This window comes from Arthrobacter sp. C2, assembly GCA_024207135.1.
Taxonomy (GTDB): domain Bacteria; phylum Actinomycetota; class Actinomycetes; order Actinomycetales; family Micrococcaceae; genus Paeniglutamicibacter.
This window is the reverse complement of the sequence record CP042428.1, coordinates 911,620-969,290: the sequence shown is the minus strand read 5'-3', so window position 1 is coordinate 969,290 and position 57,671 is coordinate 911,620. Positions and strand designations below refer to the sequence as shown.

Genomic DNA, 57,671 nt, shown 5'->3' with positions numbered 1-57,671 from the left:
ATCACCCCGGTCTTCACGTCGTCCTTGTTCGGCAGCCCCAGGTGTTCCTTGGGCGTGACGTAGCAGAGCATCGCGGTGCCGTAGCGGGCGATCTCGGTGGCGCCGATGGCGCTGGTGATGTGGTCGTAACCGGGGGCGATGTCGGTGACCAACGGGCCCAGGGTATAGAAGGGCGCGCCGTTGCACAGTTCCTGCTGGCGCTCCACGTTTTCGCGCACCAGGTGGAAGGGGATGTGCCCGGGGCCCTCGACCATGACCTGGACGTCGTATTCCCAGGCCCGTTTCGTCAGCTCGGCCAGGGTGTCGAGCTCGGCGAACTGGGCGGCATCGTTGGCGTCTGCGATGGAGCCGGGGCGCAGCCCGTCGCCCAGGGAGAACGCCACGTTGTATTGGGCGAAGATCTCGCACAGCTCGTCGAAGTGCGTGTAGAGGAAGTTCTCCTGGTGGTGGGCCAGGCACCAGCCGGCCATGATGGCCCCGCCGCGCGAGACGATGCCGGTCACGCGGTTGGCCGACAGCGGCACGTAGCGCAGCAGCACCCCTGCGTGGATGGTCATGTAGTCAACGCCCTGCTCGCACTGCTCAATCACGGTGTCGCGGAAGATTTCCCAGGTCAGGGCGTTGGCCTCGCCGTTGACCTTTTCCAGGGCCTGGTAGATCGGCACGGTGCCGATGGGGACGGGGGAGTTGCGGATCAGCCATTCGCGGGTGGTGTGGATGTCGTCTCCGGTGGAAAGGTCCATCACGGTGTCGGCGCCCCACTGGGTGGCCCACTGCAGCTTGTCCACCTCCTCGGCGATGGAGCTGGTGACGGCCGAGTTCCCGATGTTCGCATTGATCTTCACCAGGAACGCCTTGCCGATGATCATGGGCTCGGACTCGGGGTGGTTGATGTTCACCGGGATGATCGCCCGGCCCGCGGCGACCTCGCTGCGCACCAGTTCCACGTCGCAGTTCTCGCGCAGGGCGACGAACCGCATCTCGGGGGTGGTGATCCCTGCTCGGGCGTAATGCATCTGGGTGACGCGCTTCCCTGCCTCGGCGCGCCGGGGGACCGGCCGGCTGCCCTTCCATTCGGCCGAGGCCTTGCCCCGGCGCACCGCGGACTTTCCGTCGTCGAGCAGGTTCCGTTCACGCCCTGCGTAGGTCTGGGTGTCCGCCCGTTCCTCGATCCAGCTGCTGCGGAACGCCGGCAGTCCAAACACCGGGTCGCTTCCCGGTCCGGCGGTGCGGTAGACCTGCAGCGGGGCGTTTTCCTTTCCGCCTGGGGACGGCTCCAGCGCGATTTGCGTGACGGGAACCCGGATCCCGGATTCGTCGTCCTCGATGTAGGCCAGCGAGTGGGACTTCAGGGACTGGGTCTGTCCTGCTTCCACGGCGTTTTGGACAGGGCTGTGCATTGAAACGGTGTTGCTCAAGGAGTACTCACTTCCTTCGCCGGCATTACCCGGACAGGTTCAACGGTCTCTCGCTGCATCAGCTCGATCTCAGCCCTTGCAAGGGCCCCCGTGTGGTCGAAAACGAAACTATCACATGATCCGGAACGGCACCGTTTGTGACCTTGGGCACCGGTAGGTTGCGCCCGGCGGCGCGGTCCGGTGTTTGTTCAATGCGTTCCCGATGACTGGTTCCGATCGAATCGGGCCTTTTCGTGGCGGGTTTACGGTCCCCTTGGCGCGTTCGGAGCCGCGATCGCGGCGGGATCCCGTCCGGGCAGACACTGCCGGTGCTGCTCAGACCCGGAGCATCATCGGGCAGATCCTTTCGATGCGGGTCCGCCTGTGGGTGGGGAACTTCGCGCCATGCCCCGGAGTGTGGCAAAATAGATTCTTGGGTCTACTGGGTTCTGCTCCTGCCGCAGGGGGAACGAGTCAACAGTTGGACCAGCCGTCGATCCGCAAACGGATCGCGGTACCAAGCTTCGGACCGCCACATCTTTTTTCCGAACGCACTTGTGCGCCCCGGGGAACAATTACGGTCCGTGTCTAAAATAGGTGACCTGCGGCGTCTATTTAGGAGATGCATTCATGCATATTCTCGACTCTGTCGATGCAGCCTCGCTGCGCAACGATGTTCCCGACTTCCGCCCGGGCGATACCGTCAAGGTCCACGTCAACATCATCGAAGGCAAGAACACCCGTGTTCAGGTTTTCCAGGGCTTCGTCCTTGGTCGCCAGGGCCGCGGCGTGGGCGAAACCTTCACCGTTCGCAAGGTCTCCTTCGGTGTCGGCGTAGAGCGTACCTTCCCGGTGCACTCCCCGGTCCTGGAAAAGATCGAACTGGTCTCCCGCGGTGACGTTCGCCGTGCGAAGCTGTTCTACATGCGCGATCGCCACGGCAAGGCCGCGAAGATCCGCGAAAAGCGCGACTTCCGGACCGCCAAGTAGCCAGAAAAGCGAGAGCCTTCATCTTCGCGGCCCCCAGGGCTGCGGGGATGGGGATCCATCGTGGATCGATCTACTGAATCGGAAAGTTTTTCCGCTTCGACAAAGCGCCGGTCTCCTTCGAGGGGCTGGCGCTTTGTCGTTGGCGCGCTTGCAGCGGCGGCTCTGATCACCCTGGTCGTTCGTGCCACCGTCGTTGACTTCTTCTACATCGGTTCCACTTCCATGGAATCCACGTTGAACCCGGGTGATGGGCTGCTGGTGAATCGGCTTGCCTACAAGGACGCCGGGATCCAACGCGGGGATGTGGTCATCTTTGACGGCCGCGGTTCCTTCCTGCCCTACCAGCGCCCCGGGGCCCTTGATTCCCTGGCCTGGGCGTTGCGTCTTGCTGGCAAGGACGCGGTGTACGTCAAGCGGGTCATCGGTGTTGGCGGCGACACCGTCGCCTGCTGCGGCCCCGACGGGCGCCTGGTCGTCAACGGCATTCCGCTGGAGGAGCCCTACGTTCTTGACGGAAACAAGCCAAGCGACCTTGAATTCGACGTGAAGATCCCCGAGGGGCGCTTGTGGGTCATGGGGGACCACCGTTCGGTGTCCGAGGACTCGCGTGCGCTTCTTGGTGCACCGGGCGGCGGCATGATTCCCGTTGACCGGGTCATCGGCAAGGTCACCGCTGTGATCTGGCCGCTGGACCGGAGGCACTCCGTCGAGGGCTAGCTCGCGACCCCGTAACCTATGGCCCGCCACTGTTGCAGTGGCGGGCTTTTTGCTGGCCAAATTCCTCGGGGATTGAGAGCATGTCCATCCGAATTGTGCGCCGGGCATTGTGTTCCGGCGGGCCGGCGCACCGCGCAAGTCATGGGCGCCATCTGGGCTCGATCAGGGCTCCGCATGCCGACCGAGCGAGATGCAACAGTACACTGGTTCCCTGCCATCGGCGATACAAGCGCTTTGCTTCTGCCGATGTCCAGTAGTGAGACGGTCGTATTCCTTGAGGACTCCGTCCATCGTGAGATCAAGCCCGCTGAATGTCGGGGCGCTGGCGATCGAGCGTAATCATTCGCAAGCGAAGTGCTCCTCGCGGGACCCTTGGCAACACGGCCCATCTACTTGTGGTGGATGACCGGGGGGCGAAGCAGCTGCATAACACGACATTTCACGTAGTTGTCGACACGCCTTTGGCTCGTCCCGGGAGGCGGTACACAGACCCGGGAAACGTCCTCGCTAGGTATGAAAACTGGTCGAATGGCTGCGCGTGGTTTGGTTGGACATTCAAGTAACTAAATTTAATGTTTAAAACCGGCGGGGCGCTGCTCGCGGATCCGGATCCGAGCCTAGCGTGGCGGTTGACGCACATCAATCTGCGCAAAAGCTGGGAATCTTGAGAAAATTACGTGAGTGGACGTGGGAATTTTGGTTCGGGCGTGTCGTGGAGGGCGAGTAAGAACGCTTCCCGCTCTGCCCCCGGAATTACGCGGAATTCACCCCAACTGGTTGACGCGTCAATTTATCCAGCAAGTGGATATTGGGTCCACTGATGTTTGTATCCGGATATCTACACAGGTTAGGGTTTCATTTTGGTAACACTCATTGCTCGCGGTTTGCCCAATCGGATGTCCCCAACGACAGACGCGGCGCACACAAAAGCGAGGTACCACACCTTGAATTGGGAGAATTCCATATGCACGATTCATCACGTGCTCTACTAAAGCGGGGCAGCATCGCTGCCGCGACCACGGCGTTGGTGATCGGCAGCAGCTTCGCTGCGCCGGCAATCGCCACCACCACGGCAAGCCCCGAACCTGTATCCACGGAAACTTCGGCGGCACCCACCACCGAAGCGTCAACGGATGCGAATCAGGCCGCGCTGCCAGACGGTCTGGAGGAAGCCGTTGAACGCGATCTCGGCATCACCATCGAAGAGTTCTACAAGAACGGTGAGCTGAGCGCGGTTGTTGATTCGCTCACCAAGGAATTGAAGCAGTCAAAGCTTGTTGCTGACTTTGCAATTGCTGAGAACAAGATCAACGTCACCGTGGCGGCATCGTCGCTCAAGAACGTCACCGAGAAGCTCGACGAGCTGACCGAGGGCACCGACGTTGAACTCAACATCGTGGCCGAACCCGAGATCGAAGCATCCGTGGCTCCCGAAAAGGTCGACGCCACGGGCGCTCCCGAAACCAGCGATGTTCAGTCTCAGATGAAAAAAGAAGTTGCTGAGACGCCTAAGTACCAGGAGACCGTTGAGCCGGTCTTGCCTAAAACGGAGGCAAAGGTCAGGCCGAAGAGTGCGGAATCCCTCTTTCAGGCCTACGTAGACAGCGTCGATTCAAAGACAGTTTCGAAACTTCAGGCAATCATGAAGGACGGCGACGGCAATTACGTCATCCGGACCGGTGGTGCTGCGAAGCTGGATGACCGCAAGGCGAAGGAAAGCGCTGGCGCCGAGGATGTTCAGTTCAAGAATGCGAAGCTCACACCGGAGCAATTCGCATCGAAGTACACCAAGGTCACCATCGAGAGCGCAGAAGGTCCGGCAAAGGCTGCTGCAGACAACGACGTGTTGGGCGGCATGGGCTATGGAGCGCAAACGAGCCCGACTGAGGTTTCTTTGTGCTCAATCGGGTTCAATGGGTTCAACGCAGCCGGTGCGCCGGCAGTTATTTCCGCCGGTCACTGCAGCCACGACGGTGAAATCACCGATGTGAAGATCATTGAACACGACGGAAAGAACAATCCGATCGCGGTTGGTGCTGACCTTGGCACATTCGGTTTTTCGCAGTTCGGCGGTGTCGATGACTCACCGGTTAATGATCCACAGGCACAGGATCCGGGCAATGTCGGTACCGATATCTCGGTCATCGACAAGATCAATAAGGATCTGAACCTGAAGGCCATGGTTTCCGACTGGAAGGGTGCTGACGAACGGGATTCCGGCACCAGGGTAACCGGAGTGTCAACGGCTGTCGACGGGACAAATATTTGCAAGTCTGGCCGTACTACCGGGTGGACGTGCGGAACTGTGGACGAAGTCGGAATCTTCCTAGTGGGTGGATTCAACAATGATGTTCGCGGTGTTCGTGGTTTTGGCATGGTGAACCCAGGTGGAAGCGAAAAGGCTTTCCAGGGTGACTCGGGCGGATCCGTTATCGCGGGCAACAAGGCAGTCGGTATAACCAGCGCTGTCTCCCCATATGACGGGGGACGTGCATACTTCACCGATATCAAGGACGGACTTGCGCACACCGCCGGCTACTCCATCGCGTTGTCATTGAACGCCCCCGCCATCGCCACCCCGGCAAACGGCTCGAACGTCTCGGCGGGTGAAACCCTCAACGGCACCGTGGCAAGCGCACCATCCGGCTCGACCGTCAAGGTTGTTTCGGGCGGCAAGGAAATCGCCAAGGCCAAGGTTGCCAACGGCAAGTTCAGCTTCAAGGCACCTTCCACGTTCGGCAAGTTCGACTTCACCCTGCAGACGATCAACGGCTTCAACGAGTCCGAGACCACCGCAGGATCGTTCAACGTCGTCATCGGCGCCCCGGCGATCACCACCCCGAAGAACGACGCCACGCTCAACGCACCGGTGTCCACCATCTCGGGCACCGGTGTTGCCGGAGCCACCGTGACCCTCACCGGCGATGCCACCGGCACCGCCAAGGTCGCAGCCGACGGCAGCTGGAGCGTCAAGCTCACCGAGGCACTGTCATACGGCGACTACTCGATTTCCGCCACCCAGGCGCGCGACGGCCAGACCTCCAAGGCAGTTTCCAGCGCCTTCAAGATCCAGCTTGACGCCCCGGCCATCACCACCCCGGCCAACGGCAAGACCTACACCGAGGCACAGAAGGCGATTGCCGGTACCGGCGTCGCCGGTGCCGAGGTCAAGTTGACCCTGCCCGATGCCGAGCAGGCCTCCGCGGCTGCCACGCAGCTGGTCACCGTCGGCAACGACGGCAAGTGGAGATTCACGCTGGAAGACGATGCTGCCCTGTCCTACGGGTCGCACAGCGTCACCGCCGTGCAGAGCGTCGGGGAAACCACCTCGGCCGCCGCCAAGTCCAGCTTCAAGGTCGTCCCGGTCGCCCCGTCGATCGAATCCCCTGAAGACGGCCAGAAGTTCGCCTTCGACGAGGCCCCGAAGACCGTCAGCGGCTTCGGCATCAACGGTGCCATCATCAAGGTGACCATCGGCGACACCGAGCTCACCGCAACGGTTGCCGACGGCGCCTGGACCGTCCTGGTTCCGGCCGACCTCAAGTCCGGCGACCACAAGGTCACCGCCGTGCAGGTTATCGACGAGGTTGCCTCGGCATCCGCATCGATCTCCTTCACCCTGGCTGCCGAGCCGAAGCCGGAACCGACCGAGGAGCCAACGGCGTCGCCGGAGCCTTCCGAGGCCCCGACCGCGTCGCCGAAGCCAAGCCAGGATCCGGAGCCTTCCAAGGCACCGGTGGCCCCGCAGGGCAACACCAACGACGATGACAACGACAGCGACCCGTTGGCCAACACCGGCCCGAACGCCGCACTGCCGTTCATCGCCACCGGCGGCGTCCTGCTGGTCGCAGGCGGAGCGTTCCTGCTCTTCCGCCGCAAGAACACCAAGGGGCACCACGGTGCCTAACCATGCGGTTCTCGGCTAGCCGGAACCCATGAGCGCGGGGGCCTTTCGCGGAATTGCTTGCAATTCCCTGGGAGGCCCCCTCCGCTTTTCCCACGAGCCTGTCAGCAAACACCCCAGATGGGCCCCTAGACTCGGCCCGAAGAAGAAGGTGGTCATCACACATGAAGAACCCCACGACACGCGTTGCCCTGGGCGGGGCCGCATTGGCCGCGGCGCTGCTGCTTTCGGCCTGCGGATCCGAGGCCGGATCCCCGGCTTCGTCCGACCCGACAGCTTCGACATCCGTCAGCAGCGCGCCCGAGCAGAGCCAGGACCCCCAATTGCTCCAACTCAATGAAACCCTCAAGGACACCCTGGGGGACAAGTACTCCGAGGCATGGATCGCCGAGGACAAGCTGCACGTGGCGGTCACCGACAAGGCCGCCGAGGCCACCGTCACCGAGGCCGGCGCGGTGGCGCACCTGGCCAAGTACAACGCGGCCGAACTCGACGCCGCGATCGGCAAGATCATGGCCTGGCAGCGCGAGCAGGGCGGAGCCGTCGCCACCGCCATCCACCGCTACGTCCCCTCCGGGCGCAACGGATCGATCACCCTGGCCGTGGACCCGGCCCAGCTTGAAACCGTCAAGAAGGGCCTGGCCTCCGCCGACGTCACCGGCGGCATCTCGCTGGTCTTCGAGGAATCGGCCGGTCCGGCTTCCCCGGCTGCGAGCACCAGCTAGACCGCACCATGGTGTGTGGCGCGCCTTGCGGCATCCGCAGGCGCGCCATACGGCTCCCACTGGCCGTGCGACGTAGGGTGGTAGCTGAAGGATCGTGATTCGTTTCCGCCTGCCCGAAGGGGCGGGCGGGTGCGGGTGCGGCCCGCATTGCCAGAGACAAGAACTTGAAAGGGCCTGCACCCACGTGAGCCACGCCAGCGACCCAGCCGCAACACCGGAGCAACCGGGCAAGAAAAGAAATCCCGTATGGGCAGCGGTCCGCGAGGTCCTGATCATCGTCGTGGTCGCCCTGGTGATCTCACTGGTCGTCAAGACGTTCTTCTTCCGTGCTTTCTACATCCCCTCGGGATCGATGGAAGAAACGCTGCAGGTCAACGACCGCATCTTTGCCAACCTCATGGCGCCTGGCCCCTTCGAGCTCAACCGCGGCGATGTGGTGGTCTTCCGCGACGAGGAGGGCTGGCTGCCTCCGATCCCCGCCACGGCCACCAACCCGGTGACCGAATTCTTCACCTTCGTCGGCCTCGTGCCGGACCCGTCCAATCAGCACCTGATCAAGCGGATCATCGGCATGCCGGGGGACACCGTGGCCTGCTGCTCCGCCGACGGCAAGCTGACCGTCAACGGCACGGCCATCACCGAGCCCTACATCTTCCCGGGCGACAACCCCTCGGACTCCGAATTCACCAAGACCGTGCCCGAGGGCAAGCTCTGGGTCATGGGGGACCACCGCGCGGCCTCCGCGGACTCCCGCTACCACGAGGAGCTGCAGGGCGGCTTCGTGGATATCTCCTCCGTCGAGGGCCGGGCCGCGGTGATTTCCTGGCCTCTGGGCCGCCTCGGTTCGATCTCCGGGCACCACGAGGTCTTCGCCAACGTCCCGGCCCCGGCCAGCAAATGAGCTCGGTGGCACCGACCCTGCAACACGAACTGGCCCTGGCGGCCGCCGGCGGCCACCGCTTCATCGGCGCCGCCGACGAGGTGGGACGCGGTTCGCTGGCCGGACCGGTGTCCGTGGGCTACGTCGTGATCGACCCCGCGGCGGTTCCCGAACTGCCCCGGGTGCGGGATTCGAAGCTGCTCTCCGACGCCGTGCGCCACGAACTGGCCCCGGCGATCAAGTCCTGGGCCGCGGCCTGGGGCGTGGGGCACGCCAGCGCCGCGGAAATCGACGCCCTGGGCCTGGTGCCTGCGCTGCGGCTGGCCGGCCACCGCGCCGCCATCGCGGCGCACCGGGTGCAGCAGGCCGACGCGGTGCTGCTGGACGGCAACCTCGACTGGCTCTCGGCTACCGTCCAACCCACGCTGCTCGATTCCCTGGTGCCCGGGTTCGGGAAACCGGCGGACATCGACGGGCTGCTGATCCCCGTCCGCACCTTGGTCAAGGGCGACCTGCTGGCGCTGTCCATCGCCGCGGCCTCCATTTTGGCCAAAGTCGAACGTGACGACCTCATGGATGGTTACGATCGCGATTACCCGGCGTACGGTTGGATACAGAACAAGGGGTATGGCACCGCCGCCCACCGGGCGGGCATCCTCGCGCACGGCGCGAGCGAGTACCACCGCAAGACCTGGCAGCTGACACCCAAGCCGCCGGGACCTACCACCAAGGCGAAGGGCGAGGGGAGAACACCATGAGTGCCGAAGACCTGGAAAACTACGAAGCGGAACTCGAGCTGCAGCTTTACCGCGAATACAAGGACGTGGCGAACCTCTTCAATTACGTCGTGGAAACCGAGCGGCGTTTTTACCTGGCCAACAACGTGGACCTCAAGACCCGCTCGGCCGACGGCGAGGTCTTCTTCGACCTCACGCTCACCGACGCCTGGGTCTGGGATGTCTACCGCACCGGCCGCTTCGTGCAGTCGGTGCGCATCGTGACCTTCAAGGACGTGAACATCGAGGAACTGAACCGCGTCGATGACCTCTCCATTCCCAAGGACGGGCTGAACTAGGCCGCTTCGCCGCCTGCCCCCGATGCCGCGCACGCGATTCGTGCCCGGACCCGGGGGCAGTGCCATGTCTGGCCTGCGGCGGTGGCGCCCGGGATCCGGCGGCATCGCTGTTAGGATCGGGCAAAACAGTGTTCCGGACCCCGGAAGGACGCAAAAACGATGAGCGAACGCCCAGGCCACGGGGATCCCGACGGGGAAAACACGCCGGAGCAGGAGGCCGGGACGGTTTCCTTCGGCAGGATGTCGGGCGGCACCCGGAACGGCCTACCCTTCCTTAGCGCCTTGTCCTTTGAATTCGATGACAGGGCCCCGGACGCCCGGGCTGGCAAGCATGCCTTCGAATCCGCGATCTCAGGCCTGAACACAGCGCTGCACGGTTACCTGCAGGTGCTGGGGACCCGCGAGCCGGACTTCGACGCCGCCCTTGGCCCGGAGCATGAAGACACCGAGTTGCTGGCCGCCTCCGACGCGGTGCACGACGCACTCGAGGACCTGGGCCTGGGGCACCGGGCCTGGACGGGCCACTCGTTCCTGGAAGGCCCGCTGTATCGCGAGGTGCCGTTCGACCCGGGGGACCCGGAGGACTGGGCCCGGATGCTGGAAGCAGACGAGCTCACCCGGGACCAGGAGGAGGAACGCTTCGGGCCGCGGCTCGACGAAGTGGGCGCCACGGTGCCCCTGGGCAGGGTGCTGCACCACGACGCGCACGAAGTGCTGCATCTGGGAACCGCGACGGTGCACAGCACCGGGGTGCTGTTGTCCTTCGACTACCTGAACCTGCGCGGGGCCCACGAGGACGCCCTGAGCTGGCACCGACGGAGCCACGAGACTCTCGGTGCGGTCGAACTCGGGCTGGAGCTGGGGGACCCCGGCACCGGGACCCGCTACCCCGCCGAGGTGCACGGGGGCGAGGGGAACGTGGAGAGCGGGTGCTACCGGCTGGTCCACCGCTTCTGGGTTTCGCGCGCCCTGGATGCCGACCTGCTCGCCGGAACGTTCACGGTCAACGGCGCGCCCACCGCGGAGGGGCGCACCGAGCCGCTGGCCATCGGGTTCGAGTTGGACACCGCGGTGTTGCGCGAGTCGGTGACCGGCATCCGCAGGTTCGGGAACCACGCCACGGGAGCCTGAAGGCGGCGGCCCGGCAGCCCGCCGCTGCGCCGGGCGTGCCGGTATTCCGCACAGTTGATGGCAGAACTTCACAACTTGCCTTGGCGCTTCTGGCCACTACCAACGCGTCGCAAAAGTCAGTACATTGATCCGTAACGATCGCGTGCAAATGCAGATCGTCCATTCGTCGCACGTATGGTTGATCATGTGCCGTCGCCGGGGCCGCCACCGCGGCCGTGCACGGCATCGGGCAAAACAGGACCAATGGGGGATCCGAGTGCAAAAGAAAAGAATCGCCGCCGTGCTGGCACTGGCCATCGCCGTGACGGGAAGCAGCACCGGTTTCATGTCTCCGGCGACCAGCCAGATCCTCGCTCCGGCAGCAACAACGTCGTGGGCCATGCCGGGGCTGCTGGAACCGATGGGCAGTGTGCCACTGGGCATCGCCGCGAAAAAGGTGAACCTGAAGAAGGCCACCACCAACAACCTGAACCTGCGCAAGTCGCGCAGCGCCAAGGCCAAGGTCCTGCTGGTGATCCCGAAGAACGCCGCTCTGACCGTCACCGAGACCATCGGCACCTGGAGCAAGACCAAGTACAAGGGCAAGACCGGTTGGGTCGCCTCCCGGTACCTGAAGAACGCACCGGCCGCGAAGCAGCCGGCACCCCAGAAGTCCGGTCCCCAGGCAAAAGCCAAGCCCTCCGCCCAAAAGATCACCAAGAACAACCTCAACCTGCGCCAGGGAAAGAGCACCAAGACCAAGGCGTTGGCGACCATCCCGAAGAACACCACCATCACCGTCACCGCAACCAGCGGCACCTGGAGCAAGACCAAGTACAAGGGCAAGACCGGCTGGGTGGCCTCCAGCTACCTCAAGAACGCCCCCGCGGCCAAGAAGCCGGCACCCAAGCCACAGGCCGCCACGCACCGCTACACCACCGGGTTCACCACGCTGCGCCAGGGCGCATCGAAGACCAGCGCATCGCTGGGGGTCTACCAGCGCCGTGCCAAGGTCGAGTACCTCGCGGCCTCCGGGTCCTGGAGCAAGGTCAAGGTGTCGGGAAAGACCGGCTACATCGAGTCCGCCCACCTGTCCAAGACCAATCCCGCCATCGTGCACCGCTGGCTGAAATCGACGCAGGCCGTGTACGCGGGCACCAACAACAAGTCCGCCAAGGTCACCTCGATGAAAAAGGGCGCCAAGGTCGAGTGGCTGCGCACCAGCGGCGGCTGGACCGGGATCCGGACTGGCAACGGCAACGGCTGGGTGCCGACCTCCACGCTGTCCACCAGCACCATCGGCCCCACCACCGCCAAGCCCCCGGCACCGAAGGCGACCTACCGCTGGACCACGGCAACGGTCAACATCCGCAAGGGGTCGGGCACCTCGCACAAGTCCCTGGGCAAGGTCCCGGCCAACGAGCGCGTCACCTACCTCAAGACCGCCAACGGCTGGTCGAACGTGGTCTCATCCAAGGGCACCGGCTGGATCTCCAACCAATATCTGGACAAGGAAGGCCAGCACTCCTTCGCCGTCTACGGAACCCTGCGCAAGGGACAGTCGGCGTACTACATCCTCAAGGGCAAGACCTCGAAGGAAACCAAGACCACGATCGCCTCGCACCGCATGTACCTGCAGCCGAACAAGACCTGGCTCTCCTACGTCATCCCCAGCAAGAGCGCCGCTGACAAGGTGGTTGTCGAGCGGATGGAGATCAAGCCAGCCAGCTACCGGGCGACCGTGGTGAACATGGACAAGTGGGAGCGTTTCAACCCCAACAAGCCGCTGGCCGACCAGAACTACAACCGCGTGCTGGTCACCGACAGGGACGGCCACAGGTCCTGGGCCTACCTGGGCTCGAAGAAGATCGGGGCCTACCTGACCAAAAACGGAATCCGTGTGACTTCCGGCGACTACCTGAAGAGGTTCTGAGCATGAAGAAGCAGGGCAAGATCATCACCGGCGTCGTCTCATCCGCCGCGGTCGTGGGGTTGGTGGCCTGGGGCATCGGGTTCGCCGGTGCCGCCAGCAGCAACGAATGGAAGCTTCCCGGCGACCTGGTGGCGGGCCCCGCGATTGCCGAGGCCAATCCGTCCACCGGCACCGCGGTGAAAACCGACAGGTTCGACAACGTGCAGAAGAAGATCGGCGAAAAGGCCGGCCTGGTCGATGAGCAGACCAACAAGAGCTACTTCACCATCGAGGTTACCAAGACGCAGCTGCTGAACCGGTGCACCTCGCGCGTGGGCAACCAGCAGCTGGCACCGACCCGCTCCAGGTTCCTGGTCCTGGATGTCAAGGCCACCCTGGCCGCCTCGGTCTCCGAGCAGGTCGGCGGCAGCACCCGGGACCTGTTCATGCCGCTGGTGGCCGAGGCGTTCTCAGTGACCACCTCCAGCGGGACGCCGGACCGCAACGTCACCTCGGAGACGGCCTGGGGCTGCTTCGACGACTCGGTGCTGTTGCCGCCGGTGGTCAACCCCGGCCAAAGCGTCACCGGCAAGGTCGTCCTGGACGTGGACGCGACCACGGGCAAGGTGGCCTACGACCCCGAGGACAACGGCGGCTGGTCCTGGCCCTACGGAGGATAGCCCGGAACCCACGAAGGAGCCCCCACGAACATGGGCGAGCAGCCAGGCACGCCCGACCCCGAGGACCCAAACAGGGAAGAACCGGAAGTCGAGGACTTCGGATTCCTCACCGCTGGCCACGCCTATGACAGCTCGCTGTCGCTCGAACTCGGCGAGGTCGAACACGATCCCGAGGTCGGCAAGCGTGCCTTCGATGCCTCCATCCCCGCGCTGAACGCCGCACTGCTGGCCTACGCCCACGCACTGGATGATCGTCAGGGACGGATCTCCGATGCCCTGCGCCGGCCGGAGACCGCCCACAAGCTGTTCACGGCCTCCGGGGGCGTCCACGCGGCGCTGGCCGAACTCCTGGTCGCGCACGAGGTGTACACCGGCGAGGGCCTGCCCGAGGTGCCGCCGGATCGGTCCGGTTCGGACGAGCTAACCGCCCCGGATCACTGGGCGGAACTTGTTGCGGCCAACGAGTCCACCGGGGATGCCGACGACACGCATTGGCCGCGCCCCACCGAGCTCGGGGCCACCGTGGTCCTGGACCAAGTCATCCACCAAACACCGGCCCAGTTCCTGCGGCTGGACACCGCGCAGGTCTTCGGCAACGGGGTGCTGCTGATGGTCGACTGCGTCGTTGTGCGCGGGGTGCGCGAAGACGGATTGATCTGGTTCCGGCGCAGCAACGAACAGCACGGGAACGTCGAGCTCTCCCTGGAGCTTCGCGATGCGGAAACCGGCGCGCCACAGCCCTGTGCGCCACACCGGGCAGACGGGAACGTGGGGCCGCACTGCTACACGCTGAACCACCAATTCTGGATCCATCCCGCACCGGAAGCCGAGGAGCTCGCCGGGACCCTCACCGTCCACGACGCGATCGGGCCCGACGGCACTGCCGAGCCGCTGGAGGTCCGGTTCCGGTTGGACACCTCCGTGCTGCGCGAGGCGGCACAACGCATCCGCACCTTCGGCCACCGGGAGCCGGGTACTTGAGCTCCGGAACCCCGAACGATGCCGTCCCCGAAACCGAGGTGCCCTACGTGCTCGCCTTCAACCGGGTGCTGCACCAAGACCAGCGGCACCGGCTGTCCCTGCGCGAGGCCCGCGTCCACTGCACCGGCGCCGTGCTGGTCCTGGACCGGGTATTCCACCGGCTGCCCGCCGAGGAGCAACTTGCCTACCTCCGGGCGCTGTCGGACTCCTACGCGGCAGGGGAAGGGGAACTGGTGTCCATCGACCTCGACGGGACCGAAACGGTCCTCGGCCTGCTCGCCGGCGAATCCGCCGAGGACCGCAGCGGAAGCTACGCCCGCCTTGGGCACTGGGTGCCGGGCAGCTTCGGAACGGCGCCCCTGGCGCTGTGCCTGTGCGGGACCGGCCTCCCGCGCGAGGTCGACTTCGGGATCGACGGGCACCTTCTGCGGGCGGCCCAGGCACAGGTCCATTCCGCCGGTACCTCCGGGCTCGGTTTCCCCAGCGGCTGAGTCCGGCTTCGCAGCGTTGTCCCTGCACCCGGCGGCCCGAGACAACCGCCAGAAAACCCTGGATGTTCCCGCGTCACCTTTCCACCCCGGCTGGACACTACCTCGATACAGGCAACACCCGGTCGCCTTGACTCGGCGCACCGGAACCACAACCAACGAGGTGTTTCGATTGCACAGGTACACATTGGGCACGGCCATAGCCCTCGCCGTCGCGGTGACCGGGGGAACCACCGGCCTTGCCACGCCCCCGGCACACTCTGCCCCGGCCGCGGCAACCACCCTGGATTCGTCCACGCGCTCCCTGCCACCCGGAGCCGGCGTGGCTGCCATCGCGGCACAGGCCGCGAACCAGCAGAAGACCACGACCCACAACCTGAACCTGCGCCGGGGCAAGAGCGCCGGCACCAAGGTCCTGGTCACCATCCCGCGCAACACCACGCTGGTGGTCACCTCGACCAGCGGGTCGTGGAGCCGGACCAGCTACAAGGGCAGGACCGGCTGGGTGGCTTCGGCCTACCTGAAGAAGGCGGCGGACGCCAAGGCACCTGCCAAGTCCACGCGCAAGAGAACCACCTACAACCTGAACCTGCGCCGGGGCAAGAGCACCGGCACCAAGGTCCTGCTCACAATCCCGCGCAATACCACGCTGGTGGTCACCTCGACCAGCGGGTCCTGGAGCCGGACCAGCTACAAGGGCAGGACCGGCTGGGTGGCCTCGGCCTACCTGAAGAACGCGGCGGCCGCCAAGCCCACCTACCGCTGGACCACGGCAAACGTCAACGTCCGCAAGGGAAACAGCACCAGGCACGGTTCGCTGGGGGTCGTACCGACAAATACGCGCGTCACCTACGTGAGGACCTCGGGCGGCTGGTCGAAGGCCAAGACCTCCAAGGGCACCGGCTGGATCTCCAACAAGTACCTCGACAAGCATCCCCAGCACTCCGTTGTCGTCTACGGAACCCTGCGCAAGGGCCAATCCGCCCACCACATCCTCTCGGGCCGGACCACGAAGCAAACCAAGACCAAGCTGGCGTACTACAACATGTACCTCAAGCCCCACCAGACGTGGTGGTCCTTCATCACGCCCTCCTCCTCCAGGTCCCGCACGGTGGTGGTCGAACGCATGGACATCAAATCCGGGCACTACCGTTCCACCCTGGCAAACCTGGACAAGTGGGAACGCTTCGACGCGACCAAGCCGTTGGCCGACCAGAACTACAACCGCAAGCTCGTCACCGACCGGGACGGCAAGATCTCCTGGGCCTACGTGGGGGGCTCCAAGATCAGCAAGTACCTGTCCATGCACGGGATCCGCGTGGTCTCCGGCGACTACCTGTCGAGGTACTGACCATGAAACGCCACGCACCCACGTTCTTCTGCCTCGCCGCGGCCATCGGCATCACGGCCACCGGATGCACGGGCACCACGGCTCCCAATCCGTCCCAGGCTGCGCCCGCCCCCGCACCGGCAACCACGGGAATGCCTGCGCCAGATGCGGGACCGGCCCCGTCAATCGCGCAATCCAACCCGGGCACCGGCACCACGGTGAAGACCGATGGGCACGCCAACGTCCGCAAGCAGGCAGGGGAGAAAGCCGGGCTTCTCGACGAGAAAACCCAAAAGAGCTACTTCACCATCGAGGTCACCAACGCCTCCCTGGCCGCCGAATGCACTCCCCGCGTCGGCACGACTCCGCTGAAGCCCACCCGCAGCGCGTTCCTCATCCTGGAGGTCAAGGCCAGCCTGGCAGGCAACGTCGCGGCGAAGGTCGGCGGTGACCTGGACGAATCGTGCATGCCGCTGGTCGCCGAGGCCTTCGCCGTGGCAGCTCCGGACGGGAAACCCGACCGCAATGTCACCTCGGAGACCGCGTGGGGGTGCTTCGACGACGCGGAGCTGTTGCCGCCGGTGCTGAACCCGGGCCAGACGGTTTCCGGGAAACTGGTCCTCGACGTGTCGGCCACCGCGGGACGGGTCGCCTACGATCCACAGGACGACGGCGGCTGGTCCTGGCCCTACGGGGGATAGAAAACCCCGTTGGGGTGCCTCGGCGCTCGCCGGAGGCGACTGCCGGCGGTTATCCACACTGCTGCCGGCGCCCCGGCGCTCGCCGTCCGGCCCGGTGCATCCTTGGAACCAACCGACCAGCAACCCCCTCCACTGTCCCCGGGGGATCGCGGTCGGAGAACCCAGGAGTGTGCCCATGAACCACAACCAGGAACTCGGTGCCAAAGGCGAGGAACTTGCCGCCAGCTACCTGCTGAACTCCGGCTACAGGGTGCTGGAACGCAATTGGCGCTGCAACCTTGGCGAGTTGGACATCGTCGCAGAGACGGACGGCCAGGTTGTCGGGGTGGAGGTCAAGACCCGCAGCTCGCTGGGCTTCGGGCACCCGGCCGAGGCGGTGAACCCGGCCAAGCTGCGCAGGCTCTCGCGCCTGGTGCGGCGCTGGTGCGTGGCCCATCGCCGCAACCCGGGAGCCGTGCGGGTGGACGTGGTGGCGATCCTGATGCCCCCGGGTGCGCAGCCAAGCATCGAGCACCTGGTGGGGGTGGAGTCGTGAGCCTGGCCCGCACCCTGGGCATCGGGCTCACGGGCCTGTCCGGGGCGCTCATCGAGGTGGAAGCGGATGTCGGCAACGGCATCCCCGGCTTCATCCTGCTGGGGCTGCCCGATGCGGCATTGAACGAATCACGTGAGCGCATCCGTTCCGCGGCCCGCAACTCCGGCATCCCGCTGCCCAACCGCAGGCTGACGGTGAACCTGACCCCCGCCACGCTGCACAAGCGCGGCTCCGGATTCGATCTGGCCATCCTGTTGGCCGCACTGGCTGCGGACCGGGCCATCACCCCGTCCCCGGGCGTCGTCTACCTGGCCGAGCTCGGGCTCGACGGGTCCCTGCGCCCGATCCCCGGGGTGCTTCCCGCCGTCATGGCCGCCGTGCGCGCGGGCTGCCCGGCGGTGGTGGTCGCCGAGGAGAACAGCGCGGAGGCGCAACTGGTGGCAGGAGCCCGCGTGCGCTCCTACGCTCACCTGTCCCAGGTCCTGGCCGACTGCGGGGCCGACCCCCTCGCGCTGCGCTACATGGCCCGGCACAATTCGCCCGCGCGCAAGGCCGCGGCATGGTCGGCAACAGGCAGCCCCGAGCCGGACCTGTCCGAGGTCCTCGGCCAGGCCCAGGGCAAGTACGCCCTGGAGGTCGCGGCCGCCGGAGGACACCACCTGCTGTTCACCGGGCCTCCCGGGGCTGGGAAGACCATGCTCGCCCAACGCCTGCCCGGGCTGCTGCCCGACCTCGACGATGCCCAGGCGCTGGAAACCACCGCCGTGCATTCGTTGGCCGCCGGGGGAACGCCCATCACCTCGCTGCTGCGCCGCCCGCCCTTCGAGTCCCCTCACCACAGCGCCTCCATGGTCGCGCTCATCGGCGGCGGCAGCGGCATCCCGCGCCCCGGTGCCGCCTCCCGGGCGCATCGGGGCGTGCTCTTCCTGGACGAGGCGCCGGAGTTCTCGGCCACGGCCCTGGACGCGCTGCGCCAACCCCTGGAATCCGGGGTGCTGGTGCTGCACCGGGCGGCGGGCACCGCCAGCTACCCGGCGCGCTTCCAGCTGCTGCTGGCGGCCAACCCGTGTCCCTGCGGACGCAACCTGGGCAAGGGGACCGAGTGCACCTGCACCCCGATGCAACGCCGACGCTACCTGGCCCGGCTCTCGGGCCCGCTGCTGGACCGCATCGATATGCAGCTCTTCGTTCCGCAGCTCTCCGCCCGGGAGCTGGCCGGACGCGACACCGGAGAACGCTCCGCGGTGGTGGCCGCCCGGGTCGCCGAAGCCCGTGGCGCGGCCCGCGACCGGCTCAAGCGTTGGGGGATCGGCACCAATGCCGAGGTGCCCGGGGCGATCCTGCGCAACGACCTGCGCCTGCTGACAGCAACCCTGGCCGGGCTGAACCGGGCCACCGAGTCCCTGCGGCTGAGCGCCCGCGGATATGACCGGGTGCTGCGCATTGCCTGGTCCATCGCGGATTTGAACTCCCATGCCTGCCCGACCGCAGAGGACGTGGATGTGGCGATCCAGCTGCGCCAGCACGGCAAGGGGGACGTGGGCTGAACCTCGCCGCATAGGGCTTTGGCACCGCTGCGCGGGGACCTCGATGACCTCTCCGTTGCGCGGCAGCGCCGACCTGAATGCCAGGCGCACCGCTCGGGCGGCGTCGACGTCGCGGACGTCGATGGCTTGGACATGGACGTGGGGTTCGGTGCTGTTGCCGGAATCCCCGCAGCTACCGATCCCCTGGCCGGTGGTTACCGGCGGCTCCCTGCCGGTCGAACGCCCCCTGGCCGGGGCAGCAGCTGTTCAAGACCGTGCTGGGGAATGGTGATCGAGCCGGTACACGGCCAGGCCCTCGGGCGTCACCCCGTCGGCGCGGAAGCCGTGGCGCGCCAGGATGCGAACGGAAGCCAGGTTCCCCGGCTCGACCCGAGCGGACAGTGAAACCGGGCCGTATGCATCCCAAACGACAGGGATCGCCATGGCCACCATCCTCCCGGCCAGGCCCCTGCCCCAATGCTCGGGTGCCACCCAATAGCCGATTTCAACTGCCCCTTCGTGGCGGGAGGAGACCACCAGCCCGGCGGGCTCCCCGCCCAGGCTCGCGATGAACCAGCGTCTGGCTTCGGGGTGCTCCGGCGGAAACCCACCCAACGCGGAATCAACCCGCGCGGCGATGACCCCGCTGTCCCAGGGGCGGCCGTCGCCCACAAAACGCGTGACGCGACCATCCGTGGCGAGGCGCGAGAAGAATTCCGTGTCCGCGCGGGTGAAACTGCGCAGGACGACATCTGGTTACAAGGGTGGCATGGGACCAGTGTTTCAGATGGCTTCCCTGGAACCGGACAAGGACACATCGGCTCTCTTTTCGCGGCCGCGCTCGCCGACCGCGTCGGTTGACCGGGGGCCCGCTACCTGGCGATCGCGCGCCTGGCCGGGGACACGGCCTTGACCAGCAAGGCCAGCAACCCGTCGAGCACCAGCGCCAGCGCGGTGACCAGCACGGCGCCGACCAGCACCTGGCCGTAGTCGTAGAGCGCGAGCCCGTCGAAGATGTAGCGGCCCAGCCCGCCCAGGTTCACGTAGGCGGCGATCGTGGCGGTGGCCACGACCTGCAGGATCGCCCCGCGCATCCCGCCCAGGATCAGCGGCAGCGCCAGCGGCAGCTCGACCTGCAGGATGATCCGGGAGTCCTTCATGCCGATGGCCCGGGCGGCGTCCACCACCTCGGGATCGACGTTGGCGACCCCGGCGTAGACCCCGGCCAGGATCGGCGGGATCGCGATCAGCACCAACGCGGCCAGCGGCGGCAGCAGCCCGATGCCCATCAAGAGCACCAGCAGCGTCATGATGCCCAGCGAGGGCAGCGCACGCAGCACGTTGGAGGCCGAAACCAGGTAGACCTTGCCCACGCCGGTGTGCCCGATGAACACGCCGACGGGGAACGCGAGCACCGCGGCGGCCGCAACGGCCAGGAACGAGTACCAGAGGTGTTCGCCGAGCCGGGCCGGGATCCCGGTCTCCCCGGCCCAGTTGGCGCCCTGGGCGAAGTAGGCCAGCATTTCGTTGATCATTTGGCCTCCCGCCCGGATGCGGCCAGCTCTTGCGGTGCCGGGGCGACGGGTGCGGGGCTGGTGCGGCGGCGTTTGCCGTCCCCGGAATTCGCTGCGGCACCCTGGTGCAGCCAGGGGGTCAGCAGCCGGGCGGCGACCGCGATGACCCGGTCAAAGACCAGGGCCACAAGCAGGATCACGATGATTCCGGCCAGGATCTGGTCCGGGTAGTTGCGCTGGTAGCCCGAGACAAAGAGTTGGCCCAGTCCACCCACGCCGATCACCGCACCCACCGACACCAGCGACACGTTGGTCACCGCGGCGACCCGGGTGCCGGCGGCCAGCGGGGCCACGGCCAGGGGCAGGTCCACGAAGATCCGGCGCCTCGCGTGGGAGTAGCCCAGGGCCTCGGCGGCATTGAGCACCTCCGGGGCCACGGCATCCAGCGCGTCGAACACGGTGCGCACCAGCAGCGAGGCCGAGTACAGGGCCAGGGCGATGACCACGTTGAGCGGATCCAGGATCTGGGTGCCGATGATCGAGGGGATCACCACGAACAGTGCCAGCGAGGGGATGGTGAAGATCGCACTGGCCACCGCGGTGATGATCGCCCGGGCACGCGGCCGGTTCCCGAAGGCCAGCCCGAGCCCCAGGGCCACCACGACCCCGATGAGGGTGGGGACCAGGCTCAGGTACAGGTGCTCAACGGTCAGCCCCATTGCCTGGGGCAGGTTGTCCAGCAGCCAGTTCATGCGCGGGCCTGCTCGTTGGGGCGCAGCAGCGGACCCAGGTCCGCCAGGGTGAAGTAGGAACCGATGGTCCCGGTTCCATCCACCAGCAGCGCCGCGGAGGTCGGGGAGGCCAGCACCGCGTCCAGTCCGGTGCGCAGGGAGGCATCCGCCGGCACCAGCGGGTGCGGGCCGAACACGGCCCCGTCGGCGTCGATCCACGCGGCGGTGCCGGCATCGCGGTTGACCTGCACGCTCCATCCCGGGGACAGCGCGGACATGTCGATGATTCCCTCGGGGTCGGGAACCGGCAGGGCGGTGGTGCCCAGGCCGGTGAGCGTCTCGAAGGACAGGGTGCGGAACCCGCGGTCCTTGGCGACCAGCGAGGCGACGAAGTCGGTGGCGGGCCGGGCGAGGATGTCGATCGGGGCGGCGTATTGGTGCAGCACCCCGCCGGGGGCCAGCACCGCGATGCGGTCCCCGAGGGTCAGCGCTTCGTCGATGTCGTGGGTGACCATCACGATGGTCTTCTTGATTTCGGCCTGCAGGTGGGCGACCTCCTGCTGCAGTTCCAGGCGCACGATCGGGTCCACCGCGGAAAAGGGTTCGTCCATGAGCAGGATCGGCGGGTCGGCGGCCAGCGCGCGGGCGACCCCGACGCGTTGCTGCTGTCCGCCGGAGAGTTGTGCCGGGTACCGGGTGGCCAGGGAGGCGTCCAGCCCGACCCGTTCCATGGCCTCGTGGGCCTTGGTGCGGGCCTCGGCCTTGGACAGGCCCAGCAGGCGTTGGACGGTGGCGACGTTGTCCAGCACCGTACGGTGCGGGAAGAGCCCGGCGTTTTGCAGCACGTAGCCGATCCCCAGGCGCAGGGTGACGGCACGGATGTCCGCCACGTCCTGCCCGTCGATGAGGACCCGGCCGCCGGTCGGTGCGACCATGCGGTTGATCATCCGCATCGAGGTGGTCTTGCCGCAGCCGCTGGGGCCCACCAGCACCGTGAAGGAGCCGGTGGCGATCTGCAGGTCCAGGTCGGTGACCGCCTGGGTGCCGCCCGGGTAGAGCTTGGACACTGATTCGAAGGTGATCATTGCGGTCTCTTGGGGTCCTTGTCGTGGCGGTGCGGCGCGAAAATCCGGTCGGGGATGGGTGTGGCCCACCGGCGGGCAAGCCCACCCGTCCCCAAATCGAACATGCGTTCTAATGCGGTCGTTTTAGGGCGGAATTCCGCGCTACTTGCCCAGCAAACCCTGCTCGGTGAGCCACGTGATGGCAGCCTGCTTCGGCTCGACCTTCGCATCCCCGGAGACCTGCCCGTTGAGCTTGATCAGTTCCTCGGTGCTCAGCTTCGCGGAGATCGCATCGATCGCCGCAACGGCCTTGTCGTCGAGCTTGCCCTCCGCGGCGACCGGGACGACCTGCTGGGCCGGGAAGTTGTTCTTCGGGTCCTCGAGGACCACCAGGTCGTTGGCCGGGATCGCGGTGGACGTGGTGAAGATGTTCGCCGCGGTCACCTTCCCGTCAAGCAGCGCCTTCACGGTTGCCGGACCGCCGCCATCGGAAATCGGTTCGAACTTCACCGGTGCGAACCCGTAGTTCTTCTCCAGCCCCGGCAACCCCACGGCCCGTTCCTTGAACTCGGGCGGTCCGGCCATGATCACCTCGTCGTTGTGCGGCACCAGGTCCTCGATCGTCTTCAGGTTCCACTTATCGGCCGTGGCCCGGGTGACAACGACCGCGTCCTTGTCCTCGGCCGAGGCCGCGGTGAGCATGGACAGCTTCTTGGTGGCCAGCGCCGCGGGCAGGGCCGAAAGGATCGACTCCGGCGAAGATACGTCGGCGTTCTTGTCCAGGAAGAGCAAAAGGTTCCCGGTGTAGTCCGGGATCACATCGATCGAACCGTCGGACAGTGCCGGGATGTAGGCCTCGCGGGTCCCGATGTTGAACTTCGTTTCGACGGTGAATCCCGCATCCTTCAGCGCCTCGGCATAGAGGTTGCCGATGATCTCGGATTCGGTGAAGTTCGCCGAGGACACCGTAAGGGTGCCGCCGCTTGCCGAATCGCTGGGGGACGGAGCCGCGGTGGGATTGGAGCACCCGGACAGGATTAGGGAACCGGCCACGACGGACAGGGCTGCAATCAGGGGAAGCTTCTGTTTTCTCATGTGTGGTGCCTAGTTTCGTTTCAGTTGTTCCGACAGGCGATCGCCCCCGGAAGCACGTGGCCGTCGGTATGGACGTTGAACCCATCGTTACCTATTTGCACTCCCACAAGCAACATTTGTTCCGTTCCAAGAGCATCCCGGAGCCGGCGGGCGACTACCGCCGGCACGCTGGACGCACTTGCCCCCACAACCGGCAATGCCGTGTGCCCGCGCCCCGTCCACACGCCGCGATCCCTTCCCGAACCACCGGCAGCAGTCCACCGCACCATGGGGGGAACACCAAGACCCTCACGGCCCCTGCCCGAACACGAGCGGCACGGGCACGGCGCAACGCCCGGGAGGACGCCACCACACCAGCGGGAAGCAACGCCGACATGGACAACACCAACCCGGAGATCCTGGCGCGAGCCGGCCTCACCCACATCATCGAACCCAACGACCAAACCGGAGCCGCCCTCGTGCAGATAGCGGGAGCCATCGACGCCTACCGGCTCATCCACGACCATGCCGGACCTGCCCCCGCCAGCGAACAGCAACAAGTCGCAGAACTGCTCGACGCCCACGGAGCCTCCCGCTCCGCCCTGCGCCTGGACGCCGGGCTCGAACGCTGGCGCCCACGCGCGGCGCTCGCCGACCCCGAAGCGGACCTCAAGCTCATGACCCACCTCGGGGGAGGGCTCATCGCCCCGCACGACCCCCACTGGCCCGCCGGCTTCGAAGCCCTCGGCCTCGCCGCACCGCTGGCCCTGTGGTACCGGGGAGAAGGGGACCTGGCCATCCTGCGCGACACCTCCTGCCTGGTCGCCATCGTCGGATCACGAGACGCCACCGAGTACGGACGCACCATCACCGCAGAACTCGTCCACGGGCTTCGCGAACACGGCATCTGCATCGTCTCGGGAGGGGCCTACGGCATAGACGCCCAAGCCCACCAAGCCGCGCTCGCCGAAGACGCGCCCACCAACCAGGCCCCGGGCCAGCCCGCCACGCCCCCAACCATTGCCGTGATGGCGGGGGGACTGAACCGCTTCTACCCCGTGGGGAATGAAGACCTGCTCAAGGCCGTCCACCGCCGGGGCCTGCTCATCGCCGAGGTGGCACCCGGGGCGACGCCCAGCCGCTGGAGGTTTCTGCAGCGCAACAGGATGATCGCCGCCCTGTGCGCCGCAACCATCGTCTCCGAAGCCCGCTGGCGCTCCGGGGCGCTGAGCACCGCACACCACGCGGCCGAAATGGGCCGCGAGGTCGGAGCCGTCCCCGGCTCCGTCTTCTCCGCCAACTCCGCCGGGTGCCACCGTCTCATCCGAGAGGGCGCCGCAACCCTTGTTACCGACGCCGCAGAAGCCATCGAACTACTCAACCTCCCCGTGCACGCACCCGCACCCGCCGAATCGGTCCCCGCACCCCGGGACACCGGAACCACCGAAGCGGAGGACCGCAGGGACTACGACGGACTGCCCGTCCAAGACCTCCTCCTGCTCGACGCCCTGCCCGTCCGCATCCCGCGCACCGCGGACCAACTGGCCATCGTCGCCGGACTGGGCATGGGATCGATCCTCGGGGGGCTCTCCCGCCTGTCGGCCCGCTCACTGGCCCAACGCACCGGCAACGGATGGATACGCCGCTTCCCCAACGGACGCGAACCCCAACGCGGAGCCCCCCAGCCGGACTGAGCAACACCCTGCGCCGACCAACCGGCGTGGCACCATTGCCCCGGGCCCCCGCGCGGGAGACAGTAGAGACGTGCCAGAGCCAATCGAACAAAAAACCGAAGCCCCGCCCCTCCCGGCCGAGCTGCATGAAGCCCGCGACGGCTTCCTGAGACACATGGCCCTGGAACGCGAACGCAGCGAACACACCCTGCGCGCCTACGGAGGCGACATCACCAACCTCTACGCCTATGCCACCAAACGCGGTGCCACCAACATGGCAGGCCTCGACCTCACCCTGCTGCGCGGCTGGCTCATGGCGCTCCAGGAATCCGGCCTCTCCCGCGCCACCCTCGCCCGACGCTCCGCCACCATCCGCAGCTTCCTCGCCTGGGCAGTACGTGAAAACCTCATCACCACCAACCCGGCCATCCGCCTCCAGTCACCCAAACGCGAACAACGCCTCCCGCACATCCTGCAAAACAACCAAATCGAACGAATCTTCCAACCCACGCCCCAGCCACCCCGCGCCCCGGAGGACAAGACGCCGGACCCCAGCGCCGAACAGCTCGCGCTCGCCGACCGCGACAAGCTCATCCTGGAACTCCTCTATGCCACGGCCATCCGCGTGGGGGAGCTGGTGTCGCTGGATGTCGGCGACATCGACCTGGACCGGCGGACGCTGCGGGTCATCGGCAAGGGCAACAAGGAACGCACCGTCCCGTTCGGCCAGCCGGCGTTGAATGCCCTCGATGACTGGCTGCGCCGTGGCCGACCGGTCTTGCGCACCGATGGCTCCGCCCGTGCGCTGCTGCTGGGTCGTCGCGGGAAGCGCCTCGATGCCCGCCAGGCCCGCCAGGTGGTCTCGGACGCGCTCGCGGCGCTGGGGGACACCGCCGCGCGCGGGCCCCACGCACTGCGGCACAGCGCGGCAACCCACCTGTTGGACCGGGGAGCGGATCTGCGTGCCGTGCAGGAGATCCTAGGGCATTCCTCGCTTGCCACCACGCAGCTTTACACCCAGGTGTCCGTCGAGCGGCTCAAGGACAGTTACCAAAAGGCCCATCCGCGCGCATAAACCGAAGTCATGGTCGAAAGTCGCTGGCCGAACGACGTATAATCATGCACAATACTAAACAGGACTTACTGGACTTCGAATCAGGGTTGTTGACGTTGGGGAAGACGTTCCAACAGCACATCGGAGGAAAGCATGTCTGACGCACTGACAAGGGGCGTACTTTTCGTACACTCAGCCCCTTCAGCGCTGTGCCCGCATATCGAATGGGCGATCGGTTCCGTTGTCGACCAGCGGACCGACCTGCACTGGACGGAGCAGAGCGCGGCCCCCGGCATGTCCCGGGCGGAGGTCAACTGGACCGGCAAGCCCGGGACCGGTGCTCTTTTGGCGTCCGCTCTTCGCGGCTGGGCTCACCTTCGCTACGAGGTCACCGAGGAAGCAAGCCCCGGTGTCGACTCGAGCCGCTGGTCCCACACCCCGGAACTGGGCATCTTCCATGCCACCACCGATGCCGCCGGCAACATCATGGTTTCCGAGGAACGCATCCGCTGGGCCTACGAAAAGGGTGCCGGGGATCCGGCCATCGTGTACCAAGAGCTCTCCATCGCCCTGGGTGAGGCCTGGGACGAGGAACTCGAACCCTTCCGCTATGCGGCCGAGGGCGCACCCGTGCGCTGGCTGCACCAGGTCATCTAGCCGGATCATCCCACCGCGGCAATCCGCGCCGCACAGCCACGGCTTTCCTCCGGGCCTTGCCGAAAGCAGTAGAGCGGCACGGCCAGGACGCAATGGTCACCATTCCAACCAGGTGGAACATCGTTCGGGGACAAGGCATCCGGCGAATTGGCGATTGGTTGCATCGCGTGTCGCATGCGGGCGATCCAGCTTCGGGAATGATGCGGGACCGTTCCACCCAGTGTCGTAGACGTCAGGCGCAAAACGCATAGCAAGCACCAGTCCGCTCCGGCGACCGGGATGCGCCGCGGCAACTGGAATTCGCCAGCCCCCTTGCCGCACACCAGCTTGGCACCGCCTCTGGCCTCAAGGTCCGCGGCCCGGCAGTCCTTCATTACGTTGCCCGCATGGCCGCAGGCGCTGTGCTCCGGTGAAAACCGGCGACAGTTGGCTTCCCAAAAGGACGCGATCGGCGACGGACGGTCGCACCTTTGCGGCAGTTCGGGCCGGTTGTCCTTGCCGGCCCCGCACTTCCCCGACCCACCTCGGTAACGACAATGCCCGGGACTCGAATCGAGTCCCGGGCATTGTCAGTTCGGCGGGTGCTGCCCCGCCAGGGTGCTAGACGCTGCGGATGGCAACGACGGCGTTGTGCCCGCCGAATCCGAACGAGTTGTTCAGCGCAACGATGGAGCCCTCGGGCAGTTCGCGGGGGGTGCCGACAACGACATCCAACGGAATCTCCGGATCCTGGTTTTCCAGGTTGATGGTCACCGGGGCCTTGCGGTGGTAGACGGCCAGCACGGCAAGCACCGACTCGACGGCACCGGAGGCGCCGAGCAGGTGGCCCATCTGCGACTTGGTGGCCGAGACACAGACCTTGTCCAGGTGCGAGCCCAGGGCCGCACGCAGGGCCGTGTACTCGGGCTTGTCGCCAACCGGCGTCGAAGTCGCGTGCGCGTTGACGTGCACCACGTCCTCGGGCTGGATCCGACCGTCGAACATCGCGGCCTTCAGGGCGCGGGTGGCACCCAGACCCTCCGGGTCCGGCGCGGTGATGTGGTAGGCGTCGGCGGTGACCGAGGTTCCAGCCAACTCGGCGTAGATCGTGGCGCCGCGGGCAATGGCGTGCTCCTCGGCCTCGAGGACCAGGGCACCGGCGCCTTCGCCCATGACGAAGCCGTCACGGTCGATGTCGTATGGGCGCGAGGCGTGCTCCGGGTCGTCGTTGCGCTTGGACAGCGCCTGCATGGCGGCAAAAGAGGCCATCGGCATCGGGTGGATGGCGGCTTCCGCGCCGCCGCAAACAACGACGTCGGCCTTGCCCGAACGGATCAGCTCGAGGCCGATGTGCATGGCCTCGGTGCCCGAGGCGCAGGCCGAAACGGGGGTGTGGGCGCCGGCGCGTGCGCCGAGGTCCAGCGAGACGGCCGCGGCCGGGCCGTTGGGCATCAGCATCGGAACCGTCATGGGCAGCACGCGGCGCGGGCCCTTTTCCTTCAAGGTGTCCCAGGCGTCAAGCAGCGTCCAGACGCCGCCGATTCCGGTGGCAAACGCCACCGCCAGGCGGTCGTGGTCGACCGTCTCGATGCCGGAATCCTTCCAGGCCTCGCGCGCGGCAACCACGGCGAACTGGGTGGAAGGGTCCATGCGCTTCATTTCCACGCGGGAGAGGACCTCGGAGGCCGGAGTGGATGCCTTGGCGGCAAATTTCACCGGCAAGTTGTAGGTTTCAACCCATTCATCGGGCAGCGTGTGGGCGCCGGAAACACCCTTGAGGGCGTTGGCCCACAGGGTCGGGACGTCTCCGCCGATGGGCGTGGTGGCACCAAGGCCGGTGATAACAACTTTGCGAGCCATGTTGAAACTCTCTACTGGTTGGGGCGAAACGGCTAGCGAAGCTAGCGCGCGATCCAAGCATCGGGCCGCGGCACCAACGGGTGCGGATCCGGATTGAATCGAAAATCTGGGGATCGGTTACGAAACCGGTAAAGCGGATTGGCTGGCAGGTGCCGGCAAACCGGTGGCCATGGAGGCCGGGGCGATGCACCCCTTGAAGCACGACCCGTATCGGGAACGTACCTCAAGGGGTGGCATCAATGCCTTGCCTAGGCCTGTGCGCCAGCGATGAAGTTCACTGCATCGGCAACGGTCTTGAGGTTCTTGACCTCTTCGTCCGGGATCTTCACGTCGAACTTTTCCTCGGCGTTGACGACGATCGTCATCATCGAGATGGAGTCGATGTCCAGGTCCTCGGTGAAGGACTTGTCCATTTCGACCGCTTCGGTCTCCAGACCGGTCTCTTCGTTGACGATCTCGGCCAAGCCGGCCAGAATCTCTTCGTTGCTAGCCATGATGGCTCCTTTTCTGTGTTTGCCGGTAACAAGCCCGACGACTATGCAGACCACAGGTGTGCGGTCCGAATGATGGGTTGTGTCCCTGGGGGTTAACCCTAGGGCAGGACAACGACCTGTGCGCCAAAGACAAGCCCGGCGCCAAATCCAATTTGCAGGGCCAGGCCGCCGGAAAGCTCGGGGCTCTCCTTCAGCATCCGGTCCATGGCCATCGGGATGGAGGCGGCGGAGGTGTTCCCGGAGGTGGCGATGTCACGGGCGACAACCACCGACTCCGGCAGCTTCAGCTGCTTGACCATCTCGTCGATGATGCGCATGTTGGCCTGGTGCGGGATGAACGCGGCCAGGTCCTCGGCGGTGACTCCGGCGTCGGCCAGGGCCTGCTTGGCCATCTTGGCCATTTCCCACACGGCCCAGCGGAAGACCGTCTGGCCGTCCTGGCGCAGCGTGGGCCACAGCTGGGCCTCGGTGCCGGCGACCAGCGCGGTGCCCTCGGGGGAAGACTCGGCCTGCAGGACCGCGTCGCGCAGATCCAGCTGGGAGTGGGTCATGCCGATGGCGGACCACTTCGAGCCGTCCGAACCCCACACCGACGGGGAGATCCCGGGGATGTCCGAGGGGCCGATGACGACGGCTCCGGCGCCGTCGCCGAGCAGGAAGGAGATGGTGCGTTCGTGGTTGTCGATGACGTCCGAGAGCTTTTCGGCGCCCACGACCAGCACGTATTCGGCCATGCCGGAACGCACCAAGGCGTCTGCCTGGGCCACTCCGTAGCAGTAGCCGGCGCAGGCTGCCGAGATGTCGAAGGCCGGTGCCGGGGTGGCCCCGATGCGATCGGCAAGGGCCGCCGCCGCGGACGGTGTGGCATAGGGGAACGTCACGGTGGAAACGATGACGGCACCGATCTGGCTGGCCTCGATGCCCGCCGAAGCCAGTGCTTCGCGGGACGCGCCTTCGGCCATGTCCAGCAGCGAGGTGTCTTCACCGGCGCGCGCACGGGTCACGATCCCGGTGCGCTGCTGGATCCACTCGTCGGAGGAATCGATCCACTGGCAGACGTCGTCGTTGGTGACGATGACATCGGGGCGGAAGGAGCCCACACCGTGGATGCGGCTGAATTCGCGCGCGGTGGTCTGGTTCATCACTGCAGTCATGGTTCGGTGACTTCCTATGCTTGGGTGTGTTCGAGTACGAAGGCGCGTGCCGCCTCGAGGTCTGCGGGGGACTTCAGGGCCAGAGTGGGCACGCCCTTCAGGCCGCGGCGGGCCAGGCCCACCAGCGTTCCTGCCGGGGCCAGCTCGATGATCCCGGTGACGCCCAGTGCGGCCATCTGCTCCATGCACTTGTCCCAGCGCACCGGGCGGGAGACCTGGGCAACCAGCGAGGCGAGGTTGGCCGCACCACCGGTGACCGGGGCGCCGTCGTAGTTGGACAGCAGCGTGGTGCTCGGGTCCTTGGCCTCCAACGTTGCGGAGAGTTCCTCCAGCACCGCCACGGCCGGGGCCATGTGGTGGGTGTGGAATGCGCCGGCGACCTTCAGCGGGATGACCCGGGCCTTGGCCGGAGGATTGGCGGCGAAGCCCTCGATCTGCTCCAGCGTGCCGGCGGCAACGATCTGGCCTCCGCCGTTGGCGTTGGCCGGGGTCAGCCCGGCGGCGATGATCGACGCGTTGACTTCCTCGGAGTCCCCGCCGAGGACTGCGGCCATGCCGGTCGGGGTTGCCGCGGCGGCCAGGGCCATGGCGTTGGCCCGTTCACGCACGAAGACCATGGCGTCCTGCTCGGACAGCGCGCCGGCCAGTGCGGTTGCGGTGATCTCGCCGACGGAGTGTCCGGCCAGCACGGTGTTGGCCGGTAGTGCCTCGCCAAACAGGGCGCGGGCGGCCACGAGGCCCGCGGCCACGATCAGCGGCTGGGCCACCGCGGTGTCCTTGATGGTCTCCTCGTCCGAGACCGTCCCGTGGGCGGTCAGGTCGCGTTCCGTGATGGCGGAGAGTCCGGCGAGATGCTCGGAAACACCCGGGACCTCAAGCCATGGGGAAAGGAATCCGGGGGTCTGGGAGCCCTGTCCAGGGCACACGATTGCTAGCACTACTCCAGCTTTCCAAAGAAGTCGGTCACGACGGCTGTTTTGACACACCGACTTGTCGGCATGCTTTTGTATGAATCCTACAAGGTGGCGGGGCCCTTGCGCGGCACCGGTTGCCGCGTTTCGGGCAAGTTCGCAGATGTTTCGGTGTCCAGCCGGCCGACCACCAGCGCGGTTTGCAGCACGAAGGCCTCGCGCGGCACCAGCGGATCCCAGCCGGTGACGTCGCAGACCCGCTTGAGCCGGTAGCGCACGGTGTTGGCATGGACGAACAGCTCGCGGGCCGTCCCTTCCAGCGAGTGGCCCAGCGACAGGTAGCTCGAAAGCGTCTCGATCAGCCCGTTTCCGGCCTTGATCAGCGGGTTGTAGATCCCCGAGACCAGCGCCTCGCGCGCCTCGGTGTCGTTGTTCATGACCCGCTCGGGCCACAGGTCGTCGGCGTCCACGGGGCGCGGGGCCAGCGGCCAGGCCTTGGCCGCGGCGATGGCGGCAAAGGCGGCCTTGGCGCTGGCGGAGGCCTCCTTGAGCGTGGGCGCCAGCGGGCTGTAGACCACCGGGCCCTCGCCGAAGAACGAGGCCAGACGGTCCATTCCGGCACGGTCCGCCTCCACCCCGCCGAGCATCAAGATGGCTCGTTCGCCGTGGACCCCGACCAGGGAGTCGCGGGCGTAGCGGGCGGCGGCGCGGCGGAGTTCGCTGACGAATCCGACCTGCGAGGAGACCGGGGTGGCACCGATCATCACCAGGATGTTCTCGTGCGACTTCCATCCCACGGCCGCAATCCTCGAGCGCAGGGAATCCTGCGACTCGCCGCGCATCACCGCATCGACCACAAGCGCCTCGAGCCGTGAATCCCAGGCCCCGCGGGTCTCCGCGGCCCGGGCGTACACGTCGGCCGCGGCGAAGGCGACCTCCCGCGAGTAGCGCAGGACCGCTTCGCGCAGCTGGGTGTGCTCGGATTCCGGGGCGATGTCCGGGACCTGGGATTCGACGACCTCCACGATGGTGCGGATCAGTTGGAGGGCCTTTTGCAGGCTGATGGACCGGGTCAGTTCCGTGGGGGCCGCACCGAAGACGTCGTTGAGCACCCATTGCGGCGAGGTGGTGGGCCGCTCGTACCAGGAGACGAAGGAGGCGATGCCCTTCTGGGCCACCAGGCCCAGGGCCGCCCGCTCCTCGGGGCGCAGGCCGCGGTACCAGGGAAGGGACTGGTCAAGGTGCTTCAGGGCCACGGTGGAGAGCACGCCCAGGTGCTGCTTGAGCCGCTTGAGGGTTTCCGGGCTGGCCTTGGCTTGCCGGAAGGGCCGGATCCGTTGGGCAGGATTCGGCGTTTGCTCATCACTCATAGAACGAGCATACGCATCATCGGCCCGGTGAACTATTTTGTAGGCTTCGCACAACCAGGCCGCGAAGCGGCACGGCTGCGGGAACGGGTGCCGAAGCCGGGAAATGCACGTAAAAAAGCGGTGGCGCGGCTCCCCGCCAAGGGGGGAGCCGCGCCACCGCCGGTGCTCACGTGCCGCGGGAAACTAGGCGTCGCCGCCCGCGTTGCCGCTGGTGCCGGCGGTCACGTCGTCGAGCTTGTACTTGGCAAAGGCGGCTGCCGGCACCGAGGCGTCGACCTCCCCGCGCTTGGCCAGCATCTGCAGCGTGCGAACAACCACCGAGTGCGCGTCGATCTTGAAGAAGCGACGTGCCGCGGCGCGGGTATCGGAGAAACCGAATCCGTCGGCGCCCAGGGTGGCGAATTCGTTGGGCACGAACTGCCGGATCTGGTCAGGCACTGCCTTCATGTAGTCCGAGACCGCAACGACCGGGCCGGTGGCACCGGCCAGCTGCTGGGCAACGAACGGCACACGCGGCTCGGCGCTCGGGTCGAGGAACGACTGCTCCTCGCACTCCAGGCCGTCGCGGCGCAACTCGTTCCAGGAGGTGACGGACCAGACATCGGCCGACACTCCCCAGTCCTCGGCGAGCATGCGCTGGGCATCGATGGTCCACGGGACGGCCACGCCGGAGGCGAGCAGCTGGGCACGCGGTCCGTCGACGGTCGCCGGGGAGACCTGGTAGATGCCGCCGAGGATTCCGGCGACGTCGAGGTTCTCCGGCTCCTTGGGCTGCTGGTAGGGCTCGTTGTAGATCGTGATGTAGTACATCACGTTCGGGTCCTCGTGCTTGCCGCCGTACATGCGCTCGAGGCCGGCCTTGACGATGTGGCCGATCTCGTAGCCGTATGCCGGGTCGTAGGTGACCACGGCCGGGTTGGTGGAGGCAAGGATCGGGGAGTGCCCGTCCGCGTGCTGCAGGCCCTCGCCGGTCAGCGTGGTGCGACCGGCGGTGGCGCCCATGATGAACCCGCGGGCCATCTGGTCGCCGGCTGCCCAGAAGGCATCGCCCGTGCGCTGGAAGCCGAACATCGAGTAGAACACGTAGATCGGGATCAACGGCTCGTCGTGGGTGGCGTAGGCGGTGCCCGCTGCGGTGAACGCCGCGACGGCGCCGGCCTCGTTGATGCCCGGGTGGATCAGCTGCCCGGCAGGGGATTCCTTGTAGGCAAGAACCAGTTCGCGGTCAACAGAGAGGTAGTTCTGTCCGGCCGGGTTGTAGATCTTGGCGGTCGGGAAGAAGGCATCCATGCCGAAGGTGCGCGACTCGTCGGGCACGATCGGGACGACACGCTTGCCGAATTCCTTGTCGCGCATCAGGTCCTTGAGCAGGCGCACGAAGGCCATGGTGGTGGCCGCCTGCTGCTTGCCCGAACCGCGGGAGGCGGTGTCGTAGGCCTTGTCCTCGGGGAGGTGGATCTCCTTGGACTTGGTGCGACGCGACGGCACGGGGCCGCCGAGCTCGTTGCGGCGTTCCATCATGTACTTGTACTCGGCAGAATCCTGCGTCGGACGGTAGTACGGCGGCAGGTACGGGTCGGCTTCGAGCTGCTCGTCGGTGATCGGGATGCGCAGGTGGTCGCGGAAGGCCTTGAGGTCTGCCAGCGTCATCTTCTTCATCTGGTGCGTCGCGTTGCGCGCCTCGAAGTGCGGGCCCAGGCCGTAGCCCTTGACCGTCTTGGTCAGGATGACCGTCGGCTTGCCCTTGAACTCGGTGGCTGCCTTGTAGGCCGCGTAGACCTTGTGGTAGTCGTGGCCGCCCCGCTTCAGGTTCCAAATCTGCTCGTCGGTGAGGTCCGAAACCATTTCCTTGGTCTGCGGGGACTTTCCGAAGAAGTGCTCGCGGACGAAGGCGCCGTTTTCGGCCTTGTAGGTCTGGTAGTCGCCGTCCGGGGTCTGGTTCATGATGTCGACCAGCGAGTTGTCTTCGTCCTTGTCGAGCAGGGCATCCCACTCGCGGCCCCAGACAACCTTGATGACGTTCCAGCCCGCACCGCGGAAGAATGCCTCAAGTTCCTGCATGATCTTGCCGTTGCCGCGAACCGGGCCGTCGAGGCGCTGCAGGTTGCAGTTGACCACAAACGTGAGGTTGTCTAGCTTCTCGTTGGCAGCCAGCTGGAGCAGGCCGCGCGATTCGGGCTCGTCCATCTCGCCGTCGCCCAGGAAGGCCCAGACGTGCTGGTCCGAGGTGTCCTTGATGCCGCGGTTCTGCAGGTAGCGGTTCGACTGCGCCTGGTATATGGCGTTCATCGGGCCGATGCCCATGGACACGGTGGGGAATTCCCAGAAGTCCGGCAGCGAGTGCGGGTGCGGGTACGACGGCAGGGCATGGCCCTTGCGGGACTTCTCCTGGCGGAAGCCGTCCATGTCCTCTTCGCTCAGGCGTCCTTCGAGGAACGCGCGGGCATACATTCCGGGGGAGGCGTGGCCCTGGAAGAAGACCTGGTCGCCTCCGCCTGGGTGGCTCTTGCCGCGGAAGAAGTGGTTGAAGCCCACTTCATAAAGGGTTGCGGCACCGGCGTAGGTGGAGATGTGTCCGCCCACTCCGACGCCCGGGCGCTGCCCGCGGTGCACCATGACCGCGGCGTTCCAGCGCATGAAAGCTCGGTAGCGTCGTTCAATCTGCTCGTCACCCGGGAACTCTGGTTCCTGGTCCACCGGAATCGTGTTCACGTAGTCCGTGGTGGTAACCATGGGGACGCCCACACTCTTGGCGCCTGCGCGCTGTAGCAGTGAACGAACAATGTACTGGGCACGCTCGGTGCCCTGCGTTTCGACCAGATCGTCGAAGGACTCAATCCATTCGGCGGTCTCCTCCGGATCCCGATCGGGCAACTGGCTGGTCAAGCCGCTACGGATGTGAGAAATATGTTCCTCTACAGCCACGTCCATCTTCTCCTCGTTATGGGGGTACAGCGGGGACTGTGCATTGGGCGCAAGTAAGCATCTCCAACCCACAGTGGCGTTGCTAGCGCCAAAGGTTTGGCCCGTTCCCCAAGGGTGGTTGGTCGCGGACCGCCGATTACACTCTAATGCGCATGCCGACCCAAAACGTATCCGGGCTAAACACATGCGACCTTTTGAAGTTACACGGCGAATGTGCCGAGAGCCGAATGCGGGTCGAAGTCGTCACTATTTCGGCGTGTTGAAGGCTTTGCGCTTGATGGGAAGGCCAAAAGGGTGTTTGGTTGTTACCAGACGCTTTACAGCAGCAGGAGGAGTGACGTGAGCGACGCCGCACCGGCAAAGCACGAAGCCGCACAGAAAATGGGCTTCAAAGACGGGGACCTGATTCAGGAACTCGGGTACGACGACGATGTGGACTTTGATCTGCGCGATTCCCTTGAGGACGCAGTGGGTTCCGAACTACTGACAGAGGAAGACCACGAGGTAGTCGACGGAATCATCTACTGGTGGCGCGATGACGACGGGGATTTGATTGATGCCCTGGTCGATTCGCTGGTCAGCCTGGATGAAAAGGGCGTCGTATGGCTCTTGACCCCGAAGTCGGGTCGAGACGGATACGTTTCACCTGCCTCGATCCAGGCCGATGCACCCACCGCGGGCCTCCACGTGACCAACACCGAGGGTGTTTCCGAGGATTGGTCGGCCACTCGACTTGTTGCGCGCCGCAAGAACTAGCGCTGTGGAACCATCTCAAACGGCGACGGGGAGTCCCTCCTCGCCGCCGCGGGCCGGTCAAACGGCCCCGGGCTTCGCCCTTCCCAACCAACACGGTGAACTCATCGAGTCCCGGTCCTTGGGGGAGCAGGCCTACTTCCTGGTTTTCTATCCGTTCGCGTTCTCCGCGGTCTGCGGGTCGGAACTGGAAGAACTGGAAGAAGTGCGCGAAGAATTTGCCGCACGAAACACCCGCATCATGGGTGTCTCGGTGGATCACAAGTACGCACTGCGCACCTATGCGGACCAAGCCCGATTCGGGTTTGATCTGCTGGCCGACTTCTGGCCACACGGTGCCGTAGCAAGCAGCTACGGCGCATTCAACTTCGAGTCCGGCGCGGCAACGCGGCACACGTTCCTCATCGCAGAGGGACGCGTGGTGGATTCCTTTAGTTCACCTATCCATCAGGCGCGCGCCATCGCGCGCTACCGAGAGGCGATGGACCTACTCACCTAATTGTTGTCGAAGAATCTTTGCGTCTATTTCGACAGCTCGGGCGGGTACATTGCCAACAGTCATATTCTTGTCACGAACACTTCCGGCGGAACGTCAACCAAAAGAATTCAGTAGTGCCAAGGGCCTTTAGCTCAGCTGGTAGAGCGTCACGTTTACACCGTGAATGTCATCGGTTCGATCCCGGTAGGGCCCACCAATAGATGCCCGCCCCGTGACCCAGGACCCTTCCTGGGTCGAGGCGGGTATCAGTTTCTGTGCCTTCGGCGCACTGTCGGGCAACAGTGGACGCCGCGACTAAGTGTCGGTAGCGGCGCGCAGACTGGTCACATGGAAAATGTGCTTGCCCTCGCCAGTGGGGACATCCTTAAGCGCGAATACAACCGCGCCGCCGTTCCGCGCGAACCGAACGACAAGCTTCTGGATGCGTTGGTTCATGTCGCCTTTGCCTCGTGGTCCAACAGCTGGGAAAAGAAAAGCCTGGTGCGCTGGATCGTGGTCGCCCACGACATCCGCACCGGCGCTCGGATCCACCATGGCGAAACCAAGAATCCGCGGCCCATGGACGAAATCCTGGCCGACATCCATCGGGTGGTCTGCGATGCCGGGGCTCCAGCCTGGTTGGCAGTCCCCAGCAAACGCGGTGGCGTTGCTGCTCGGTTGCATGAAACCGGAACGCCCGTCACCCGCGGCTTGGACCCTCGAAACCGTGCCGTGGGCATCCTGATTCCGGAGATGGCGCACAAAAGCCAGCGGCAAAGCCAAGACGCCATCCGTGCAGGACTCTTGCGCCCGGAGCAACGCGCGGCACTGAGGACGGCCGAACCGGTCCCTCAGCACCCGGCGACCGAGAAACATTACTGGTGGCCCGAATACCTGGATGTCAGTGGCACGAACACGAACCAAATGGTGTTGGCCGCCGATGCGTCCCTGGATCCGCAAGGGGCCAGCGGAGTGGGCGTAGTCAGCAACCGCGGGGACGTGTGCATCCGGTCGTGGCACAGCGACACCAAGATCGGACAGATGGAATTCGAGGCTGTCATCCTGGCCATGGAAATGCTTTGCGGTGTTTCAACCCATCATGCGATGGTGCTCAGTGACAGCAAGGATGCCCTCAAAATGGCGCGAACGCTTGCGGCGAACCTGGTGCCGAAACCTGGTTATTGCGGGATCAGCGACGATGCACGTGCCCGCTTCCTGCAGGCTTGGTCGTCTGTGGAAGCCGAGGTGGAATTCCAATACGTCAGGGGCCATGTGGGCCACCCCTTGAACGAAGCCGCAGACGAACTTGCGAACCTGGCAAGGCTTGCAGCCAAGCAACCGCAACACCTTGTCGAGGAAGAGCTCTGGCGTCGGGTTGACTCCGTCCGCGCGGATTTTCGGGGCGCGGACGGCTACGTGCAGGCGGCGGGGCGCTGAATTGCCCCTGCTCGCGAGGCAAACGACCCGACCCCGGAACCCCTAGATATTGATCCATTGGACTGGCTGCCGCGCGCGAAGGGCCAACCCGGAGGGATCCGCCCTTGCATTGGGACTCCGGCATCCCTGCAGGGCGGTCGATCGGCGCAGCGGTTCCTGTGACGACGGACCTTCGTGGGCCACGGCTGTCCGCGTCGTCCCACGCCGGACGGCGCACGGCACGGAGCCAGGGGGCAAAATTGGTGATCCTCATTACAATAAAGTGGTCAGGTGCTCCAGATCGGTGTTGGTTGTTACGTTGCACATTCATCGTTCAAGGGCCCGACCGCTAGCGATGAGAGACTTTTTGCGGCCCATTTCAGTTTTCCCCTTGGCAACCGGGCCTCCGCCACGAACACGAGGAGTAGCAGTGCCACAAGCACCCAGCGCATCGACCATGGCCGAGATCACGAAGCTGATCGGCTTCGACACCACGAGCCGCGACACCAATCTTCCGCTGATCGACTACGTCGTGGGACGGCTCGAAGCCCTGGGCATCGCCTCGACCCTGGTGCACAACGCCGAGGGCGACAAAGCAAACCTGCTGGCCACCATCCCGGCCGCCGACGGCACCCGGACCGGCGGCATCGTGCTCTCCGGGCACACCGACGTCGTGCCTGTCGACGGGCAGGACTGGAGCAGCGATCCGTTCACCCCCGAGGTCCGCGACGGCAAGCTGTACGCACGCGGCACCTGCGACATGAAGTCCTTCGTTGCGGTGATCATGGCCAAGCTCGATTCGATCGCGGCAGCCAAGCTGAACGAGCCGATCCACCTGGCCTTCTCCTACGACGAGGAGGTCGGCTGCCTCGGCGCCGTGGACCTGGTTGCCGCCATCACCGAGGCGGGCCTGGCCCCGCGCGGGTGCATCGTGGGGGAGCCGACCAGCATGCGCGTGGTCCGCGGCCACAAGTCGGTCAACGTGATCCGCGTGGACTTCCACGGCGTCGCGGCACACTCCTCGCTGACCACCCAGGGCGTCAACGCGATTTCCGCCGCGGCCGAATTCACCGGCTTCGTCGACTCCCTGGCGCGGGGCTTCAAGCAGGACGGTCCCTTCGACGAGGCCTTCATCGTCCCGTACACCACCACTACGGTGAACAAGATCTCCGGCGGCATCGCGGTCAACACCATCCCGGCCGGATGCACCCTGCACTTCGAGTTCCGCTCGATCGGTGCCGATGACCCGGGCGCCTTGATCGAACGCTACCGCGCCGAGGCCAAGCGCATCGAAGGGGAACTGCAGCAGCAGAACCCGGCCGCCCGCGTGGACTTCACGGTGCTGGCACAGACCCCCGGTCTGGACACCCCGGAAGATGCGGGAATCGTGGCCCTGTCGGCCAAACTGGGCGGCACGCCCAGCCCCGACAAGGCCACCTACGGCACCGAGGCCGGATTGTTCTTCAATGCAGGCATCCCCACCGTGGTCTGCGGCCCCGGCGACATCGCCCAGGCCCACGCCCCGGACGAATACATCGAACTCGAACAGATCGCCGCGTGCGAGGCCTTCATCGAGAACCTCATCACCGAACTGAGCGCCTGATTCGCACCGCGACTTCACGGCGCCACATCCACCCCCAAGGAGAAACCCATGGCTGAGACATTAGCCGCCACCCCGCAGCAGCTCGCTGCCGCCAAGAAGGCGGTGATCAGCAGTTCGATCGGTGCCGCCCTGGAATGGTTCGACATCATCGTCTACGCGACCTTCGCCGTCGTTATTGCCGAGAACTTCTTCCCGGAGTCGGACGGCACGATCGCGTTGCTGCTGACCTTTGCCACCTTCGCGATCTCCTACGTGATCCGCCCGCTGGGCGGCATGGTGCTGGGCAGCTTCGCGGACCGCAAGGGCCGGAAGAATGCCCTGACGCTGACACTGATGCTGATGATGGTCGGCACGCTGATCATGGCGGTCGCGCCGACTTATGCCCAGGTCGGGGTGTGGGGTGCGGTGATCATCCTGGTTTCCCGTTTGGTCCAGGGCTTCTCGGCCGGCGGCGAGTTCGGCACGGCAACCGCCTTCTTGATCGAAACGGCCCCGCACAAGAAGGCCTTCTATGCCTCGTGGCAGGTCGCCGCGCAGGGCGCCTCGATGCTGCTGGCCTCGGCCTTCGGCTACGGGTTGACCCAGTGGCTCTCCGAGGAGGCGCTGTACAGCTGGGGCTGGAGGGTGCCGTTCTTCGTGGGCCTGCTGATCGGTCCCGTGGGCCTGTATATCCGGGCCAAGCTCGACGAAACCGAGGAGTTCACCAAGGGAGAGAAGACCAAGACCCCGCTGAAGGACCTGTTTGTGCACCACTACGGCCGCCTGCTGGCAGGTTCGGCGGTCATCGGGGTGGCAACCATCTCGGTGTACATGATCCTGTACATGCCGACCTTTGCCGTGAAGAACCTGGGCATCCCCGCCACCGCCGCGTTCCTGGGCGGCGTCGTGGCCGGGTTGGTCGTGCTGGTCGGCGTGCCGTACGTGGGGCACCTGGCCGACCGGATCGGTCCGGCCAGGGTCATGACCTATGCCGCGATCGGCGCACTGCTGCTGGCCTGGCCGTTGTTCCAGCTGATGGTCACCAAGCCAACGGTCCCGATGCTGATCCTGGTCATTGGCCTGCTGGGTGTGATCATGGCCTTCTACTTCGGCCCGTTGCCGGCGCTGCTGTCTTCGCTATTCCCGGCGGCCATCCGCGGCACCGGCCTGGCCGTGACCTACAACGTCGGGGTGACGCTGCTTGGCGGCATCGCCCCGCTCGTGCTGACGTGGCTGCTCAGCGTCACCGGGTCGTTGAATGCGCCGAGTCTCTACTACATGGCAATTGCCGTGATTTCCCTCGTGGGCCTCTACTTCGTGCGCAAGCGCTACAAGCAGGCCTAGCCAGCCAGGCCTTGCGTCGTTGGCAGGTGGTCCTTGGGGACCTGCCGACGACGCGGGCCCGGCGACCCGGCGCGGGCGCCGGTGCAACTTTGCGTGCTCCGGGACGGGCACGCGCCGGCGATTTGCCAAGTCAGGGATGTGTGTATTAGATTATCTACTTGTTGCAACGCACTGGAACGGAAATCTTCCGAAGAAAGTTGTTGTTTCGGGGCCTTTAGCTCAGCTGGTAGAGCGTCACGTTTACACCGTGAATGTCATCGGTTCGATCCCGGTAGGGCCCACCAATAAAAAGCTCCGCGTCATGGAAGAGATTCCAGGACCCGGAGCTTTTTTGCGTCTCATTTCAGCCGGAACCGCCAGTAAGCCGACTTCATGCTTACAGCTTCACGATAACTGTAGGTATGTGCGGATCATGCCAGCAGTTTCATTGCGGGTGCCGCCAATCAGCGTTGAAACCCATCAGTGGTTTGCCGAGCAGGACGAAATGAACTCGCGGGCGCAGCTTGCCCGTGGATCCGGGCCGTACGAATCGGCGGTCCCGCCGAAGATCGCCAACCTCCAGCTCGAAGTTCCCGCGCTGCCGGCGGCAGACGTCGAGGATGCGGTATCGGCATTGGTGCGTTTTTCGACAACCACGCCCGGGATCGGTTGGGTACGTCCTCTGCCATGCTCGGCCCGATTTCCGAGCAGTTTGCAGCCGCTCCGAGATTCGCGGCGCACTCGGGCGCCGGACTGATCGACAAGCTGGGGCTGGAGCTGGGCGCCGCCAGGGAGTCGCTGGCCGGCCTGCGCCCACAGGCCATGGCGTGGGCGCTGCTGCCGCAACTGGTCTCTCACCCTGTCATGAACACGGAGCTGGTCACCGGGCTAGTGGGGACAGCGCAAACCAGCGCCATGTGTGCGCTGGCCCAGCTCCAGGATGCCGGTGTTGTCGTGGAGCGTTCGGGATACGAGCGAAACCGTGTGTGGCAGCACGACGGGTTCCTTGCTGTCCTCGACGAGTACGCCGCGGAACTTCTGCGGGCTGGAAACCAGATTTGACGTGGTTCGGCGGGGGAGCCACGGCACCTGGCCCCGTTCCGGCCAGGCTTCGTTGGCCGGGACGCGTTCCTCCCGTGACCCGGTGTCCGTGCCGTGCTGCGCGGACCACGCCAGGCGGGAAGGGCCCGCCACAGGAGGGCTGCGTCTTGGCCTCGTGCGAGGGGAGGCTGGACAGGGAAGCGCCCCAACCCCCCATGCGGGGGTTGGGGCGCTTCGGCTGGTTGGTGCCGGGGTCTAGCCGCCGGTGATGTCCTTGGCTGCGTCCTTGACGTGTTCCCCGGCCTGCTTGGCCTTTGCCGCGGCCTGGTCCTTGAGGCCCTGGGCCTGCAGCTGCTCGTTGTTCGTGGCGTCGCCAAGCTTTTCCTTGGCCTCGCCGGCTACTTCCTGTGCCTTGTTGCTGATCTTGTCTCCGAGTCCCATGGCGGGTTTTCCCTTCGTTGATCTTGCGTGAACCCTAACCACGCTAGGAACAGAACCTTGGTGCTGGCTGGGAACTGCTGCAAATCGGCCCGGAAGGCTGCGTCGAATCGGTGAGCGGGCACCGCGGATTTCGCGCGGTGACGGCGATCCGGGGGTTGCCGAGGTTGTTAGAAAGATTGGATCAATGCCCCCTGTTGACACCCCGGCCGTGCGCGTCCTAGTCTGTATAAATCATATTTATGTCGAGCATCACGTAGTTATGTCCGACATTAGCCTGGTTCCACGATGGAGTGACGATGAACAGCCCTGCCTACCCGCCCATGATCGTTATGGGCGTTTCCGGATGCGGAAAATCCACGGTGGGGCGCTTGCTGGCCGAGAAGCTCGGTTCGGCGTTCATCGACGGAGACGACCTGCACCCCGCATCCAACAAGGAAAAGATGGCTGCAGGGCATCCGCTCAACGACGGCGACCGCACTCCTTGGCTCGCAACCATCGGAGACGAACTCTCCGAAAGCGTCCAGGGCGGAACGCCGGCCGTCATCGCCTGCTCGGCACTCAAGCGCAGTTACCGCGACCTGTTGCGCGGCCACGAGCCGTCCACCGTCTTCATCCACCTGCGCGGCACGGCCGATCTCATCCAGCACCGCCTGGATGAACGCAGCCACGAATACATGCCCCCGACGTTGCTGGCCTCGCAGCTGAGCACCCTCGAAGCCCTCGAACCGGACGAGGCCGCCATCGAAGTCGATGTCAGTCTCACCCCCGAGGAAATCGTGGCCCAGGTGGCCAGGACCCTGAACACCCCGTAGCACCCCCGGAACCATCCGGTTCCATCCCACCACCCGAGACCACTTACACCTCCGAAGGACAATGATGACCGACGAGTTAGTCATGAACTGGACGCTGGGCACCCCCGCGCTCCTCTCCATCGCCGTGGGCGCGATCCTGCTGCTGCTTCTGTTCATTATCAAATGGCGCATCCACGCCTTCGTGGCGCTGGTTGTCATCTCGCTGTTGACCGCCGTCGCCACCGGGATCCCGGTGGCCTCGGTGATACCGACCCTGACCGGCGGCTTCGGCGGAACGTTGGCCTCCGTGGCCCTGCTCGTGGGCCTGGGCGCCATGCTCGGGCGCATGCTCGAGACCAGCGGCGGTGCCGAGGTGCTGACCAACGCCCTGATCAACAAGTTCGGGGAGAAGCGCGCACCGCTGGCGCTGTCCATCGCCTCGCTGCTCTTCGGATTCCCGATCTTCTTCGACGCCGGCCTGGTGGTCATGCTGCCGATCATCTTCACCGTGGCACGCCGCCTGGGCGGCTCCTTCCTGGGCTACGCCTTCCCGGCAGCCACCGCCTTCTCGGTCATGCACATCTTCGTGCCGCCGCACCCGGGCCCGGTTGCCGCTTCCGGCCTGCTCGAGGCCAACGTCGGCCTGGTCCTGCTGCTGGGCCTCGTCGTCGCGTTGCCGACCTGGTACTTCGCCGGCCACCTCTACGGCAAGTACGTGGGCCGCAAGTTCAACATCGCCATCCCCGACATCCTCGCCGGCACCGAACAGGAACAGCACGACTTCGCCTCCAAGCCGAAGCTGGGCACCGTGGTGACCCTGCTGCTGCTGCCGCTGATCCTGATCTTCATGAACACCGGACTGAACACCCTGGCCTCGGCCGGGATCGTGGACAAGGGCGCCCAGTGGGTCCAGATCCTGCGCCTGGTCGGCGAAACCCCCATTGCCCTGCTCATCACCGTGCTGCTGGGCATGTACCTGCTGGGATACAAGCAGAACAAGGACAAGACGCTCATCGAGACAGTGGTCGACTCGGCCCTGGGCCCGGTCTGCTCGATCATCCTGATCACCGGCGCCGGCGGCATGTTCGGGGCTGTGCTGCGCGCCAGCGGCATCGGCGATGCCGTGGCCGACTCGCTTGACGCCCTGGGCCTGCCGATCATCGTCGCCGGCTTCATCATCGCCGCCGTGGTCCGCGTCGCCCAGGGCTCGGCCACCGTCGCCCTGACCACCGCCGCGGCCATCATCCAGCCCGTCGTGGTGGGCAACGCCGACCTGAACCAGATCGAGGTCGTGGCCATCGTGCTCGCCCTGGCCGCCGGTTCCGTGTTCGCCGGGCACGTCAACGACTCCGGCTTCTGGCTGGTCTCCCGCTTCTTCGGCATGGACGTCAAGACCACGCTGAAGGTCTGGACCGTCGGCCAGGCACTGGTCGGTGTCATCGGCTTCGCCATCGCGTACCTGATCTACGCCGTCGCCGCGGCCTTCTAGGCAGACTCCACCTGCGTACGACTCGCACACCAGCAAAGGAAGATTCATGGGCAGCAACCTCTTTGACCTCACCGGCCGCATCGCTCTGGTCACCGGTTCCTCGCGCGGCATCGGCAAGGAACTTGCCGCGGGCCTGGCGGATGCCGGCGCGACCATCGTGCTGCACGGGCGCAACACCGAGACCCTGGCGGCAACCGCCGCCGAGTTCGCCGAACGCTTTGGGCAGGAACGCATCTTCTCCTACGCGTTCGACGTGACGGACGCCGAGGCGGTGGCCGGCGGCATCGCCGCGATCGAGGCCGAGGTCGGCCCGATCCGCATCCTGGTGAACAACGCCGGCATCCAGCACCGGGTCCCGCTGCTGGAGCTCGAGGTCGCCGACTGGCAGCGCGTGCTGGACACCAACCTGACCAGCGCGTTCCTGGTGGGCCGCGAAGCGGCCCGGGGCATGCTCCAGCGCGGGGCGGGCAAGATCATCAACATCTGCTCGGTGCAGACCGACCTGGCCCGTCCCACCATTGCCGCCTACACCGCGGCCAAGGGCGGGCTGCGCAACCTCACCCGCGCGATGACCGCCGAGTGGGCGGGGGCCGGGCTGCAGGTCAACGGCATCGCCCCGGGCTACATCCACACCGAAATGACCCAGAACCTGGTCGACGACGAAAAGTTCAACTCCTGGATCCTGGGCCGCACCCCGGCCGGGCGCTGGGGCACCGTGGCCGACCTGGCCGGGCCGGCCGTGTGGCTGGCCTCGGACGGCTCGGACTACGTCAACGGCCAGACCATCTTCATCGACGGAGGAATGACAGTTGTCGTCTAACACCACCACCGCCACGGCCGTTGTCGCCCACGCGGCAAACGACCTGCGCGTCGAGGCCATCGAGGTCGCGACACCCGCGGCGCACGAGGCGCAGATCGCCATCGCCTACGGCGGGATCTGCGGCTCGGACCTGCACTACTGGAGCCACGGGGCGGCGGGGGAATCCATCCTCAAGGCACCCATGGTCCTGGGCCACGAGATCGTCGGCACCGTCACGGCGGCCGCGGCCGACGGCACCGGACCGGCCGCGGGCACCATGGTGGCCGTGCACCCGGCCACCCCCGGCGGCACCGGGGCACGCTACCCGCAGGAGCGGCCCAACCTGTCCCCGGGCTGCACCTACCTGGGCTCAGCGGCCCGCTACCCGCACACCGAGGGCGCGTTTGCCACCACCGTGAACCTGCCGTCGCGGATGCTGCGCGCATTGCCCGCCGGGCTCTCGCTGCGCGATGCCGCGCTGGCCGAACCCGCGGCGGTGGCCTGGCACGCCGTGGCCCGCGCCGGGGAGGTCGCCGGAAAGCGCGTCATGGTCATCGGCGCCGGGCCCATCGGCGCGCTGGCCGTCGCGGTGCTCAAGCGCGCCGGAACCGCCGAGATCATCGCGGTTGACATGTTCGATCGTCCCCTGGAAATCGCCGCGGCCGCCGGTGCGACCGCGACCCTGAAGGCCGACGACGCGGACGCCATCGCCGCGGTGGAAGCCGACGTGGTCATCGAGGCCAGCGGCAACCACCACGGCCTGGCCTCGGCCGTCCGCGGCGCGGTGCGCGGCGGGCGCATCGTGATGGTCGGGCTGCTGCCCTCCGGGGAACAGCCCGCGCTGATCTCCCTGGCGATCACCCGCGAGCTCGAGCTGGTCGGTTCCTTCCGGTTCAACGACGAGATCGATGACGTGCTTGCAGCGCTGGCCGACGGCACCCTCGATGTCTCGGCCGTCGTCACCCACGAGTTCGGCGTCGACGATGCGCTGGAGGCCTTCGCCGTGGCAAGGAACTCCGCGGAATCGGGCAAGGTGCTGCTGCGCTTCACCGCCGAAGGCTAAGCCCTCCGGCCACCATCCGGAAGGCAGCTGCACGACACGCCAGGCGCCGTCCCGGTTTCCCTCATGGGGGACCGGGACGGCGCCTTCGCCGTTTTCCCGCCGGGTTCGATCCTGTTCAGGCACCGGGTAGGTGCGCCCGGGACTCCTTGAGCCTGGCGCTCGCGTACCCCAACGCCTGGCCGATCGTGGTGTCCGGAGGGATCGAGACCTCGTCAGGGTTTGTCACCACATCCAGCAGCACCGGCCCCTCGTGCGCCAGCGCCTCGGAGATCGCCGCCTCCAGTCCGCCCGGATCCTGCACCCGGATGCCGTGCAGTCCGCAGGCCCGTCCCACCTCGGCCAGGTCGGGGTTCGCCAGCACCGTGCCGAATTCCGGCAGCCCGGCCTGCTCCTGCTCCAGCTTCACCATGCCCAGCCGGCCGTTGTTGAACACCACCAGCTTCACCGGCAAGCCGTAGGCCACGGCGGTGAGCAAGTCGCCCATCAGCATGCTCAGCCCGCCGTCCCCGCAGAAGGCCAGCACCTGGCGGGTGCGGTCCAGCGCGCTGGCCCCCAGCGCCTGCGGCATGGCGTTGGCCATCGAGCCCAGGTTGTAGGACCCCAGCAGCCGCCGGGTTCCGCGCATCGTAACGAAGCGTGCCAGCCACACCGTTGACATGCCGGTGTCCGAGGTGAAGATGGTGTCGTCTCCGGCGAGCCGGTCGATCGCGGCGGCGACCGCCTCGGGCCGGATCGCGTGGCCCGGGTTGTCCGCGATGGCCCGCACCCTCCCGGTGAGGTGCGCGTCGTGCTCCGGGTCCGCCAGCGACAGGTGCCGCTTGGTCCAGGCCAGGTAGCGGGTGCGGGCATCGAGCACGTGGCTCTGGTCGGTCTTGGTGTCCAGCAGCGGCAGCAACCCCGCCAGGGCGAGCCCGGCATCGCCGACGACCCCTACGTCCACGGCCGTGCGCCGCCCGATGTGCGCACCGGCCGCATCGATCTGGATGACCACCTTGCCCGACGGGTAGGAATCCCGGTACGGGAAATCGGTGCCCACCATCAAGAGCACCTCGCAGCGTTCCAGCGCGTGGGCGGCCGCCGGGTTGCCGATCAGCCCGGCCTGGCCCACCTGGAACACGTTTGCATCCTCCAGCCCCTCCTTGGCCTTGAGCGTGAGCACCATCGGGGAGGCGAGCTTCCGGGCGGTGTCCAGCACCAGCTCCCGCGCGCCGCGTGCGCCGGCGCCCACCAGCATCGTGATGCGGCGCGCCCGGTTCAGTTCCTTGGCAATGGTCCCCAGCACCTGAGGGTGCGGGGCAACGGGAGCCGCGACGTCCACGAACCGCGGGAGCGCCTCCCGGGGCAGCGCCGCACCGCCGATGTCCCCGGGGATGCTCAGCACCGCGACGCCGCGGCCGGCCAGCGCGGCGTTGACGGCCTGCTCCAGCAGGTACGGCATTTGCGCCACCGAGGTCACGGTGTGCGCGAACAGCGCCACGTCGGCGAAGACCACGTCGTTGTTGACCTCCTGGAAGAAGTCGGACCCGATTTCCCCGCTGGGCACCTGCCCGCAGATCGCCAGCACCGGCGCATGGGACTTCTTCGCGTCGTAGAGGCCGTTGAGCAGGTGGAGTGAACCGGGTCCGACGGTTCCCGCGCACACCCCCAAAGTCCCGGTCAGCTGGGCCTGGGCGCCTGCGGCAAAGGCTGCGACCTCCTCGTGCCGCACCCCGATCCATTCGATTCCCCCGTGGGTGCGGATCGCGTCGGTCAGGGGATTCAGGGCGTCGCCCACCACGCCCCATACGGTCTGCACGCCCAGGCGGGCCAGCGCCTCGACGACCATTGCGGCAACGGTGCTCACGTTCGTGTCCCTCCGCCGACCGAACCGGATGCCGCAAGCGAGACGCGCCGCTGGCGCCAGGGCCCGCACCCGGAGTCGGGGACTCGGTGCGGGGGATGCGGAACGGCCGGATCCGGTGCGGGGCACGGAATGCCAGGCACCCGGCGGGCGCAGTTCCGGCACGGCTCAGGGAACCTGGACATGGCCCCAGCATAGCTCCGGCGCCCCCGGTTTCTCATCCCCGCGCGGACATTGATTCCCGCAGGTGCGCGGGCCGCGGCCCGCGCACCTGGAACGGCTGGCGGACTAGGCGCGCGGTTGCGGGAAGAGGCGCGGGGCGTGCGCCCAGACCCCGCAGATCTCCTGGTTGGTGCGGCGCATGATCAATTCCATGGACTCCCGCGCCAGGTGCGGTTCGTGGGCCGAGATCGCATCTGCCACCGCCTGGTGCCAGGCGAGGGCCTCCTCATGCGGACGCTCGGGCATCAATCCCAGTTCGGTGCGCCCGCGCAGCGTCTCGGCGATCGGATTGGCCAGGTTCGCGAACATCTCGTTGCCCGAGGCGGCCAGCACCATCGCGTGGAAGCGGATATCCAGTTCCAGGAACGAGCCCAGGTCCCCGGAACGTCCGGCATGGCGCATCCGGGCCGCCAGGTTCAGCAGCTCGCCGCAGAATTCCGCCGGCGCGTGTTCCGCGGCAAGTTCCGCGGCCATGGGCTCGACGGCGACTCGCAGCTCGGTCAGCGACCGCAATTGCGCCCCCTGGCCGCCCCCGGCCAGCCGCCAGCGGATCACCAGCGGGTCAAAGGGGTTCCAGTCCTCGGGGCCCAGCACCCGGATCCCGACACGCTTGGTGGAGACCACCAGCCCGGCCGAAGCCAGCACGCGGACCGCCTCGCGGATCACCGAACGCGAGACACCCAGTTCGCTTTCCAGCTCTGCGGCCAGGATCACTTCGCCGGCGGGGATGGAACCGTCGACGATGCGGCTTCCGACGTGTTCAATCGCGCGTTGGTGCAAAGACTTGGGCATGAATCAACCTTATCGGTATTCCGGTCCCCAAACGCCCGTGTGACCACGGACGAAAGCGCGCGTTTCCGGGGCAACTTATGGCAACGGCGCGTGTTCGTCTGGCAATGGATGCACCGGACAAACTAAAGTGGAAAGAAGTCACGGAGCCGTGCCCGGTGCTCTTTCGTGCCGGTATCCGCCCGGCCCAGCAAAATCGCAACGATGGAGACTTCATGCCTGCACAGATTGGCGTCACCGGCCTAGCCGTCATGGGCGCAAACCTCGCCCGGAACTTCGCCCGCAACGGATACACCGTCGCACTGCACAACCGCTCGGTCGCCAAGACCGACGCCCTGCTGGCAGCCCACGGCGACGAGGGCGATTTCATCCGCACCGAGACCATGGAGGAACTGGTCGCGAGCCTCGAGGTTCCCCGCCGCGTGCTGATCATGGTCAAGGCCGGCGGCCCGGTCGACTCGGTCATCGACTCCCTGGTGCCGCTGCTCGAAGAGGGCGACATCATCATCGACGGCGGCAACTCCAATTTCGTGGACACCCGCCGCCGCGAGGCCGCGCTGGCCGAAAAGGGCCTGCACTTCGTGGGCGTCGGCGTCTCCGGCGGCGAGGAGGGCGCCCTGCTGGGCCCCTCGATCATGCCCGGCGGCTCGAAGCAGTCCTACGACGCGCTGGGCCCGATGCTCGAAAAGATCTCCGCCAAGGCCATCGACGGCGCCCCGTGCTGCGCCTGGATCTCCACCGACGGTGCCGGGCACTTCGTGAAGATGGTCCACAATGGCATCGAGTACGCCGACATGCAGGTCATCGGCGAGGCCTACGACCTGCTGCGCAGCGGCGCCGGCATCGAGCCCGCGGCCCAGGCCGAGATCTTCACCGAATGGAACAAGGGCGAGCTGGCCTCCTTCCTCATCGAGATCACCGCAGAGGTCCTGGCCCACGTCGACGCCAAGACCGGCAAGCCGCTGGTCGATGTCATCGTCGACTCCGCCGGCCAGAAGGGCACCGGCCGCTGGACCGTGCAGTCCGCCCTGGACCTCGGCTCCCCGACCTCGGCCATCGCCGAGTCCGTGTTCGCCCGCGGCCTGTCCTCGCAGCGCGACCAGCGTGCCATCGGCCAGGAGGTCCTGGCCGGGCACGAGATCGCCGTGGAACTGGGCGAAAACTTCGTCGAGGACGTGCGCCAGGCGCTCTTCGCCTCCAAGCTGGTCTCCTATGCCCAGGGCCTGGACATGCTCACCTCCGCGGGCAAGGAATACAACTGGGACCTGAAGCTCGACGAGATCGCCTCGCTGTGGCGCGAGGGCTGCATCATCCGCGCCGCGCTGCTGGCCGACATCACCAAGGCCTACGCCGCCGAGGAAAAGCCGGCCAACCTGCTCTTCGCCCCCGCCTTCTCCGAGGCCATCGCCGCCGCGCTTCCGGCCTGGCGCCGCGTGGTCTCCACCGCCGTGCAGCTCGGCGTGCCGGTGCCGGTGTTCTCCTCCTCGCTGGCCTACTACGACGGCCTGCGCCGCAAGCGACTGCCTGCAGCGCTGACCCAGGGCCTGCGCGACCTCTTCGGCGCGCACACCTACAACCGCGTCGACGTTGAAGGCTCGTTCCACACCCAGTGGAGCGGCGACAAGACCGAGATCGAGGCCGAGGACACCCACTAGTCTTCGGTTCCCATCCCACAGGGGCGGCGCCTCCGGTTCTTCCGGAAGCTCCGCCCCTTCTGGTTTCCCAGTCCGTGCGGCGTCCTGGAGGAAGCACGGTCCTGCACTGCATCCCTGCAGGGCAGTTGAAATAGCGCGATAATGTAGCTATATGTAGACGCTATCAATGCTAGAGTTGGTCAATAGCTACGTTAGGTGGACGAGATGATGGAAATGGAACGGCTCGGTGTGCACCTGCGCGATTGGCGCATCATCCTGGGGCTTTCCCAGGAGCTGGTCGCCGAACGGGCCAACATCTCCCGTTCCACCTTGATCAAGCTGGAGCAGGGGACGGGCGGCAAATTGGAAAACTTCTTGACGGTCGCCAAGGTGCTTGGCGTCAGTGACCGGATCGATGCGGCGGTCGACCCGCTGAATACGGATCTGGGTCGAGCGCGGGCCTACATGCTCAGCCGCCAACGGGCTCCCAGGAGGAACTGATGGCTTCTCGTTCCCGCAGGGAAATTCGAACCATCGACGTCCTTGTCAACGACACCAAGGCCGGCACCATGGAGGTGGAATCCGAACGCCATTCGCCGCTGGAACACATCACGTTCAGCTACGCCGATGCCTGGCTCGGGGAAGGGTCCTCCTTCGAAATCTCTCCGGAATTGCCGTTGCTCCGAGGCGAACAGCGGCCCACCATGGGGCGGGAGATCTTTGGTTCGTTCATGGACGCCGCCCCGGATGCATGGGGGCAGCGGCTGCTGCATGAACAGGCCAGGCTTCGGGCAAGAGCCACGAAAACCCCCATGCCAAGCAACACCGCGGTCTCAAGGCTGCTCCTGGTCAACGACAAGACCAGGCAGGGGGCACTGCGGTTTCGCGAGAACGGAAACTTCCTTTCCACCTGGGGTGAATCGGCGGGGATCCGTGATGTCACGGAATTGGCCGCCGAAGCAAGGACCTACGAGGAAACCGGCGTCATTGACGAGCGAAACAGCTTGCTCATCGGCGCCGGTTCCTCTCCTGGAGGTGCCCAGCCAAAGGCCTGGATTCGCGATGATGACGGAACGATGCTGCTGGCCAAGTTTCCCAAGACATCGGACCGGGGCAACGTCCAACTCTGGGAAATGGTTGCAATGGTGCTGCAGCAACGGGCCGGCATCCGGGTACAGCCATCCCGGCTGATGCGGCTGAATTCCCACAGCCAGATATTCCTCACCGAGCGGTTCGACCGAGTGGGGGAAACCAGGATCCCCTACATGAGTGCCAGGACAGCGCTTCAACTGGATACCTACGAGCATCCCAACTATGTCAGGCTGGCACGGGAAATCGCCCTGATATCCGCGTCGCCGACCGCGGATGCCAACGAAATGTTCAGCAGGGCCGCATTCGGGGCCATGGTCAACAACATCGACGACCACATGCGCAACCATGGCCTGCTGCGGCACGAGAGCGGTTGGCGCCTGTCTCCCTCCTTCGATGTCAACCCCATGAGAAGCGGGACATCCGAAACGCCGTTGGTTCCCGACGGGGATGTGTCTGACCGAAATGTCCTGGAGCTCCTTGACCACCTGGACTCTTTCCGGCTCACACGTGCCGCGGCCGTGGATCGGCTTCGTGCGATCAACGCAGCCGTTTCACACTGGGCACAGGATGCATTGGCGCTCGGCGCCGAATCGGATGAGGTCGAATCGATGAAGCTGGCGTTCGAGGGCGCAAACCGTGGACGGGTCCAGGAGCTTAACGCTGGTGCGGAACCGACCGTGATCGACCTCGCCCCGGGGAAAGGGACCCGGTCCGTGACGGGCCCGACCACGGGCGATCGAATCTGGATTGGCCCGCACTACCGGGGCGAAAAACTCGTGCCCGGCCACTTCCGCGCCAAACCCCAACGGAGCTGAGCCCTTCATCCCGCGGATCGCGATTCGGCCGTCACCGGCCAACCGTCCTCGGTGGGTGCTTCCTCCGCTTCGATGTGGCCTCGGCGCGGTGGGCAAGCGGAGAACCGCCCGGGGCACTTTAGCCGACCTGGATATCAGGCCAGTCGCCGGCCTGCCGAAATGCCCGGCTTCCCCGGCACGACACAAGGCCCGCGGCCACGTTTCGACTGCCGAGGAACCCCGCCCCCCGGCACCCAGGCAGCAGGTGCCCAAGGGTGGGTCGGGTGCCAAAGACACACGGCAGGACGCGACGCCCACCCATCCATTGACCCCGCATCTTGGCGGGCATAGATTCGGCACATGAGCAGGTTCCCGCAGCACGCAACGCCCGCGACTTCAGCGCCCCGAATCGAGCCCGGGGCCGGACGGCGATGATCGGCATCGACGAACTGCGCACGGTCAAGACCTTCGCCCCGCTGCCCCCGGAGGTGCTGGGCCACCTGGCCGGGGCCGTGGAAGACATCCACCTGCTGGACGGGGAATACTTCCTGCACGAGGGCGACGAACGCGCCCTGATCGTGGTCATAGAGGGCCTGGTGGAGATCACCAAGGTGGTCGCCGGCATCGAACGGGTCATCGGCACCCGCAAACCCGGCCAGTTCTTCGGCGAGGTCCCGCTGACCCTGAGCACCAACTTCCCGGCCAGCGGGCGTGCAGCCGGGGCCGCGAGGATCATCAAGCTCGACGTGGCCGGCTACTACACGCTGGCCGCCATGGCGCCCTCGGTCCCGGAGAAGGTCGGTTCGCTGGCCCGGCGCTACCTCGACTCGCTGCAGGAGCTCGCGGCCGAAAAACCCGATGCGGTGGCCCGCGTGATTGGTCCGCGGCGCCACGGAAAGGTGCGCGAACTCTCCACCTTCCTGACCCGCAACCACGTAGCCTTCGAAACCACCACCCTCGAGGCTCCGCAGGACGGGGCCGCGTACCCGGTACTCGAGCTGCGCGACGGCACCCGGTACGCGGACCCGCCGATGCGCCTTGCGGCCCAGGCCGTGGGGTTGGAGGTGGTGCCGGCCGCCACCGACTACGACGTGGTGATCCTCGGCGGGGGACCGGCAGGGCTGACCGCCGCCGTCAACGCCGCGGCCGAGGGCCTGCGCACCGTGGTCATCGAGCAGCTGGCTCCCGGCGGGCAGGCCGGGACCTCCACCCGCATCGAGAACTACACCGGCTTCCCCTACGGGATCTCCGGGGACGACCTGGCCTCCCGCGCGCTGACTCAGGCCACCCGCCTCGGCGCGGAAATCGTCGTCACCCGCACCGCCTGCGGCATCGACGCCGAGTCCCGCCGGGTCGCGCTCGACGGGGGAGACACGTTGCGCGCGCGCGCGCTCATCGTGGCCACCGGCGTGGCCTGGCGGACTCTGGACATCGCCGGGGCCGAGCGCTTCCTGGGCAACGGCCTGTACTACGGGGCCGCGCACAGCGACGCGCCGCTGGCCCAGGGCCAGGACATCTTCATCGTCGGGGCGGGGAACTCGGCCGGGCAGGCGGCGATCTTCTTCGCCCGGCATGCCCGCACCGTCACCATGCTGCTGCGCGGGCCCTCGCTGGCCGCCCGGATGTCCAGCTACCTCATCGAGCAGATCGAGGCCACCGCCGCCATCCACGTGCAGCCGAATTGCCGGATCACCGCGCTGGAGGGGGACACGTCCCTGCACGCCATCGAAATCCTGGACACCTCGAGCGGCACAAGCGAGCTGCGCCCCAGCCCGGCGGTGTTCGTGATGATCGGCGCCGATGCCGTCACCGGGTGGATGCCCGCGCACATCGCGCGCGACGGCCACGGGTTCATCCTCACCGGGCCGGATGCGGCCGACGCCGCCGCCTGGGACCAGTCGCGCCGCCCGTTCGCGCTGGAAACCAGCGTGCCGGGGATCTTCGCGATCGGGGACGTGCGCTCCGGATCGGTCAAGCGCGTGGCCGCCGGGGTCGGGGAGGGCGGCATGTCCATTGCCTTCACCCACCAATACCTCGCCCTGGCCGACTGACATCCGGCCCCTTGTCCGTCCCGGGGCCCGGGCATAGGCTCGGCCCCATGGACTACCGCTTCCTCGGGGCCTCGGGGCTCAAGATCACCGAAATCACCTTGGGCAACTGGCTGACCCACGGCGCCCAGGTCGACAACGACGTGGCCACCGCCTGCGTGCAGGCGGCGCTGGATGCGGGCATCACCACCTTCGACACCGCCGACGTCTACGCCAACGGGGTCGCCGAGCAGGTGCTGGGAGCGGCGCTGAAAAACCGGCGCCGAGAGTCCCTGGAGGTCTTCACCAAGGTCTACTGGCCCGTGGGGCCCAAGGGGCCCAACGACACCGGGCTCTCGCGCAAGCACATCATGGAGGGCATCAACGGTTCGCTGCGGCGCCTGCACATGGACTACGTCGACCTCTACCAGGCCCACCGCTACGACCACGACACGCCCCTGGAGGAAACCATCTCGGCCTTTGCCGATGTCGTGCGCTCCGGCAAGGCCCTGTACATCGGGGTCTCGGAGTGGAACGCCGAGCAGCTGCGCGCGGGCCAGTCGCTGGCCCGGGAGGCGGGCTTCTCCCTGGTGTCGAACCAGCCGCAGTACTCGGCCCTCTGGCGCGTGATCGAGGCACAGGTGGTCCCGGCCGCGACTGAACTGGGAATCTCGCAGGTCGTCTGGTCGCCCATGGCCCAGGGTGTGCTGTCCGGAAAATACCTGCCGGGCCAGCCGCCGCCGGCCGCAAGCCGTGCCACGGACGCGTTGGGCGGAATGAACACCATCGCCAGGTTCCTGGATGCCGGGGTGCTCGAGCGCGTGCAGAAGCTCCGTCCCGTCGCCGCCGATTTGGGCCTGGCGATGTCGCAGCTGGCCATCGCCTGGGTGCTGCAGAATCCCAACGTGGCTTCGGCCATCGTCGGAGCCTCGCGCCCGGAACAGGTCACCGAAAACGCGCAGGCCGCGGGTGTGGTCATCCCGCCGGAAATGATGGCAGACATCGACGCGGCGCTGGGCGATTCGATCGAGCGGGACCCGGCCAAGACCACCAGCCCGGAGCAGCGCCCGGCCTGAGCCGGGTCCGAACAGGCTTGCACTCCGCCGGCTACCGGGCCTCGGCCACCCATATGATCTTCCGGCCGAGCCCGTGCCGCGGCACGTCAAGGCGGATCAGGCACTTCGGGCGGCCTGATCCGCGAGCGTGGCGTTGGGCGACTTGCCGGTAGCGGCCCAGGCCTGCCACTTGCGGGCCGCCTTCGGCGTCTTCATCGTCAGCACACCGCAGGCGGTTTCAGCCCTGCAACAGGACCCGGATCTGGGCCCGGAGGTCCTGTGCGAGCTCATCGACGGTCTTGGTCGCGTTGACGCTGGCTGCCATGGCCAGGAACATGATCGCGGAGATGATCCGAGCGAGCGCGGGTGCATTTTCGGATTGAATGCGTTTGTCCCGCCGCAATACCTCGGCAACGGCTTCCTCGGTCTGGGCCGAGAGCTCCAGTGCGTCGCGGTGGTGCGGTTCCTCGTGGTCGCCGAAAACCATTTCCCGCAGGTAGGTCCGACCGTTGTCGATCTGGGTTCGATTGCATTCCACCACCGGGCGGACGATCGCCATGGCCGCCTCAAGGGTATCGGTGATTGATTCGGCGGCGCTCCTGCCCCTGGCCAGCGCATCCGCGTACCCGGAGTTTTGCACGAGCAGGAGCAGTTCGCCCTTTGACTTGGCGTAGAGGAAGAGGGTGCCGGTGCCAATGTCCGCCTTGTCGGCGATTTGCTGCGTGGTGACCTCATCCACCCCATGTTCGGCAAAGAGCTCTCGAGCGGCAGCCACGATCCGGTCGAGCTTGGCCTGCTTGTTTCGCTCGCGTCGGCCGATCGGCTGGGAGACGACTGGCATCAGGGTCCTTTCGGGAATAAAATGTGACTACACTCAGTTATGAGTGGAGTCGGTATGGCGTGGGCATGTGTCCATTCATTCTCCCACGAGGGCCCAAGGCGTTCAGCTTGGCCGCTTGCTGTACCGATGTCCACGATCCACCCAAGTAAAGGACTTCTGCACCATGGCCATGACCTCTCTCTGGCAACCGTTCGCCCTCGGCCGCGTAGAGCTTCCGCACCGACTCGCGCTGGCCCCCATGACCCGCAATCGAGCCAATCCCGACGGCACTCCCGGCGATCTTGCCCCGGCGTACTACGGGCAGCGTGCTTCCCTCGGCCTCATCATTACCGAAGGTGTGCAGCCTTCGTCCGACGGGCAGGGGTATTTGAACACCCCGGGTATCTACACTCCCGAGCACATTGCTGGCTGGGCCAAGGTCGCCGAAGCCGTGCGCGCCGGCGGCGGTTCGCTGTTCATCCAGCTGATGCATGCCGGCCGCTCGGCGCACCCGGACAACACACCCCACCACCGCGTGCCCGTGGCACCCTCGGCGATCTCCGCAGACCAGGACATCGTGACGCCGACCGGGCCGCAGAAGATGCCGGTTCCGCGTGAGCTCAGCCCCGATGACATCGGCACCGTGATCGCCGAGTTCCGCCACGCCGCGGCCTCCGCGATTGCCGCAGGGGCCGATGGGGTGGAAATCCACGGGGCCAATGGATACCTGCTGCACCAGTTCCTCTCCCCGAACTCCAACCACCGCACCGATTCATACGGCGGCTCGGTGGAGAACCGGTCCAGGTTCGTC

Annotated in this window: 51 protein-coding genes, 2 tRNA genes and 1 riboswitch (2 of these 54 only partly in view); of the genes, 37 read left to right on the top strand and 16 right to left on the bottom strand. The window is 66.3% G+C overall.

The window, feature by feature from the left end; translation table 11 throughout:
- Window positions 1-1,400: the 5' portion of a phosphomethylpyrimidine synthase ThiC gene (thiC, locus tag FPY90_RS04485; protein ID WP_498685510.1), read on the bottom strand. Its footprint begins 385 nt before the window's first position; 1,400 of the gene's 1,785 nt are visible here — the first part of the coding sequence; it begins with the start codon at window positions 1,398-1,400; its stop codon lies off the left edge, out of view.
- Window positions 1,401-1,412: 12 nt separating this feature from the next.
- A riboswitch (TPP riboswitch) is annotated at window positions 1,413-1,520 on the bottom strand.
- Between the two features lie 507 nt (window positions 1,521-2,027).
- Between thiC and rplS the strand changes: the two genes are divergently transcribed.
- The 16 genes from rplS (at window position 2,028) to FPY90_RS04405 (ending at window position 18,972) form a co-directional block, all read left to right on the top strand.
- Window positions 2,028-2,387 (top strand): 50S ribosomal protein L19, encoded by a 360-nt coding sequence (rplS, locus tag FPY90_RS04480; RefSeq protein ID WP_071215362.1) that lies wholly within the window; start codon window positions 2,028-2,030, stop codon window positions 2,385-2,387.
- 57 nt (window positions 2,388-2,444) lie between these two features.
- Window positions 2,445-3,104 (top strand): signal peptidase I, encoded by a 660-nt coding sequence (gene lepB / locus FPY90_RS04475; protein WP_498685508.1) that lies wholly within the window; start codon window positions 2,445-2,447, stop codon window positions 3,102-3,104.
- An 820-nt stretch (window positions 3,105-3,924) separates the two neighbouring features.
- A complete protein-coding gene (locus FPY90_RS04470; protein ID WP_498684050.1) occupies window positions 3,925-7,011 on the top strand; it encodes a S1 family peptidase in 3,087 nt (1,028 codons plus the stop codon).
- A gap of 161 nt (window positions 7,012-7,172) precedes the next feature.
- Window positions 7,173-7,733 carry a hypothetical protein gene (locus FPY90_RS04465; protein ID WP_498684049.1) on the top strand — a complete coding sequence of 187 codons (561 nt, stop codon included), beginning with the start codon at window positions 7,173-7,175 and terminating at the stop codon, window positions 7,731-7,733.
- Between the two features lie 184 nt (window positions 7,734-7,917).
- Window positions 7,918-8,634: a signal peptidase I gene (gene lepB / locus FPY90_RS04460; RefSeq protein ID WP_498684048.1), complete on the top strand. Its 717-nt coding sequence runs from the start codon at window positions 7,918-7,920 to the stop codon at window positions 8,632-8,634.
- Window positions 8,631-9,371 (top strand): ribonuclease HII, encoded by a 741-nt coding sequence (gene rnhB, locus FPY90_RS04455; protein WP_498684047.1) that lies wholly within the window; start codon window positions 8,631-8,633, stop codon window positions 9,369-9,371. The genes lepB (FPY90_RS04460) and rnhB overlap by 4 nt, the downstream gene beginning before the upstream one ends.
- Complete coding sequence (locus FPY90_RS04450) at window positions 9,368-9,688, top strand: DUF2469 domain-containing protein (protein WP_071215368.1); 321 nt, start codon at window positions 9,368-9,370, stop codon at window positions 9,686-9,688. Before rnhB ends, FPY90_RS04450 begins: the two co-directional genes overlap by 4 nt.
- A 159-nt stretch (window positions 9,689-9,847) precedes the next feature.
- Complete coding sequence (locus FPY90_RS04445) at window positions 9,848-10,819, top strand: hypothetical protein (RefSeq protein ID WP_498684045.1); 972 nt, start codon at window positions 9,848-9,850, stop codon at window positions 10,817-10,819.
- 256 nt (window positions 10,820-11,075) lie between these two features.
- Window positions 11,076-12,731 carry an SH3 domain-containing protein gene (locus tag FPY90_RS04440; protein ID WP_498684044.1) on the top strand — a complete coding sequence of 552 codons (1,656 nt, stop codon included), beginning with the start codon at window positions 11,076-11,078 and terminating at the stop codon, window positions 12,729-12,731.
- 2 nt (window positions 12,732-12,733) lie between these two features.
- Complete coding sequence (locus FPY90_RS04435) at window positions 12,734-13,390, top strand: hypothetical protein (protein ID WP_498684042.1); 657 nt, start codon at window positions 12,734-12,736, stop codon at window positions 13,388-13,390.
- Window positions 13,391-13,420: 30 nt separating this feature from the next.
- The gene (locus tag FPY90_RS04430; protein ID WP_498684040.1) at window positions 13,421-14,371 is read left to right on the top strand and encodes a hypothetical protein; all 951 of its coding nucleotides are present in this window, start codon (window positions 13,421-13,423) and stop codon (window positions 14,369-14,371) included.
- Window positions 14,368-14,862: a hypothetical protein gene (locus FPY90_RS04425; RefSeq protein WP_498684038.1), complete on the top strand. Its 495-nt coding sequence runs from the start codon at window positions 14,368-14,370 to the stop codon at window positions 14,860-14,862. Before FPY90_RS04430 ends, FPY90_RS04425 begins: the two co-directional genes overlap by 4 nt.
- A 169-nt stretch (window positions 14,863-15,031) precedes the next feature.
- Window positions 15,032-16,210, top strand: coding sequence for an SH3 domain-containing protein (locus FPY90_RS04420; protein ID WP_498684037.1), 1,179 nt, complete (start codon window positions 15,032-15,034; stop codon window positions 16,208-16,210).
- Between the two features lie 2 nt (window positions 16,211-16,212).
- Window positions 16,213-16,890, top strand: coding sequence for a hypothetical protein (locus FPY90_RS04415; RefSeq protein WP_498684036.1), 678 nt, complete (start codon window positions 16,213-16,215; stop codon window positions 16,888-16,890).
- A gap of 175 nt (window positions 16,891-17,065) precedes the next feature.
- Window positions 17,066-17,425, top strand: a complete 360-nt coding sequence (locus FPY90_RS04410; protein ID WP_498684034.1) for a YraN family protein — start codon at window positions 17,066-17,068, stop codon at window positions 17,423-17,425.
- Window positions 17,422-18,972: a YifB family Mg chelatase-like AAA ATPase gene (locus tag FPY90_RS04405; protein WP_498684033.1), complete on the top strand. Its 1,551-nt coding sequence runs from the start codon at window positions 17,422-17,424 to the stop codon at window positions 18,970-18,972. Before FPY90_RS04410 ends, FPY90_RS04405 begins: the two co-directional genes overlap by 4 nt.
- A 246-nt stretch (window positions 18,973-19,218) precedes the next feature.
- Here the strand turns inward: FPY90_RS04405 and FPY90_RS04400 are convergent, their stop codons facing one another.
- The 5 genes from FPY90_RS04400 to FPY90_RS04380 all read right to left on the bottom strand — a co-directional run bounded on the left by FPY90_RS04400 (window position 19,219) and on the right by FPY90_RS04380 (window position 23,355).
- Window positions 19,219-19,695, bottom strand: a complete 477-nt coding sequence (locus FPY90_RS04400) for a GNAT family N-acetyltransferase (RefSeq protein WP_498685506.1) — start codon at window positions 19,693-19,695, stop codon at window positions 19,219-19,221.
- 128 nt (window positions 19,696-19,823) lie between these two features.
- Window positions 19,824-20,486 (bottom strand): ABC transporter permease, encoded by a 663-nt coding sequence (locus FPY90_RS04395; protein WP_071215379.1) that lies wholly within the window; start codon window positions 20,484-20,486, stop codon window positions 19,824-19,826.
- Window positions 20,483-21,217, bottom strand: a complete 735-nt coding sequence (locus tag FPY90_RS04390; RefSeq protein WP_498684031.1) for an ABC transporter permease — start codon at window positions 21,215-21,217, stop codon at window positions 20,483-20,485. The genes FPY90_RS04395 and FPY90_RS04390 overlap by 4 nt, the downstream gene beginning before the upstream one ends.
- Window positions 21,214-22,281 (bottom strand): ABC transporter ATP-binding protein, encoded by a 1,068-nt coding sequence (locus FPY90_RS04385; RefSeq protein ID WP_498684029.1) that lies wholly within the window; start codon window positions 22,279-22,281, stop codon window positions 21,214-21,216. Before FPY90_RS04385 ends, FPY90_RS04390 begins: the two co-directional genes overlap by 4 nt.
- A 141-nt stretch (window positions 22,282-22,422) precedes the next feature.
- Window positions 22,423-23,355, bottom strand: a complete 933-nt coding sequence (locus tag FPY90_RS04380) for an ABC transporter substrate-binding protein (protein WP_071215382.1) — start codon at window positions 23,353-23,355, stop codon at window positions 22,423-22,425.
- A 374-nt stretch (window positions 23,356-23,729) separates the two neighbouring features.
- Between FPY90_RS04380 and FPY90_RS04375 the strand changes: the two genes are divergently transcribed.
- The 3 genes from FPY90_RS04375 to FPY90_RS04365 all read left to right on the top strand — a co-directional run bounded on the left by FPY90_RS04375 (window position 23,730) and on the right by FPY90_RS04365 (window position 26,718).
- A complete protein-coding gene (locus FPY90_RS04375; RefSeq protein ID WP_498684028.1) occupies window positions 23,730-25,028 on the top strand; it encodes a DNA-processing protein DprA in 1,299 nt (432 codons plus the stop codon).
- Between the two features lie 154 nt (window positions 25,029-25,182).
- Window positions 25,183-26,082: a tyrosine recombinase XerC gene (locus tag FPY90_RS04370; RefSeq protein WP_498685505.1), complete on the top strand. Its 900-nt coding sequence runs from the start codon at window positions 25,183-25,185 to the stop codon at window positions 26,080-26,082.
- A 132-nt stretch (window positions 26,083-26,214) separates the two neighbouring features.
- The gene (locus tag FPY90_RS04365; RefSeq protein WP_071215384.1) at window positions 26,215-26,718 is read left to right on the top strand and encodes a DUF3145 domain-containing protein; all 504 of its coding nucleotides are present in this window, start codon (window positions 26,215-26,217) and stop codon (window positions 26,716-26,718) included.
- Window positions 26,719-27,318: 600 nt separating this feature from the next.
- Here FPY90_RS04365 and fabF read toward each other — a convergent pair.
- From fabF to aceE, 6 genes are all read right to left on the bottom strand, one after another.
- Entirely contained in the window at window positions 27,319-28,557 is a 1,239-nt protein-coding gene (gene fabF / locus FPY90_RS04360; protein ID WP_071215385.1) for a beta-ketoacyl-ACP synthase II, read from the bottom strand.
- 248 nt (window positions 28,558-28,805) lie between these two features.
- A complete protein-coding gene (locus FPY90_RS04355; protein WP_007271483.1) occupies window positions 28,806-29,051 on the bottom strand; it encodes an acyl carrier protein in 246 nt (81 codons plus the stop codon).
- Window positions 29,052-29,149: 98 nt separating this feature from the next.
- Window positions 29,150-30,205: a beta-ketoacyl-ACP synthase III gene (locus tag FPY90_RS04350; RefSeq protein WP_498684026.1), complete on the bottom strand. Its 1,056-nt coding sequence runs from the start codon at window positions 30,203-30,205 to the stop codon at window positions 29,150-29,152.
- A 14-nt stretch (window positions 30,206-30,219) separates the two neighbouring features.
- A complete protein-coding gene (locus tag FPY90_RS04345) occupies window positions 30,220-31,143 on the bottom strand; it encodes an ACP S-malonyltransferase (RefSeq protein ID WP_071215387.1) in 924 nt (307 codons plus the stop codon).
- Window positions 31,144-31,220: 77 nt separating this feature from the next.
- Window positions 31,221-32,486: a PucR family transcriptional regulator gene (locus FPY90_RS04340; protein WP_071215388.1), complete on the bottom strand. Its 1,266-nt coding sequence runs from the start codon at window positions 32,484-32,486 to the stop codon at window positions 31,221-31,223.
- Window positions 32,487-32,669: 183 nt separating this feature from the next.
- A complete protein-coding gene (aceE, locus tag FPY90_RS04335; protein WP_498684024.1) occupies window positions 32,670-35,417 on the bottom strand; it encodes a pyruvate dehydrogenase (acetyl-transferring), homodimeric type in 2,748 nt (915 codons plus the stop codon).
- Between the two features lie 375 nt (window positions 35,418-35,792).
- Here aceE and FPY90_RS04330 point away from each other — a divergent pair, with 375 nt between their 5' ends.
- From FPY90_RS04330 to FPY90_RS04295, 8 genes are all read left to right on the top strand, one after another.
- Complete coding sequence (locus tag FPY90_RS04330; RefSeq protein WP_139194884.1) at window positions 35,793-36,167, top strand: DUF3052 domain-containing protein; 375 nt, start codon at window positions 35,793-35,795, stop codon at window positions 36,165-36,167.
- Complete coding sequence (locus FPY90_RS04325; RefSeq protein WP_498684023.1) at window positions 36,115-36,663, top strand: redoxin domain-containing protein; 549 nt, start codon at window positions 36,115-36,117, stop codon at window positions 36,661-36,663. Before FPY90_RS04330 ends, FPY90_RS04325 begins: the two co-directional genes overlap by 53 nt.
- Window positions 36,664-36,783: 120 nt before the next feature.
- Window positions 36,784-36,859 (top strand) — tRNA-Val (locus FPY90_RS04320).
- A gap of 131 nt (window positions 36,860-36,990) precedes the next feature.
- The gene (locus tag FPY90_RS04315; RefSeq protein WP_083411308.1) at window positions 36,991-38,079 is read left to right on the top strand and encodes a ribonuclease HI; all 1,089 of its coding nucleotides are present in this window, start codon (window positions 36,991-36,993) and stop codon (window positions 38,077-38,079) included.
- A gap of 409 nt (window positions 38,080-38,488) precedes the next feature.
- Window positions 38,489-39,661, top strand: a complete 1,173-nt coding sequence (argE, locus tag FPY90_RS04310) for an acetylornithine deacetylase (RefSeq protein ID WP_286135420.1) — start codon at window positions 38,489-38,491, stop codon at window positions 39,659-39,661.
- A gap of 48 nt (window positions 39,662-39,709) precedes the next feature.
- Entirely contained in the window at window positions 39,710-40,984 is a 1,275-nt protein-coding gene (locus FPY90_RS04305; RefSeq protein ID WP_071215393.1) for an MFS transporter, read from the top strand.
- A gap of 208 nt (window positions 40,985-41,192) precedes the next feature.
- Window positions 41,193-41,268, top strand: a tRNA-Val gene (locus tag FPY90_RS04300).
- A 382-nt stretch (window positions 41,269-41,650) separates the two neighbouring features.
- Window positions 41,651-42,025, top strand: a complete 375-nt coding sequence (locus tag FPY90_RS04295) for a hypothetical protein (protein ID WP_071215394.1) — start codon at window positions 41,651-41,653, stop codon at window positions 42,023-42,025.
- A 234-nt stretch (window positions 42,026-42,259) separates the two neighbouring features.
- On the opposite strand, the gene FPY90_RS04290 is transcribed toward FPY90_RS04295, so the two are convergent.
- Window positions 42,260-42,445: a CsbD family protein gene (locus tag FPY90_RS04290; protein ID WP_071215395.1), complete on the bottom strand. Its 186-nt coding sequence runs from the start codon at window positions 42,443-42,445 to the stop codon at window positions 42,260-42,262.
- Window positions 42,446-42,741: 296 nt separating this feature from the next.
- Between FPY90_RS04290 and FPY90_RS04285 the strand changes: the two genes are divergently transcribed.
- The 4 genes from FPY90_RS04285 (at window position 42,742) to FPY90_RS04270 (ending at window position 46,587) form a co-directional block, all read left to right on the top strand.
- Window positions 42,742-43,257, top strand: a complete 516-nt coding sequence (locus FPY90_RS04285; protein ID WP_071215396.1) for a gluconokinase — start codon at window positions 42,742-42,744, stop codon at window positions 43,255-43,257.
- A 64-nt stretch (window positions 43,258-43,321) separates the two neighbouring features.
- The gene (locus FPY90_RS04280; RefSeq protein WP_217641910.1) at window positions 43,322-44,725 is read left to right on the top strand and encodes a GntP family permease; all 1,404 of its coding nucleotides are present in this window, start codon (window positions 43,322-43,324) and stop codon (window positions 44,723-44,725) included.
- A 46-nt stretch (window positions 44,726-44,771) separates the two neighbouring features.
- Window positions 44,772-45,545 (top strand): SDR family oxidoreductase, encoded by a 774-nt coding sequence (locus FPY90_RS04275; protein ID WP_498684021.1) that lies wholly within the window; start codon window positions 44,772-44,774, stop codon window positions 45,543-45,545.
- The gene (locus FPY90_RS04270) at window positions 45,535-46,587 is read left to right on the top strand and encodes a zinc-binding dehydrogenase (RefSeq protein WP_498684019.1); all 1,053 of its coding nucleotides are present in this window, start codon (window positions 45,535-45,537) and stop codon (window positions 46,585-46,587) included. The genes FPY90_RS04275 and FPY90_RS04270 overlap by 11 nt, the downstream gene beginning before the upstream one ends.
- Window positions 46,588-46,702: 115 nt before the next feature.
- On the opposite strand, the gene FPY90_RS04265 is transcribed toward FPY90_RS04270, so the two are convergent.
- Both FPY90_RS04265 and FPY90_RS04260 read right to left on the bottom strand, forming a co-directional pair.
- Window positions 46,703-48,430 (bottom strand): thiamine pyrophosphate-dependent enzyme, encoded by a 1,728-nt coding sequence (locus tag FPY90_RS04265; protein ID WP_498684017.1) that lies wholly within the window; start codon window positions 48,428-48,430, stop codon window positions 46,703-46,705.
- A gap of 285 nt (window positions 48,431-48,715) precedes the next feature.
- Window positions 48,716-49,441 carry a FadR/GntR family transcriptional regulator gene (locus tag FPY90_RS04260; protein ID WP_307579673.1) on the bottom strand — a complete coding sequence of 242 codons (726 nt, stop codon included), beginning with the start codon at window positions 49,439-49,441 and terminating at the stop codon, window positions 48,716-48,718.
- A 212-nt stretch (window positions 49,442-49,653) separates the two neighbouring features.
- Between FPY90_RS04260 and gnd the strand changes: the two genes are divergently transcribed.
- The 5 genes from gnd (at window position 49,654) to FPY90_RS04235 (ending at window position 56,061) form a co-directional block, all read left to right on the top strand.
- A complete protein-coding gene (gnd, locus tag FPY90_RS04255) occupies window positions 49,654-51,093 on the top strand; it encodes an NADP-dependent phosphogluconate dehydrogenase (RefSeq protein WP_498684016.1) in 1,440 nt (479 codons plus the stop codon).
- Between the two features lie 204 nt (window positions 51,094-51,297).
- Window positions 51,298-51,573: a helix-turn-helix domain-containing protein gene (locus FPY90_RS04250; protein WP_071215402.1), complete on the top strand. Its 276-nt coding sequence runs from the start codon at window positions 51,298-51,300 to the stop codon at window positions 51,571-51,573.
- Window positions 51,574-51,641: 68 nt separating this feature from the next.
- Window positions 51,642-52,979, top strand: a complete 1,338-nt coding sequence (locus FPY90_RS04245) for a type II toxin-antitoxin system HipA family toxin (protein ID WP_498684014.1) — start codon at window positions 51,642-51,644, stop codon at window positions 52,977-52,979.
- Window positions 52,980-53,296: 317 nt separating this feature from the next.
- A complete protein-coding gene (locus FPY90_RS04240; protein WP_498684012.1) occupies window positions 53,297-55,009 on the top strand; it encodes an FAD-dependent oxidoreductase in 1,713 nt (570 codons plus the stop codon).
- 47 nt (window positions 55,010-55,056) lie between these two features.
- Window positions 55,057-56,061 (top strand): aldo/keto reductase family protein, encoded by a 1,005-nt coding sequence (locus tag FPY90_RS04235; protein WP_498684009.1) that lies wholly within the window; start codon window positions 55,057-55,059, stop codon window positions 56,059-56,061.
- 217 nt (window positions 56,062-56,278) lie between these two features.
- Here FPY90_RS04235 and FPY90_RS04230 read toward each other — a convergent pair whose 3' ends face one another.
- Window positions 56,279-56,881 carry a TetR/AcrR family transcriptional regulator gene (locus FPY90_RS04230; protein WP_498684007.1) on the bottom strand — a complete coding sequence of 201 codons (603 nt, stop codon included), beginning with the start codon at window positions 56,879-56,881 and terminating at the stop codon, window positions 56,279-56,281.
- Window positions 56,882-57,044: 163 nt separating this feature from the next.
- On the opposite strand from FPY90_RS04230, the gene FPY90_RS04225 reads away from it, so the two are divergent.
- Window positions 57,045-57,671, top strand: partial view of an alkene reductase gene (locus FPY90_RS04225; protein WP_498684005.1) — the 5' portion only. It continues 450 nt past the right edge of the window; 627 of the gene's 1,077 nt are visible here — the first part of the coding sequence; it begins with the start codon at window positions 57,045-57,047; the stop codon falls past the right edge of the window.

Bases quoted from the DNA above. Each gene is read 5' to 3' on its own strand.
- rplS (WP_071215362.1), top strand. From the start codon at position 2,028: ATGCATATTCTCGACTCTGTCGATGCAGCCTCGCTGCGCAACGATGTT.
- FPY90_RS04470 (WP_498684050.1), top strand. From the start codon at position 3,925: ATGTTTGTATCCGGATATCTACACAGGTTAGGGTTTCATTTTGGTAAC.
- FPY90_RS04465 (WP_498684049.1), top strand. From the start codon at position 7,173: ATGAAGAACCCCACGACACGCGTTGCCCTGGGCGGGGCCGCATTGGCC.
- rnhB (WP_498684047.1), top strand. From the start codon at position 8,631: ATGAGCTCGGTGGCACCGACCCTGCAACACGAACTGGCCCTGGCGGCC.
- FPY90_RS04450 (WP_071215368.1), top strand. From the start codon at position 9,368: ATGAGTGCCGAAGACCTGGAAAACTACGAAGCGGAACTCGAGCTGCAG.
- FPY90_RS04445 (WP_498684045.1), top strand. From the start codon at position 9,848: ATGAGCGAACGCCCAGGCCACGGGGATCCCGACGGGGAAAACACGCCG.
- FPY90_RS04435 (WP_498684042.1), top strand. From the start codon at position 12,734: ATGAAGAAGCAGGGCAAGATCATCACCGGCGTCGTCTCATCCGCCGCG.
- FPY90_RS04430 (WP_498684040.1), top strand. From the start codon at position 13,421: ATGGGCGAGCAGCCAGGCACGCCCGACCCCGAGGACCCAAACAGGGAA.
- FPY90_RS04415 (WP_498684036.1), top strand. From the start codon at position 16,213: ATGAAACGCCACGCACCCACGTTCTTCTGCCTCGCCGCGGCCATCGGC.
- FPY90_RS04410 (WP_498684034.1), top strand. From the start codon at position 17,066: ATGAACCACAACCAGGAACTCGGTGCCAAAGGCGAGGAACTTGCCGCC.
- FPY90_RS04395 (WP_071215379.1), bottom strand. From the start codon at position 20,486: ATGATCAACGAAATGCTGGCCTACTTCGCCCAGGGCGCCAACTGGGCC.
- FPY90_RS04390 (WP_498684031.1), bottom strand. From the start codon at position 21,217: ATGAACTGGCTGCTGGACAACCTGCCCCAGGCAATGGGGCTGACCGTT.
- FPY90_RS04385 (WP_498684029.1), bottom strand. From the start codon at position 22,281: ATGATCACCTTCGAATCAGTGTCCAAGCTCTACCCGGGCGGCACCCAG.
- FPY90_RS04380 (WP_071215382.1), bottom strand. From the start codon at position 23,355: ATGAGAAAACAGAAGCTTCCCCTGATTGCAGCCCTGTCCGTCGTGGCC.
- FPY90_RS04375 (WP_498684028.1), top strand. From the start codon at position 23,730: ATGGACAACACCAACCCGGAGATCCTGGCGCGAGCCGGCCTCACCCAC.
- FPY90_RS04370 (WP_498685505.1), top strand. From the start codon at position 25,183: ATGGCCCTGGAACGCGAACGCAGCGAACACACCCTGCGCGCCTACGGA.
- FPY90_RS04365 (WP_071215384.1), top strand. From the start codon at position 26,215: ATGTCTGACGCACTGACAAGGGGCGTACTTTTCGTACACTCAGCCCCT.
- fabF (WP_071215385.1), bottom strand. From the start codon at position 28,557: ATGGCTCGCAAAGTTGTTATCACCGGCCTTGGTGCCACCACGCCCATC.
- FPY90_RS04355 (WP_007271483.1), bottom strand. From the start codon at position 29,051: ATGGCTAGCAACGAAGAGATTCTGGCCGGCTTGGCCGAGATCGTCAAC.
- FPY90_RS04350 (WP_498684026.1), bottom strand. From the start codon at position 30,205: ATGACTGCAGTGATGAACCAGACCACCGCGCGCGAATTCAGCCGCATC.
- FPY90_RS04340 (WP_071215388.1), bottom strand. From the start codon at position 32,486: ATGAGTGATGAGCAAACGCCGAATCCTGCCCAACGGATCCGGCCCTTC.
- aceE (WP_498684024.1), bottom strand. From the start codon at position 35,417: ATGGACGTGGCTGTAGAGGAACATATTTCTCACATCCGTAGCGGCTTG.
- FPY90_RS04330 (WP_139194884.1), top strand. From the start codon at position 35,793: ATGGGCTTCAAAGACGGGGACCTGATTCAGGAACTCGGGTACGACGAC.
- FPY90_RS04315 (WP_083411308.1), top strand. From the start codon at position 36,991: ATGGAAAATGTGCTTGCCCTCGCCAGTGGGGACATCCTTAAGCGCGAA.
- FPY90_RS04305 (WP_071215393.1), top strand. From the start codon at position 39,710: ATGGCTGAGACATTAGCCGCCACCCCGCAGCAGCTCGCTGCCGCCAAG.
- FPY90_RS04295 (WP_071215394.1), top strand. From the start codon at position 41,651: ATGCTCGGCCCGATTTCCGAGCAGTTTGCAGCCGCTCCGAGATTCGCG.
- FPY90_RS04290 (WP_071215395.1), bottom strand. From the start codon at position 42,445: ATGGGACTCGGAGACAAGATCAGCAACAAGGCACAGGAAGTAGCCGGC.
- FPY90_RS04285 (WP_071215396.1), top strand. From the start codon at position 42,742: ATGAACAGCCCTGCCTACCCGCCCATGATCGTTATGGGCGTTTCCGGA.
- FPY90_RS04280 (WP_217641910.1), top strand. From the start codon at position 43,322: ATGACCGACGAGTTAGTCATGAACTGGACGCTGGGCACCCCCGCGCTC.
- FPY90_RS04275 (WP_498684021.1), top strand. From the start codon at position 44,772: ATGGGCAGCAACCTCTTTGACCTCACCGGCCGCATCGCTCTGGTCACC.
- FPY90_RS04260 (WP_307579673.1), bottom strand. From the start codon at position 49,441: ATGCCCAAGTCTTTGCACCAACGCGCGATTGAACACGTCGGAAGCCGC.
- gnd (WP_498684016.1), top strand. From the start codon at position 49,654: ATGCCTGCACAGATTGGCGTCACCGGCCTAGCCGTCATGGGCGCAAAC.
- FPY90_RS04250 (WP_071215402.1), top strand. From the start codon at position 51,298: ATGATGGAAATGGAACGGCTCGGTGTGCACCTGCGCGATTGGCGCATC.
- FPY90_RS04245 (WP_498684014.1), top strand. From the start codon at position 51,642: ATGGAGGTGGAATCCGAACGCCATTCGCCGCTGGAACACATCACGTTC.
- FPY90_RS04235 (WP_498684009.1), top strand. From the start codon at position 55,057: ATGGACTACCGCTTCCTCGGGGCCTCGGGGCTCAAGATCACCGAAATC.
- FPY90_RS04230 (WP_498684007.1), bottom strand. From the start codon at position 56,881: ATGCCAGTCGTCTCCCAGCCGATCGGCCGACGCGAGCGAAACAAGCAG.